Below are 57,129 nucleotides of genomic sequence, written 5' to 3' on the forward strand. Positions count from 1 at the left end.
CCGAAATCGACGGGCTGGATCGCATCCGCTATACCACCAGCCACCCCAACGACATGGCCGACGACCTGATCGAGGCGCATCGGCTTGAGCCGAAGCTGATGCCCTATCTGCACCTGCCGGTGCAGTCGGGTTCGGACCGTATCCTCAAGGCGATGAACCGCAAGCATACGGTGGACCAGTATCTGCGCCTGATCGACCGCATCCGCGACGCGCGCCCCGACATCATGCTGACCAGCGATTTCATCGTGGGCTTCCCGGGCGAGACCGACGCCGACCACCGGGGCACGCTGGATCTGGTGCGGCAGGTGAATTTCGGCACCGCCTTCAGCTTCAAATACTCGCCGCGCCCCGGCACTCCAGCCTATGACCGCCCCGAGGTCGACAGCGACCTGGCCGACGCCCGCTTGCAGGAACTGCAGGCCCTGCTGACGAGCCAGCAGAAGGCCGCGCAGGCCGGCATGGTCGGGCGCGAGCTGGGCGTCCTGTTCGAGAAACCCGGCCGGATGCCGGGGCAGATGGTGGGCAAGTCCGACTATCTGCATGCCGTCTTTGTCGAGGCGCCGCAGGCCCGCGTGGGCGATCTGGTCCGCGTCCGCATCACCCGCAGCGCCCCCAATTCACTGGCCGGTGAACTGGCCGCCTGAACCGGGGAACGGCATTGACTTTGCCGGGCGAATCCGCCATATGACCGTGACCGGCCGGGCCTTTGCCCGTTGCCGGCGTGTTATTTTTAATCTCACCCCTTCCAGGGTGCGCTGTCCGAAGGCGGGGAAACCCACCGAACACTTGCATCGCAAGGGCCGCAGGACGCGGGGAAACAAGGAAGAAGCGAATGTTCGCAGTTCTCAAGACGGGCGGCAAGCAGTACCGGGTCCAATCCGGTGACGTGCTGCGCGTCGAAAAACTGAACGCCGAGGCCGGCGACAAGGTGCAGTTCAACGAAGTGCTGATGATCGGCTCGACCATCGGCGCGCCGCTGGTTTCGGGCGCCGCCGTGCAGGCCGAGGTGATCGACACGATCAAGGCCGACAAGGTCATCACCTATGTCAAGCGCCGCCGGAAGCATTCCTCGCAGCGCACCCGTGGGCACCGCCAGCAACTGACGCTGATCCGCGTCACCGACCTGCTGGAAAGCGGCGCGGACAAGACCGACGTGAAAGCCGCCGTGGGCGCTCGCACCCGCGTCGAAACCGCCAACTGAGGAGACTGAACCCATGGCACACAAGAAAGCAGGCGGTTCGTCCCGCAACGGTCGCGATTCGGCCGGCCGCCGTCTGGGCGTGAAACTGTTCGGCGGTCAGCAGGCCGTCGCCGGCAACATCATCGTGCGTCAGCGCGGCACCACCTGGTGGCCGGGCGCGAACGTCGGCATGGGCCGCGACCACACCCTGTTTGCGCTGACCGATGGTCAGATCAGCTTCCGCAAGGGCCTCAAGGGCCGCACCTATATTTCCGTGCTGCCCGCGAATCTCGAGGCTGCCGAGTAAGCCGTTCTTAACACCCAAGGTGTTAAAAAGGGGATCGGCGCAAGCCGGTCCCCTTAGATATTTCAGGATTAATGCCCATATCATTTGCGAGTACGAGGGAGGAATCGATGAATGAACTGATCGCGCCACCACCGCAGCAGCAGGTCGTGATCGCGACCGAGCGCTTTGTCCTGCGCCCGCTTCGGGCGTCCGACGTCGGGCTGATCGCGCATTACACCCAGGATCGCCGCGTGGCGGAGGGGACGCGCTCGATCCCGCATCCGCTGCCGCCGGGCGCCACGGAAAGCTATGTGCGCCGTGCGATGTCGCCCGACCGGGACGAGGATGTCTGGGCTATCGACGGGTCCGCGAACAAGCTGGCCGAATTGCTGGGCGTGGTCTCGCTGACCCGGCTTGAGGATTCGCAGTCCGAACTGGGCTTCTGGATCGGGGCGGGGTTCTGGAACACCGGCTTTGCGACCGAGGCGGTCGCAGCCCTGGTGGATGCGAACCCGCACGGCTCGCGCACGCTGTTTGCCGAGGCGTTCCAGGACAATCCCGGCTCGGCCCGGGTCCTGACCAATTGCGGGTTCGAGTATCTGGGCGATGCGGAAAGCTGGTCGGTGGCGCGCAATGCGCTGGTCCCGACCTGGACCTATCTGCGCAAGATGGTCTGAACCGTTCGGGGAGGAGCGGTTGCTACCCATGCAAGGGCGCCATCGGCGCCCTTTTTCATGGCCGCCTTTTCAGCGGCGCAGGCTGACCGCGTTGCCGGCGCCGGTGATGATGACTCGCGGATATCGGCCAGCGCCTCGTTCGGACAGGGTCAGCGACGGCGCGTCACGCTCGTCCGAGGCCGGGTTGGCTGCGCGCCGCGATCTGCGCTGCCCTGGGGCGGGGGATGGCCGACCAGCCGCAGCCGCAGCACGCCGTCCTGGTCGGGCTGGATGCGGCCGGGCGGCATCCGCATTTCCGTCACCAGCGCGACGTCCCACCAGCCCTGCGTCGCGGGCACGGCCGTCACGACCAGTATCCGGCCTTCGTAAAGCGGCTCCCACCGGGCCGAGGTGATATGGGCAAGGCCCAGCCGTGCATCGTCCCGGGCGGTCGGATAGCCGCCCTCGGGCATCAGGGTGGTCGGCTGGCTTGATCCGCCGCCGAACCAGCCCATCGGGTTCAGCCGGCTTTCGCTGAGGCGGGCGCAACCCGCCGCCGCCAGCAGCACCATGCCCACGCTGGCCCAAGTCCCGATCCGCATCCGCTGTCCCCATCGTCGCTGTCCTTGGCGCGAGTGATAGGCCAAACTGCGCGGTGACGAAAGCCTCTTTGACCTTGCGGGCCGGCCGCGCTATGCCGGGACGCCCGCGCTGAAAGGACATCTTATGGCCACGCCCGCCTTTGAAGAAATCGCCGAAACCTTCGATTTTCTCGAGGACTGGGAAGAGCGCTATCGCCATGTGATCGAACTGGGCAAGGCGATGCCGGCTATGGACCCGGCCCTGCAAGTGCCGGCGACCAAGGTCGAGGGTTGCGCCAGCCAGGTCTGGATCATGCCTCGGATCGAAGGCGGAACCTTCGATTTCCAGGGCGACAGCGACGCGCTGATCGTGCGCGGTCTGATCGCGATCCTGCATGCGCTGTTTTCCGGCGTGCCGGTCGGGCAGGTCGCCGCCATCGACGCCCCCGCCGAGCTGCGCCGCCTGGGGCTGGAGGAACACCTGTCGGCGCAGCGTTCGAACGGGCTGCGTGCCATGGTTGAACGGATCCGCCTGCTGGCCGCCGCGGCCTAGCTGTTCAGTCCCGGCATTTGGTGGATCGGATTTACGATGAATCGATCTGGCTCTGATGTCCAGATTTTGCAGATGTATTCGTAGGGCGTGAGGCCGCCGAGGGTCTTGAGCCTGCGCGCGAAGTTGTAGGCGGACATGAAGTCCGCAAGATGCGTCCGCAGTTGATCATGGCTGTCGTAATGGAGGGTGAAGCGGATCAGAAAACGATCCGGGGGGGCTGTTGAAGAAGTCGTTTCATGCTGCTGCTGGGATCTGGGGCAGGGTCCGATTTTCAATGATTGACCTGATGAACTGCAGGGCTGCCGCCAGCTTCTTGAGGTTCATTGCCACGGCCGTCAGGAGGGCCTGGATCTTCATGTTTTCGAGCCCTCTGCGGATGGCCCTGGCAAGTCCGTGGAGCGTCTTGGCCGTGCCGTGCGCGCCTTCGACCCGCCAACGGTGGCGCGTATGGATCGCGTGTTCATCGTCACCCCATGTCGCGCGTTTGCGCCGGGCGCGCAGGATGGCCGCATGCTTGGTTACGATATGCACCCGGCGAGATGTGGCGCCCCGGGGCAGGCATTGCGCCTTGAGGGGACAGCGTGTGCAATCGCGCCGGTCCGCACGATACCACTTTCCGGATTTGGTGCTGTTGCGAGGGGTCAGCCGCTTCTTCGCCGGACATCGGGCCACGTTGTCTTGAGGATCATACTTGAACCGCTCGGTGGGCAATCCCTGCGCCCCTTTGCGGCGGGGCGCGCGAAGAGGCGGGATGACGGCTTCGATCTGGCGGTCCTCAAGGGCGGCGAAGACCCGTCCCACCCCATAAATCGTGTCCCCCCCGAAACCCCCCGGGGTAACCCCGGACACTTCGATGGCGCCGAGGCGCTCGTCGAACCGGCCCGTGTCATGCGCCTCGCCGGTCACGATCTCTACATCGACGACGACGCCTGCCAGGTCATCAACCGCCGGTGCTGCTTGCAGGCCGGGCGCAGAGGGCCACTGGAGGATGTCGCCATGGTGGCGTCCGGATCCGTGCGGCAGAGCGTCTTGAACCTGCCGCTCCTGCGCGCGTCCCGCGCCGTGTGGTCGGCCTCGGCTGTGTCGTGGGCTGCCTCGACCGCATCCAGATGGCGCGTCACCGGCGCATCCATACTGACATTCGCCCGGATCAGGCTTGCGTCGATGTGGACGGCCTCGGCTGAAACCATCCCGGCTTGCTGGCACTGGCGCACGACTCGCGTGAAGATCCGGCGGAAGACGTCCTCGCCCCAACGCTGACGGATGCGCGTCAGCGAGGAGTGATCCGGCAGCGCCTCGTGCAAGGCGTGACCGACGAACCAGCGGATCGCGAGATTGACTTGCGCTTCCCTCATCAGGCGCCGGTCATGGACGATCCCGAGAAGAAAGCCGGCCAGCATCAGGCGCACAGCAACCTCGGGGTCGATGCCGGGGCGGCCGTGGTCGGCGCAAGAGAGAGCACCCACTTCAGCACGCAGCCACTCGAGATCGAGAACCTGATCAACCCTCACCAGCACATGGTCGTCAGGGATCAGGCTCCGGAGTGACCCGGTGATGAAAAGCTCCAGCTGCCCGCGTTCCTTCCGACCCAGCATTGTAACCTCCTATCCACCAATAGGCACAGTGAAACAGAGGGATGGCACTTCTTCTACAGCCCCCCGGGAGCGTTTTCTGACCCTTCACCCTCCTTGATCGTGCGGTTCATTCGTTCGACCTGGCCGTTGGTCCATGGATGCTTTACCTTTGTCAGCCTGTGCTCGATCCCATGCTCACGGCACACGCGGCCAAAGATGTGCTCGAAGGCGGTCGTGTCGCAGCTCCGATTTGCGAACTGTATGCCATTGTCGGTCAGCACCTTATGGAGCCGGTAGGGAGCTGCGGCATCAGGTCGCGCAAAAACTGGGCTGCAGCCATCTTCCCCGCCTTTTGGACGAGGCGAACGAAGGCAAACTTGCTGGTTCTGTCAATTGCGACAAAGAGATAGAGCTTCCCTTCGGCGGTCTGCACCTCGGCAATGCAATATCGATGTGAAAGAAGCCTGATAGGATAGTGCTTGAACTTAGACCGTTTCGGTTTGTCGCCATCCACGTCGGGCAGTCGAGAGATGCCGGATGACGCTGAAGGCACCGATGCAGCGCGACGCTCGCCGACTTCGCCAAGCTGGTCGAGGTGTTTGACCGCAATGGCGTGGCCTTCGAACCTGCTGTATCGTTGGCGGCGGTTATCTGGAGCAGGCGGCGCTGGCGTTCGGGCTGAATGTCGCATGCGGCATTGAGGTCCGGCAGTTGGAGCCGGCGGATGACGGACTAATCCTGCACACAGACGACGGCGAAATCAGCGCGGCTTTTGTGATATCGCCCTCCGGCAAGTACAATGTGCCACATTGGTTGCTGTCAGAGTGACCAATGAAGGGAGCCATCCATGAAGGAGATTACCACGGTCGGGCTGGATCTGGCCAAGAACTTGTTCCAGGTTCATGCCGTTGATGAGAACGGCGCTGTTCTCGTGCGGCGGCAGGTCAGGCGGGCACAGGTCCTGCTGTTCTTCTCACGCTTGCACCCCTGTCTCATTGGCATTGAAGCCTGCGCGGGAGCTCATCACTGGGCGCGGGAACTGGCAAAGCTTGGCCATGACGTGCGGCTGATCCCGCCTTCCTATGTCAAACCCTTTGTTAAGCGGGGCAAGACTGATGCGGCCGATGCAGAGGCCATCTGCGAAGCCGTCATTCGCCCCAACATGCGCTTTGTGCCGCTGAAGACCGAGAAGCAGCAGGCGGTGCTGATGCAGCACCGGGCACGTGATTTTCTGGTCCGTCAGCTGACACAACTTGCCAACGCGATCCGGGCACATCTGGGCGAGTTCGGCATTGTCGTTCCGAAAGGCGTCCATAACATGGGTCGCCTCATTGCCGAGGCTGAGACAGCTGGTCTGCCGCCAGAGGCACGGATGCCACTCGACCTGCTTGCCGGCCAGTTCCGCGACACCAAGCAGCGCATCGATGTCATGACGGCTCAGATCAAAGCCGATGCGGAAGTGGACGAGACAGCCCGTCGGCTCCAGACAATGCCCGGCATCGGGCCCATTACCGCCAGCGTTCTGGCGGCAACGTTGCCCAATGTGTCGAGCTTCCGGTCAGCCCGTGATCTGCCTGCCTGGCTGGGGCTCACGCCCAAGCCCCATTCAAGTGGCGGCAAGGAACGGCCGGGCTCCATTTCCAAGATGGGCAACCGGTATATCCGACGGCTGCTCTCTCTTGGCGCCATGGGCGTGATCTCCGCGCGCAGGCTTTCTGAACCCAGCACAGATTGGCTGGGCCGCCTGGTCGCGACAAAGCCGCTCAAGGTTGCAGCCATCGCTTTGGCCAATCGCATGGCGCGGGCGATCTGGGCCATGCTGAAAACGGGCGAAGCCTGGAGACCGGCTTGAGCAGATAGGATTGCAGGCCGCTGCTGCTGGCCTGAACGAGGTGGCGAGGGCAGAGTGAGATGATGGCAAACTGACGGACATGAGGAAGGGACACCCCGTTCGGACCGGAGCGCCTTAAGCGCGTGCCATGTGTGGGTGTCATCGGTTGCCTCGTAGGGGTCGTTCTCATCCGCGGGATCACCGCAGATCAGACGCGGAATTATCGCCGCACGCCGACCGTGGGATCAAACACCTAGAAGTCTTGGCGCGAGAACGGTAGCGCTCCGGCAGTAATTCAAAAAAATCTACCCCCGCCAGGTTTGGCAAAAAACTGACCTTTTTTCTTCGCCTATTCCACGAAGCTACGCCTTCGCGAAGCCGTGGCAGAAACTCTGGGGGTGGCCCGCTCGAACCTGATCGACCGGCTGCAGGGCAGGACGAAGCCGCGTCGGCGCTATCAAAAGGCGCAAGACGCGGCGGTGGTGCCGTTGATCATGGCCCTCGTGTCGGCGCGACCGACTTATGGCTACCGGCGGATCACGGCCATCCTGAACCGGCAGTTGCGGTCGGAAGGCCTGGCGCCGGTCAACCACAAGCGGGTCTACCGGATCATGCAGGCCCATAACCTGCTGCTGGCGCGAAAATATTCCGAACGTCCCGAGCATGTTCACGACGGCAAGGTGATCGTCATGCGGTCGAACCTGCGTTGGTGCTCGGACGGGTTCGAGTTCACCTGCTGGAATGGGGACGTCGTCCGGGGTGCCTTCCTCATCGATGCCCATGACAGCGAAATCATCGCCTGGCGCGCCGTGGTGAACGCCGGGATCAGCGGCTCTGACATCCGGGACATCATGCTCGAAGCGGTGGAACGCCGCTTCGACGCATATCGTGCCCCATGGGTCATCGAGATGCTGTCCGACAACGGCTCGCCCTACAGCGCGAAGGACACCCAGATCTTTGCCCGCCAGCTTGGCTTGAAGCCCTGCTTCACACCGGTCCAGAGCCCGCAAAGCAATGGCATCTCGGAAGCCTTCGCCTGACGCCGCGCGGATGGCCTGTGGTGGGGCCATCCGCGGCTGTCGGTGCTTGGATTGATCGGGTCATGGATCGAGGATTGCAACGACAACCACCCGCACTCAGGGCTGAAGATGCGCTCGCCTCGCGAGTTCATTGCAGCTCAAAGAGCAACCGCCTGAGTGTCCGGCGAAACGGGGGCAAGACCACCTCGGCGATATCAATCTGAAAGAAGCCGATGGGGTAGCGCTTGAACTTCTGACGTTTCGGCTTGTCGCCATCCACATCGGGCAGGCGCGATATTCCATGTCGCTGAAGGCAGCGATGCAACGCCGAGCGCGTCAGGTGGGGAATGGACGGCTGCAGGGCATAAAGGCAGTCGTCCAGCGGCAGCAGCGTATGGCGCCGAAACGCAACGACGGCCGCCTCCTCGGCCTCCTCAGGATCGTCGAACGCGGCTCCGACGGACCGGTCTTCATATCCTCGACCGTCGCGCGCTTGCGCCACTTCGCACCGTCTTGGGATTGATGCCAGCTCCCGGCTCAGCTCGCGAGCGAAGCGTGCGATCGCTGTATTGCTGCTCGGATGGCGTGCGTGGTCGTGGCGCTGCCGTGACGAACTTGTCCCATAGGGCATCCTTCCATTCCCAAGAAAGGATCGCACCATCAAACCGTGGGATCAAACACCTAGAAGCTGCGCGGCGGTGGGCGATCCAGCCCCCGCCCAGGACGCGCGTGCCCTCGGTCGCGTAAAAGACGCAGGCCTGGCCGGGGCTGACGCCTTCCTCCGGGTCCAGAAGCTCGACCTCTGCCCGGCCGTCGCCGGTCGGCCGCAGGATCGCGGGCCGGGGCGGACGGGTCGAACGGATGCGCGCATTGATCGCGATTTCGCTGGTCAGGGGCTCGTCGCCCAGCCAGTTCACCTCGGTCACCGGCACGATCCTTGTCGCCAGCGCCTGTTTTGGCCCCACCACTACGCGCCGGGCATCGGGCTCCAGCCGGACGACATACAGCGGGTCGCCAAGGCCTCCGATCCCCAGGCCCCGCCGCTGCCCGATCGTGTAGTGGATCACCCCGCGATGCGTGCCCAGGACGTTGCCATCCAGGTCCACGATCTCGCCCGGGTCGGCAGCGCCGGGACGCAGCTTCTCGATCACGCTGGCATAATTGCCGTTGGGGACAAAGCAGATGTCCTGGCTGTCGGGCTTGTCGGCCACGGCCAGGCCAAAGCGTGCGGCCAAGGCCCGCGTTTCCGCCTTGCTGGCCAGGCCCCCAAGCGGAAAGCGCAGGAAATCAAGCTGTTCCCCCGTGGTCGAGAACAGGAAATAGCTCTGGTCGCGATTCGGGTCGGCGGCCATATGCAACTCGGCCCCGTTCGTCCCGTCGAAGCGCCGGATATAGTGCCCGGTCGCCATGCAATCGGCGTCAAGCTCGCGCGCGGTCTGCAGCAGGTCGCGGAACTTGACCCGTTCGTTGCAGCGAATGCAGGGCACCGGGGTGGCGCCGGCCAGATAGGCTTCGGCGAACTCCTCGATCACGGATTCTCGGAACTTGTTTTCGTAATCAAGGACATAATGCGGGAACCCAATCCGCTCGGCGACGCGGCGCGCGTCGTGGATATCCTGGCCCGCGCAGCAGGCTCCCTTTTTCGCCAGCGCCGCGCCGTGATCGTAAAGCTGCAAGGTGACGCCGATCACGTCATACCCTTCGGCTGCCAGCATGGCGGCGACGACGGAACTGTCGACCCCGCCCGACATGGCGACGACCACGCGGGTGGCTGACGGGCTTTTCGCAAAACCAAGCGAGTTCAATGTATTGTTGGGCGCTGCAAGGCGCGTGGCGGGGCTGTGGGCTGTCATTGGATCGTCCTTTGCCGACCCGGGAGGCTTGGGGGCGGGCCGCAGTTCGTTACAGTTATAGGAAAATTGGCGCAATTCTCAAGGCCAAGAGGAGTACCGCCCGGTTCGGTTTTCACCGCAGCTTAAGGATTTTCTGCCAGAACCATGGATATGGAAGACAGGAAATTGCCGATGTTCTTGAAAAAAACGCATGGCCCTCGGACGGCGATCCTGGCCGATGGGACAGTCCTGACCCTCGCCGACTTGCCGCCACGCGACACGCGCTGGGTCGCCAGCCGCAAGGCGGTGGTGGTCGCGGCGGTGGAACACGGGCTTTTGCCGCGGACCGAGGCGATCCAGCGCTATGACCTGACCGAGGAGGAATTCGACGGCTGGGTCGCGGCGGTCGGGCGGCACGGGCGGAACGCGTTGAAAATCACGCAGTTGCAAAAATTTAGACAATTTTAAGCTGTTTTGTATGAGGCAGGATCGTCGGTAACAGGATATTAACCATTTCATGCCAGCTATTGTGCATTACGGTTCACCCAGGGGCTTTACGAAATGCGAATCCTTCTTGTCGAGGACGATCCGACCACCGCGCGCAGCATCGAACTGATGCTGACCCATGCCAATTACAACGTCTATCGGACGGACATGGGCGAAGAAGGCATCGACCTGGCCAAGCTCTATGACTACGACCTGATCCTGCTGGACCTGGACCTGCCCGACATGCACGGGATGGAAGTCCTGCGCCAGATCCGCATGTCCCGCGTCGACACGCCGATCCTGATCCTGACCGGCTCGGACGACACGGAAAGCAAGCTGCGCGGCTTTGGCTTCGGGGCTGACGATTACATGACCAAACCATTTAATCGGGATGAACTGGTCGCCCGCATCCAGGCGATCATCCGCCGTTCCAAGGGCCACAGCCAGTCGGTGATCCGCACGGGCGAGATGGTGGTGAACCTGGACGCGCGCTCGGTCGAGGTGGGCGGCAAGTCGCTGAACCTGACCGGCAAGGAGTACCAGATCCTGGAACTGCTGAGCCTGCGCAAGGGCACGACGCTGACCAAGGAGATGTTCCTGAATCATATCGATTCTCATGTAAGCCTTTGTATTTCAAGAAACGAGACGCGCCGTTTCATCCGGCGTTTCCTGTTTCCCGGTTCGTTCTCCTTGCGTTCTGCGCCTCTCGCGCCTTCGCGCGCATGTCGGCCTTCCGGCTGTAATGTCGTGCCATTTGCTCGGACGAGTGCCCGGTGATGGCCATGACGTGCTCGATGCTCATGCCCGGCAGACTGGCGATTTCAGAGGCCGCGGAGTGGCGCAGGGCGTGAATATCCCATGCCATGGCGTCGATTTCCGCACGGACCTCTGTGACCAGCTTGTGAGCCAATGAATAGCTACACGGTCGCCCATTTGGCTGGGCGATGATCGTCTCGCCGGCACGATGCGTTTGATCTAGAACCGCGGCGAGACCATCGGTGAACGGCACGAATATACCTGCCCTCGTTTTCTGCTGGCGCACCCATATGCCCCCGTCTTCGATATCAATGGCTGACCAGGATCTGCCGCCCGGGACCAAGGAGGCCATCGCGGCCGGGTGCACCTGCCAACCGAGCGATGGAGAGGGCGTCCAGAACCCGCGCTGGCCCGAGTGGCTGACCGCGGGCTGCCCGCTGCATGACGCCAATCTGGCGGGCGAGCCTGAGCCTCGCGGGCTCGCAGCAAGCTGACCCGGCTCACGATCTGAGCCGCCATCACCCGCCTTGTCCGGGGGTGGTTGCACCATCCTACCCGGAAGGAAAGTGACAAGCAGGTCAGTGCAACCAAGGCGGTCTTAGCCCCAGCGCGCGGGCGCCACAATCCGAAACTGCTGGGGTAACGCGCGTGGCCGAGGGAGAACTCGTAAACAGAACACTCTATGTCCCTCGGCCATAAGCAATTTCTGCGCGCATTTTTCACCTGCGGCAACTTGGCGGTTTCGTCATGTCCGGCAGGTAGTATGGCAGTTGATTAAATCTTGTTAAACGTGTGTTCGCGCCATTGTGGTTGCGCGTTATCCATCACACGCTCGACTTGCGTCATCTTCAGGAGGAGACATGATGACCATCATCGACCCCACTCTGACAACCTTGCTGCAAACCATCCACGCGCGCGGCCTTGATGCGGGCGCAATTCTGATCGATTCGCTTTATCGGGCGGCGATTATTACCAAGGCCGATAAAGACCAAAGCAAGAAATAGCGCCACCTACCACCACACCGATTGAAAAAAGGCTCTGCCCCATGGGCGGGGCCTTTTTGCTGCCAAGGATCAATTCGCCCGCCTCGCGCGGGCTTTTTCATGGAGTGCGCATGCCGTCATCAGCCCCGTCACCCGTGCTCGGATCTTATTCCCTCGGCGCGACCGGCTCGGCCATTCGCTCTTTCGTCGTGGCTGGCGAACTCCTCTGCCCATCGGCGATCCTTCGCTCCCGCTCACCATCGACACAGAACGGATGTCGACCTGCAGCCGCTCGACTGCCCTCGGGTGATTATCCCGCCACGAGCACTCTCGAGTGGGGACAGCGGCCGCCGAATTCGAAGGTGCGCGGCTCGCGTGTGGAGGGCTGCTAGTGACGCAGCAAGTATTGCGGACGAAGCGCGAGATCGCGCCGCGATGGAGCCCGAGCGACCGCGTCTGCGTCGGCGCGGCCATCACCCGGCCGAGAGCGATCGACGCGCGGATCGGCGAGGCGACCGAGGCGGCCGAGATCGCGACCGAGGCGGCGGAGCAGCCCGACGCCGACGCGCGGCGACCGAGGCGGGCAGGCAGCAGGCGGTCCAGGCGGCGGGCGAGCTGCGGCGGCGCGAGCGGCAGCGGCCTGGACCGGCGGCGCGGAATGCGCGGCCCGGGCTCTCGGGGCGCGGCCATCCCGCGCGCGCCGGTCGCCGGCGTGGCTGCGGCCGGGCAAGGCTTTGTTCCGTGCCCCGAGGGCCTCAGCAACGGCTTGCGGTCGGATCGCGATGCGCCTTCGCGAAATAGGCGAGGCACGATGTCGCAGGGCGTCAGCGCGGGCGCCGATCGTCCGGCGAGGCGTTCGCCGTCTCTTGCCGCCCTCCTCGTCGAATTTCCGCCTGCGCCACGTCGTCGAATATGCCGAGGTAGTCGACGGATCGGCGCCCCATCCTACATCACCGGGGCGGCCGCCGCATCTAGGACCTACCCGTCGAAGCCGGGGGCGAATTCTCGGGCGCTTTCCAGGGCACGGTCAACGGGTCCGGCACGGTAACGATCCCGCACGCTGGGCTCGGGCCGGCTGCCGTGGCGCGCGTGATCGGCGTGATCCGCCGGGAACCCCGCCGTCTCCACATTCGCCCATCGTCATCGTCTATTTCCTGGGCGCGCTCGGGGCGTTCCTGGGGCCGCTGTTCGGGATCGTGATGGCCGACTACTGGCTGATCCGCAAGCAGCAGGTCGACGTGCCGGCGCTCACGACAGCGCTGCCGCCCCTACCTGCCCTGGTCGGACGGATCGCAGGTCCATGTGGACCGGCAGGACACCGGCCAGCGCGTGCAGGTCAGCCAGGGCGGCGGCGCCAACACCAACCCCCGCATGCAGGACGGCATGGTCATCTGGCAGCGGAAGCGGCGCGGTCAGCAGGTAGGAGATCGAGGGGAGCACGCCTGCCCCGTCCAGCGCGCGTGCCAGGTCCGACGGCCGCGCCGTCATCACGAAGACGAGGCCGATGCCAAGCGAAGCGCCAGCCGCGCGGAACATCCGCCGGTGTCCACGGTGTTGGGGATCAGGATGCCGTCGCTGGCCGGGCCGGCAATCTCGCGCAGGGTCTTCAGCAGCGCGCTACGGCTAACGACCACGGGCTTGCCCACCTGCAGCTGATCCAGGGTCTTCAGCACCCAGCGCGCCAGCGAGGCGTGGCCGGGCGAGATCGTCGGCGGAGCGAGCCCGCCAGTACACGGCCTACTGGTCCTTCCCAGAACCCTTAGCGCCCCGCCTGGGCCCGAACCAGATGACGGCGCAGTCCTTCCAGGATGGCGGCCACGTCAAGGTTTCGGCATTGTATTCGACGGTCGATGCGGATTTCCTTTATGGCTATGCTGCCGGGGCCGCGACGGACGGCACCAGCAGCGCCGCCGACCGCGACGATGGCCTGCGTATTTCGGGCGATCCTGCTCTGCCTGCTGGGCCGCAACAGCCGGGCGATCCTCACGGCGTGGTCGAGATGGCGCGCCGCATCTGGGCCGCGCACCAGCCGCTGTCCAGCGCATCGCTGGTGCCCTGGATCCACGGCACGGCTAGTCGCTCGGGCGGCCGGCTACCGACCGGGTGCTGGCCGCTGGACCTGTTCCGGCCTGATGGGGGTGGACGGGTCGGCCTATTACGAGACCTTCAAGCCGCGGCGACCGACAGCGCGGCGGACCAGGCCGCGCTCGCAGCCGACACCCCGCCGCCGTCTCTCATGAGCGACACGATCCACCCCGGCCCCGCCGGAACTGAGGTTGACGGATGGAACTGCGTTGCGCATCGTGCGCGGTATCGTGTAGGGATACCAATATGCCGCCTGAAATGCCAAGCAAGAAGCCTGCCGGTCGATGGGTTCAAACAGATAAAGCTACGCATGAGGCATGGGCCGACACGAGAAGCCTGCTTGACACGATCAGCACCTTTTGGTAGCTCGCGTGGGGGATCACAACGCACCGTCCAGGCGCAGAGCTGGACGCGATCGACCGAAGGATATTAGGCGCGCTGGCCGAGGATGCTTCGCGCAGCTACGCCGAACTCGGCAGGTCGTGATCTACCACCGCGGGGCGGCCGGTTGCGGCGGCCAACGCCTCATCCAGCCGGATGCGCGGGGAGGATCTGTGGCGACTGATCGAGGCGACACGGCGCACGCTCCAGAACGCAATGTACCACGTCAGCCGAAACTAGAAAACCGCTCCCGCGGCTCTTGCGGCGGGAACGGCAATACATCATGTGACCTGGCGATGACCGTGATGGTGAACTCCATCCCTTCCTCAAGCGGGGGATCAAGGGTGAAGGAAAAGCCGTAATTTCCGGTCCCGACCGCCTGTCGTTCCAGATCCTTGCGTGGCCCTGGACCAGTCCGGTCGGCGCTGGCCGCCGTGACCGACCATATCGGCCTGGTCGGCACGCTGACCGTCAGCTATGCCGAGCCCTATAACGTCGGCGGGCGAGCGGCTTGTCTGCATCGGCCGCGACCACATCAACGTGGGCCAGGCCGAGGGCCAGCCCGTGGCGCGCCCCGGCGAGGATCTGACGATCACCGGCGCGCGCCCGATGCGAGACGGCGCGCTCGACACAGCCGCAATCGCGCGCGCACGCGGCGCTGGCTGGTCGCGCCCTACAAAGCCGGGCAGCCCCACCACAGACCGCCCGGCCATCAAACAGACCATGCCGCTAGATACGCCGTGCGGCGGCGCGCGTCTGTGCGCTGGGACACAAAAGGGATCGTCGTCATGAACATCCTCTTGCCGGTCTTTTCGTTCTTCTCGGTCATGGACCGGGAAGGGCGCGGGATCGAATACCACATGACCAAGGTGCTGGCGCTGTTCGCGCTGGTGCTCTACCTGCCGGGCGACACGCTCGGCCTGCGCACCTATGCGCAGCTGGCGTATTACGGGCTCTCCGAGATGGTGCTGGCGGGGCTCGTCGGGGTTGTCGCTCTGGTCGCGGCCTGGGCTCTACATCAACGGCTATCATCACAGAACGCCCGCCATGCGCGCGTCGGCCTCCTGGTGTCCTGCCTGCTGTTCGGGGCGCTCTCCTATAACGCCTGGATCGAGTATTTCACCGGATCGCTGCAAGCCCCGCCCGCGACCCTGGCCTTCTATCCTGCGTTCGTCCTGGCCGAGTTCCGGGCCGCGTCCCGTCTCCGCTGGGAGCGTGTCTATGCCGCCCATTGAACACCTGACCCTCCAGTCTCTGCGCGAGTTCGGTCTGCTGGGCACCCTTCTTCTTCTGAGCCTGATCTTCGCCATCGTCTATCACTGGAAGCGCCCGCCGGCGCCCCAGCACGCCTCGCCCATCCAGGCGGTCGACGAAAAGGCCAAGCTGATCCCGATGATCCTCGAGGAGACGCGCAACATCGGCCGCGACGTGCGCGACATCGGAGACCAGCTCGAGCACATGGAGGCCCGCCTCGAGCGCATGGAGACGCTCGGCCACATCATCAAGGATCGGCAGCACCGGTAGGCAGGCTGGTCGATCGCCGTCCATGATCCCCTCGAGCGCCGTCAACCGCCGCATCGTAGTAGGGCGCGCCATCGGGTGATTCATCGCGCCGACCGCCGGTAAAACGCCAGATTTCGAAACCTAAATCAAGACCTCCGACCAGTCCCGCCCCGTCAGGGTGAATGTCTGTTCGTCACGCGTCGCTTTCATGGGCGCGTTCTGCCCTCCCAGCTCCCCCGCATCAACCCCGCATTCGCCCGCCTCGCGCGGGCCTTTTTCTTTGGAGGCACCATGCAGATCAATGACGCCGGCTTGCAGATCATCAAGGATTGCGAGGGTCTGCGGACGAAAGCCTATTACGACACGGGCAATGTCCTGACCATCGGCTACGGCCATACCAGCGCGGCCGGCGCGCCGAAGGTGGTCAAGGGCATGACCATCACCGCGGCCGAAGCCGAGGAGATCCTGCGGCGGGACGTGGCCGGGGCTGAGAAGGATGTGCTGGCCCTGGTCAAGGTGCCGCTGAACGAGAACCAGTTCTCGGCGCTGGTCAGCTTCGTGTTCAACCTCGGCCGCGCGCAGGTGGCGGACCGACGCTGCTGCGCAAGCTGAACGCCGGCGCCGATCCAGCCTCCGAGTTCGACACGCTGGATCTACGACAAAGGCAAACCGCTCGAAGGGCTGCGTAAGCGCCGAGCCAAGGAACGTGCCCTGTTCGAGAAGCCGGTCACGGGCGCTCCGCGGGAAAGCGCCAAGGCTCGCCTGCAGCGCGAACTCGCGGCGCTCGGCCTCTACAGCATGAAAATCGACGGCATCTGGGGCAACGGCTCGCAGGCCGCGCTGGACAGGTTCCGCGCTCATGCACGCGCGATCGACACCATCCTATCCGAAATGGAGCAATGAGCATGGACAGCATCAAGACCATCGTCCCGATCTTCATCCTCAAGACGCGCAGCTTCTGGCTGGGCATCTTCCCGATCCTGCTGACCTTGGGCGACATGCTGTTCTCGGGCTTGTCCGACGCCGACGGCGGTCCCCTGGTGGGCCTGATCGCGATGCTGACCGGCTATGCCGTTCCCGAGGTGCAGGCCTTCCTGCTCAAGCTCACGCCGATCTGGGGCCTGATCATCGCCCAGCAGCGAGGCGGGTTCGGCGGCGGCATCCCGCGGCCCTATACGCTGGACCCAGCCAAGGAGCGCCAGATCATCGAGGTGGTCGAGGACGGCAAGAGCGCGTTCGAGGCGGGCAAGGCGGTCGGCGCGGCGATCAAGCAGCGGCCCGGCCTCATAGGCGGGGAAGAGCCCTGATCTTATCAAGGCGAAGTCCCCGGCCCCGCGGGAAGAATGATGCCATGACCACCTGGCGGGCGCCCCTTTCATGCCAAACCTCCGTCCGTTCCTATGAGGCAGTGGGCTGGGGGAGGGTCTTCGACCATCGTCACCTTGCAACTCCAGATTGCGATACAGGTATATAATCCTGGAGCTGGCCACGCCCCCAGCCAAATCTTGGGTTCTCCCTCGAAATTGTTGGGACAGTTACCGTGAAGCGGCGGCGCCTGTCCTGAATGGTGGGGCAACGCGCGCCTTGTAAGTAGCGGACGGCGGCATAGCGGAACTATTCCCAGCAGGAAGGTTTGTAGTGCCATCAACAATGCAGGTGGAGCATGACGAAAATCGTTTACGAGATCGTAGAGCATGATGGCGGGTGGGCGTACAAACTCGACGACGTCTTTTCAGAGACTTACCCCACCAAGGACCTTGCAGTTGCTGCGGCAAACGACGCCGCTGCGCGGCAGGAGATGCCCGGCCCATCAGAAACAATCGAATACCAGGATTCTGATGGGAAGTGGCACCAAGAGGAAGCGTCTGGGCTAGACCGTCCGGAAGTCGAGGTGGACGAAGATTCGGAAGATTCGGACCCGTCCAGTTAGATGATTGGGTGCTTCAAGGCGCTCGCGACCTTGCTGCGGGACGTTTCAAGATTCACCGTTCACCCCCTCTTTGTCTTCGTCGCCGATATGCCGAACCAGCTGTGGGTCAGCGATTTCACCTATGTCTCCAGCTGGCAGGGCATGGTGTATGTCGCCTTTGTCATCGACGTCTTCGCCCGAAAGATCGTCGGTTGGCGCGTCGCTGACGGCGAAAGCCATATCGAGACGGTGTGGGGCAGGGGCTATGTCCTGCGCGACCCGGTCGCCGAAGGGCTGGCGGCGGAACGCATGGCGCTTCGCGCCTGACGCGGGCAGAGCGGCGGCGCCTCGGCCCGATTGGCGCCGCCGCAATCGCCAGCGGCAGGACCAGGTCTGATCGCCCGCGACAGGATCGCCCGCCCCCCCTGTCCACAGCACTCCGCCTTTGGATGCTGGACAAGGCGGCGCCCGGGCCGCTATCACCATGACCCTGACGAGGGGCCCTGCCAGGGCCGAGAGACTGGAGGCAGGGGTGGCGCAAGACGATATCCAGGGGCAGCCCGCGCCGGGGGAACTGCCGGCGGTCGAAACCCTAGACCCGGCCGCGGCCGCGGATGAGGTTGCCGCGCTGGTCGATGAATTGCAGCGCGCCAACACCGCTTATCACGCCGATGACGCACCCTTCATCAGCGATGCGGATTACGATGCCAGGAAGCGCCGGCTGGCCGAGATCGAGGCGCGCTTTCCCGAACTCGCCAGCCGCGACAGCCCGACGGGCCAGGTCGGCGCGGCGCCGGACAGCCGCTTCGGCAAGGTGCGTCACGCGCTGCCGATGCTGTCGCTGGAAAACGCCTTCGACGAGGCCGACGTGCGCGCCTTCGTCCAGCGTGTGCGATCCTTCCTGAATCTCGGCGCCGATCATCCCCTTGCCTTCACGGGCGAGCCCAAGATCGACGGGCTGTCGCTGTCCCTGCGTTACGAGGCGGGCGCGCTGGTGCTGGCCTCGACACGGGGCGACGGCGCGGTGGGCGAGAACGTGACCGCGAATGCCCGCACCATCGCCGACATTCCCCAGACGCTGCGGGGCAAGGACATTCCCGACGTGCTTGAGGTTCGCGGCGAAGTCTACATGACGCACGAGGATTTCCAGGCGCTGAACCAGGCCGGAACCGGCCGCGTCTTTGCCAACCCGCGCAACGCCGCGGCGGGGTCGCTGCGCCAGCTCGACCCTGCGGTGACGGCCTCGCGTCCGCTGCGCTTTTTCGCCTACGCCTGGGGCGAACTCAGCGCGCCTCTGGCCGAAACGCAATGGGACGCCGTGCAGCGCCTGGGCGGGATGGGGTTTCAGACCAATCCGCTGATGGCGCTGTGCCCGACGGTCGCGGACATGCTGGCGCTTTGGGCGCGGGTCGAACAGATGCGCGCGACCTTGGGCTATGACATCGACGGGGTGGTCTACAAGGTCAACGACCTGGCATGGCAGGCGCGGCTGGGGATGCGCTCGACCACGCCCCGCTGGGCGCTGGCCCACAAGTTCCCCGCCGAACGCGCCTGGACGCGGCTGGAAGCGATCGACATCCAGGTCGGCCGCACCGGCGCGCTGAGCCCGGTCGCGCGGCTGACCCCGGTGACGGTGGGCGGCGTCGTCGTCTCGAACGCCACGCTGCACAACGAGGATTACATCGCCGGCCGCGGCGCCGACGGGCGCGAGATCCGGGGCGGCAAGGATATCCGCGTCGGCGATTGGGTCGAGGTCTATCGCGCGGGCGACGTGATCCCCAAGGTGGCCGACGTGGACCTGTCGCGCCGTCCGCCCGACGCGCAACCCTATGCCTTTCCCGACAGCTGCCCCGACTGCGGCTCTCCCGCGATCCGGGAAGAGGGCGACTCGGTCCGGCGCTGCACGGGCGGTTTGATCTGCCCGGCGCAGGCGGTTGAAAAGCTGCGCCATTTCGTCTCGCGTCCCGCCTTCGACATCGAGGGGCTGGGGGCCAAGCAGATCGAACTGTTCCATCGCCTGGGGTGGATCGCCGAGCCGGCGGATATCTTCACCCTGGCCGAGCGCGATGCCGAGGGCGCAAAGCTGCTTTCCGACGCGCGACCCGAGGTGGACGACGATCTGCTGGTCTCGCTGGGCGTCGAAAAGCTGCAGCTTTCCAATTCAAGCCATGAGACGGCCTTGCGGCGCCTGTCGCAGACACCGCTTTCCGCGATCAAGGGATGGGGCGAGAAAAGCGCGGCCAGCCTGTTCCAGGCGATCCGCCGCAAGCGCGAGATCCCGATGGCGCGGCTGCTGTTCGGGCTGGGCATCCGCCATGTGGGCGAGGTGGCGGCCGCCGACCTGTCCCGGCATTTCCGGTCCTGGGATGCGCTGGTGCAGGGGCTGGACCGTGCCCGTCCGGCGGCCCTGGCCCATCGCGCAGCGGATGTCGCAGCCGCCGCCGAGCGGGTTGTCGCCGCCGCCGAGGGCCGGCGCGCCCGCTCAGCGAAGCGCGGGCCGCGGCGCTTGACGCGAACGCGGTCCCGCCGGATGCCGCCTCTGCCTGGGACGATCTGATCTCTGCCAACGGCATCGGACCGACACTCGCGATGTCGCTCTCCGACGCCTTCGCCAACCCGAAGGAGCGCGCGGCCATCGACCGCCTGCTGGCTTTCCTGACCGTCATTCCGCCCGAGGCGCGGGCCACTGACAGCGCCATCACCGGCAAGACCCTGGTGTTTACCGGCACCCTTGAAAAGATGACTCGGGCCGAGGCCAAGGCCCGGGCCGAGGCGCTTGGCGCCCATGTCGCGGGCTCGGTTTCGGCCAAGACGGACCTGCTGATCGCAGGGCCCGGGGCCGGGTCCAAGGCCAGGAAGGCGGCCGAACTGGGCATCACCGTCATCGACGAGGACGAATGGCTGGCGCTGGCAAGGGGGTGACGCACGCCGGCGCAGGTCGCCCGCCCGCCCTGTTTCCGCTGTTCGCGGAGATCGAGACCCTGCCGGGGGTCGGGCCCAAGGCGGCCGAGGCCTTTGCCCAGATGGGCGTGACGCGCCCGCGCGACCTGATCCTGACGCTGCCCCATTCCGGCATACGCCGCCGCCGCATCGCCCGGCTGGCCGAGGCCCGCCCGCCCGAGATCGTGACGCTGGTCGTCCGGGTCGAGCGTGTGGGCCCGCCTCCGGCCAAGGGCAGGCCCTGGCGGGTGTTCGTGTCGGACGGCGTGTCGGACCTGCAACTGGTGTTCTTCCATGCGCATCGCGACTGGATCGAAAAGCAGCTGCCGGCGGGCGCCCGGCGCCTGATCTCGGGCAGGCTGGAACTGTTCGACGGCATGGCGCAGATGGTCCATCCCGACCATATCGGCCCTGAAGCCTCGGACCCGCCCCCGGATTTCGAGCCGGTCTATCCGCTTTCGGGCCGGCTGACCCAGGGCGTGGCGCAAAAGGCCGTGCGCGCCGCCCTGACGCGCCTGCCCGAGGTGGGGGAGTGGATCGACCCGTCGGTCGTCGCGCGCGAGGGCTGGCCGGGCTGGCACCAGGCCTTGGCGCAGGCCCATGCGCCGCAGGGCATGGCGAACCTTGCCCCGACCGATCCGGCCCGGGTGCGGCTGGCTTATGACGAGCTTTTCGCCCATCAGCTGACACTCGCGCTGCTGCGCCGGGACCGTCGCCGCCTGCCGGGGATCGTGACGCAGGGCGACGGGCGGCTGCGGGCACGGGTTCTGGCGGGCCTGCCCTGGCCCCCGACCGGCGCGCAGGACCGGGCCGTCGCCGAGATCGCCGCCGACATGGCCGCGCCCCGCCGAATGAACCGGCTGCTGCAGGGCGACGTGGGCGCGGGCAAGACTCTGGTCGCGTTCCTTGCGCTGCTCAACGCGGTCGAGGCGGGCGGGCAGGGCGTCCTGATGGCCCCGACCGAGATCCTGGCGCGCCAGCATTTCCGCGCGCTTGAGCCGCTGGCGCGGCTTGCGGGGATCCGGCTCGAGGCGCTGACCGGGCGGGACAAGGGCGACGCGCGCGCCAACATCCTGACCGACCTGGCCGAGGGGCGCATCGACATCCTGGTCGGTACCCATGCGGTGTTTCAGAAAACCGTCGCCTTCCACGACCTGCGGCTGGCCATCATCGACGAACAGCACCGCTTTGGCGTGAACCAGCGGATGGAACTGGGCAGCAAGGGCAACGGCCTGCCGCCCGACATGCTGGTGATGACGGCGACGCCGATCCCGCGTTCCCTGGCGCTGGCGCAGTTCGGCGACATGGATCTGTCGGTGCTGGACGAAAAACCGCCGGGACGACAGCCGATCAGGACCACGGTGATCGCCGCCTCGCGCCTCGCGGAGGTGGTGGACCATCTGGCGCGGGCGCTGGATCAGGGTGCCCGGGCCTATTGGGTCTGTCCCCTGGTCGAGGAAAGCGAGGCCGTGGACCTGACCGCCGCCGAGGCGCGCTTCAAGATGCTGCGCGCGCGGTTCGGCGATGCCGTGCGGCTGGTCCACGGCCAGATGCCGCCCGAAGAGCGCGACGCCGCCATGGCGGATTTTGCCTCTGGCCGCGCGGGCATCCTGGTCGCGACGACGGTGATCGAGGTCGGCGTGGACGTGCCCGAGGCCACCATCATGGTGATCGAGCGGGCCGAAAGCTTTGGTCTTGCCCAGCTTCACCAACTGCGCGGCCGGGTCGGCCGCGGCTCGGGTGCGTCAAGCTGCCTGTTGATGTATCAGGAACCGCTACGCGAAACCGGCCGCCGCCGCCTGTCCATCCTGCGCGAAACCGAGGACGGATTTCGCATCGCGCAGGAGGATCTTGAGATGCGGGGCGCGGGCGACGTGATCGGCACGGCGCAATCGGGCCTGCCGCGCTTTCGCATCGCCGACCTGGAACGACAGGCCGGGCTGATGGCGCTGGCGCGCAGGGACGCGCAGGCCTTCCTGGACCGCGACCCGGCGATGACCGGGGAACGCGCCCCCGCGGTCCGATTGCTGCTGTGGCTGATGGAGCAGGACCGCGCCATCCGGCTGATCGCGGCAGGCTGACAGCGCAAGTCGCTGGAAGAGGTGGGATTCACCGCACCGCCAAAGACCATGTTCTATGGATGTTCTCACAAAGTTCTTTACTTTTCCGTGATTCGGTGAGAACAAAGCATAAACAACCGTGGAGAACCGACATGAATCGCGACACTCTCTCCGACTTGCTGGGCGTCATTGCCATCTCCGTCACGGCGGTGCTGGTGTTTTCCCTGCCATCCGTCATGCCTGTGGCGATGGTGGCCTGATCCTTCCCGACCTTCCCTGTTCCTGCCCCGCGCTCGCAGCCTTGCCTTGGGCTGCCCGGATCGTTCCCGTGAACCGGATGCGCGCAACTTGCCGGCCCTTTGGGGCCGGTTTTCTTTTGTGCAAGATCGGGGGTCAGGACGCCGAGGCGTCGATCGCGCCCAGCGTCGCATCCCACGCGAGCAGGATCGAGGCATGGCGGTTCGGGAATTCGCGCGCAGGCAGCAGCGTCTCCAGCGCCTCGAAGGGGGCGCCGGGTGCCGGGCCGCCCGATTTCAGCATGGCCACAAGCTGGTCGCGGGCAGCGGCGATCTCGTCCCGTGACCGTCCCACGACGGCGCCCCCCAGCACCCCGGCCGAGGCCTGGCCCAGGGCGCAAGCGCGAACCTCTTGCGCGAAATCGGCGATGCGGCCGTCCTGCATCGCGACATGCGCGGTGACCGACGATCCGCATTGCGGCGACCGCTTGTGCGCGCTGCCGGTCGGCGCGGCCAGCTTGCCAAGATGCGGAATGTCCGAGGCCAGCGCCAGGATCCGCTGGGAATAAAGCTGCATCAGGTCGCTGTCGGACATGGTCTTTCCCTTGGGCTGCGCCGGGATTAGATAGGCATCGCACCGCGGAAAGGAAAGCCGATGTTCGACCCCGCCAGCCTGAAATATGACGCTCAGGGCCTGATTCCCGCCGTCGCGCAGGATCATCGGTCGGGCGAGGTCCTGATGGTCGCGTGGATGAACGCGGATGCCGTGGCGCGCACGCTCAAGACGGGGCGTGTGACTTATTGGTCACGCTCGCGCCAGGCGTTCTGGGTCAAGGGCGAAAGCTCGGGTCATGCGCAGACGCTGGTGGAACTGCGGGTCGATTGCGACCGCGACTGCCTGCTGGCCCTGGTCGAGCAGACCGGCCCGGCCTGCCACACCAACCGGCGGTCCTGCTTTTACACGGCCATTCGCGACGGCGCCGAGGTGGTCATCATGGAGCCGTCAGAGGCCTAGCATCCTGCGGATGTCGGCGGGCGTCGCGCCCTCGGCCCGGTAAAGCCGCAGGGCGCGCGCGTCGTCGCGCTTGGCAAGGCGCTTGCCGGCCGCGTCCCGGATCAGGCGGTGGTGATGATAGCGGGCTCGAAATTCACGCGGGTCGCGCGCTCCCGGTAGGCGGAAATGAGCTTCAGGCGTCCGATGAAGCTCAACCCGCTATCCGTCAGCTCAACCTCATAGCGGTCCTCGCGCCGCGCCAGCACACGGAAAATGCCGCCGAACAGCCAGGTATCGGGTTCGTGGTAGCTGCTGCGAGGATGCCGGGCCGGCTTGATCTCATCCTCGAAAGCGATCTCCCCAAGGTTCAGATGCGCCAGCGCCGCCGCCGCGTTCAGGCGGATCGCGTCCCCGGGCCCGGCCTCGGCCATGCTGCGGTGGCGGCAGGTGCCGGGATAGACCGGGCCGTCGGGCCCGATCACCGGCGCGCCTTCCTGTGGGGCGAAAGCGCTGCGCGGATATCGGCGCGGCGGCACTGGCAGGGATAGGTCAGCCCCAGCGCCGTCAGCCGGTCCAGCGCCGCCCGATAGGCCGGCAGGCGGTCGGACTGGCGCATCACCGGCAGCGGCCAGCCGAGGCCCAGCCAGTGCAGGTCCTCGGCGATCATCGCCTCGATTCCGGGCGGCAGCGGCTTTGGTCGATGTCCCGATCCGCAGCAGGAAGCGGTCCGGGGCGGCGAGGTTGGCGGCCACCAGCGCGGCATAGGCATGACCCAGGTGCAGCGGCCCCGTGGGCGACGGGGCGAAGCGGGTTACTGCGTCGTCAGCCATGCCTGGAAATCCGCCTTGGCGCGATCGGTATAGGCCGGATAGCGGTCCTTGCGCCCCTTGCGGCCGCCGCGCATCTCGTCCAGCGGCGGGTAGAGGCCGAAGTTCACGTTCATCGGCTGAAAGGTCCTGGCATCGGCGCCGCCGGTGATGTGGTTGACCAGCGCCCCCATCGAGGTGGTGGGCGGCGGCGGGGCCAAGTCGCGTCCCAGCGCCTCGGCGGCGGCCATGCGGCCGGCGAGCAGGCCCATGGCGGCGGATTCGACATAGCCCTCGACCCCCGTGACCTGGCCGGCGAAGCGCAGGTTCGGGCGCGCGCGCAGCCGCAGCCGGTCGTCGATCAGCCGGGGGGCATTCAGGAAGGTGTTCCGGTGGATCCCGCCCAGCCGCGCGAATCTGGCGTTCTGCAAACCGGGAATACGGCGGAAAACATCAACTTGCGCGCCATATTTCATCTTGGTCTGGAAGCCCACGATATTATAGAGCGTGCCGAGCGCATTGTCGCGCCGCAGCTGGACCACGGCATAGGGCTTTTCGGCCGGGTTGTGGGCATTGGTCAGGCCGACCGGCTTCATGGGGCCATGGCGCAGAGTCTCGCGCCCGCGCTCGGCCATGACCTCGATCGGCAGGCAGCCGTCGAAATAGCCGGCCGTTTCGCCCTCGTGGAACTCGGTCTTCTCCGCCGCCAGCAGCGCGTCGATGAAGCCGTCGTAATCCTCGCGCGTCATCGGGCAGTTGATATAGGCGGTGCGCTCTTCCTCGGTCTCGCCCTTGTCATAGCGGCTTTGGCGCCAGCAGACCGACATGTCGATGGTGTCGGCGTGGACGATGGGGGCAATGGCGTCGAAAAAGGCCAGCGCGCCTTCGCCCGTCGCCTGCAGGATCGACTGGCCGAGCGCGGCCGAGGTCAGCGGGCCGGTGGCGACGATCCAGCGGCCATCGGCGGGCAGTTCGGTCACTTCCCCCGGCGCGAAGCTGACCAGAGGATGGTCGCGCAGCGCTTGGGTCACGGCGGCGGAAAAGGCGTCGCGGTCCACGGCCAGGGCGCCGCCCGCCGGCAGGCGGTGGCGGTCGGCCATCTCCATGATCAGCCCGCCCGCCGCGCGCATTTCCCAATGCAGCTGGCCCACGGCGTTCATGCGGTCGTCGTCCGAACGGAAGCTGTTCGAGCAGACCATTTCCGCGCAGTCGCCGGTGCGATGGGCGAAGGTTTCGACGGCCGGGCGCATCTCGTGCAGGACCACCGGCACGCCGGCGCGGGCGATCTGCCAGGCGGCTTCCGAACCGGCAAGGCCGGCACCGATGATGTGGATCGGTTCCATGGTATTCCTTTCGCGTCCGGCGCGCGTCATAGCATTCCGCCGCGCCATGAGAAAGGGCGGCACCCGCAGGGGATGCCGCCCGATCCGGTTCAGCCGGAGGCCGAAATCAGGCTTCGGCCGCTTCGCCTTCGGCGGCTTCGGCGTTGTCTTCCGAACGCAGGCCCGAGGGCGCGGCGATGTTGGCGATCACGAAGTCGCGGTCGATGGTCGGCTTGACGCCGGCGGGCAGGGCCACATCGCTGATGTGGATGGTGTCGCCGATCTGCTTGCCGGTCAGGTCCACGGTGATCTGCTCGGGGATGTCCGAGGCGGTCACGACCAGCTCGACTTCGGGACGCACGACGACCAGGGTGCCGCCGCGCTTGAGGCCGGGGGCGTCGTCGTGGTTTTCGAAGTTCACGTGGATGAACAGGTTCACGCGCGTGTTGCGGTGCAGGCGCATGAAGTCGATGTGCGTCGGCAGGTCCTTGACCACATCGCGCTGGACGCCGCGGCAGACGACGCGGACGTCATCCTGGCCTTCGACCTTCAGGTTCCACAGCGTGGACATGAAGCGACCGGCGCGCAGCTTGGTCAGCAGCGAGTTGAATTCGATCTGGATCGGCTGCGGGTCTTTCCCGTCGCCATAAACGATGCCGGGCACCTTGCCTTCGCGGCGAGCTTGGCGGGCGGCCCCCTTGCCTGTCCCCGCGCGTGCCTCGGCCACCAGATCAGGGATCTCTTTGGCCATGATGGTATTCCTTTGTTAGCGGTTTGCGGCCATCCTCCAAGGGTGCATGGCCGAAGCCGGGCCTATAGCGCCTGCGGCCCGAAAAGGAAAGCGGGAAAAAATCTGCGAGACCTCATAGGAAATTTCTTGCCAGCCCGGTCGAGGATGCGTCAAGCCTTCCGTCATTCGATCGGAGTTGCGCGGTGCGACGCATTCATTCTTTGGACTATGTTAAAACGTTTCTGGCTGTCATTGTTGTCCTTGCCCATACCAACTGGTTGCAGACGCACCTGAGCCCGCCGGTCTTTGTGCTGGGCAACGGCTTGTTGCGCACGGTGGTGCCGCTGTTTTGCATCATCGCGGGCTACTTCCTTCACACCGCGGTCGAACGCGGCCGGACCGTCCGCTGGCTGTGGCGGGTCATGGCGCTGTATCTGTTCTGGATGGTGGCCTATCTGCCGATCTGGAAGGGGCAGGTCCATAGCCTTTGGTCGCTGACGACGACCCTGCTAAAGAATGGGGTTCTTTACCATGCAGGACTATCTTGAGCAGCATATCGCCGGGCTGGTGAAGGGAATGAAGCTCTGAATATGGATTTAATTATCCGAGTGCTATGCGCCGTGGTTCGTCGCGGTGCCGGCCGCTCTGTGTGCCGTGGCCGGGCTGGCGCTTGAATATGCCGATCTGTTCGGCGTGACCAGATCGCCGCGAGCAGCGCTATCGCAACGGGCTGTTCCTGTGCTTTCCCTTTCTGGCCATCGGCTATCTGATCCACAGCCGGATCAAGGCGCCCGGTGCGCGGCCGCTGCCCTCGGCGCGCCTGCTGTTGCCGGTCACGCTGGCGGGGCTTGTCCTGATGGGAGTCGAGGCCTGGCTGGTGCAGTCGCGGCTGGGCCTGGACGTGATGATCGAGATCCCGTTTGCCGGCTATGTCGCGGTGCCGGCCCTGTTCCTTCTGTGCCTGCAGGTCGAGATGCCGCCGCAGCCGGTCGATCTGGGGCTGATCTCGGCCACGATCTATTTCCTGCACGTCTGGGCCTTTCGCCTGGCCGACGTGCTGGGCATCCACAGCCTGCCCGGCTTGATGCTGATGGGCGTCGGCGTGCCGGTGCTGGCGGCGCTGTCCTATGGCGCGGCGTCGGGCCGGCTGCGCGGCCGGGCGGCTCGCCGGCCCCACGGCGGCTAAAGCCAGGGATCCAGGAAGTCCCGCGGGATCATCAGGTTGTGCCGCCCCAGCCGGGTCACGTCCCGTTCGCCGCACAGCGCCATGGTCCCGGCCAGTTCGGCGCGGATGATGTGCAAGCGCGCGCTCGACCCCCGCCTCGCCCATGGCGCCCAGGCCATAGATGAAGGCGCGGCCGATATGGGTCGCGTGGGCGCCCATCGCCAGGGCCTTGAGCACGTCCTGCCCCGAGCGGATGCCGCTGTCCAGATGCACCTCGATCCGGTCGCCGACCGCCTCGACGATCTCGGGCAGCATGCGGATGGAATGGCGGCGCCGTCCAGCTGGCGCCCGCCGTGGTTCGACACGATGATCGCGTCGGCGCCGAAATCGGCGGCGATGCGGGCGTCCTCGGGGTCGTTGATGCCCTTGAGGATCAGCTTGCCGCCCCACAGGTCGCGCACCCGGGCGATCTTTTTCCAGTCGAGTTGCGGGTCGAACTGCTCCGCCGTCCAGTCGATCAGCGAGGAGGGGTCGCCCACGCCCTTGGCATGGCCCACGATATTGCCGAAAAAGCGTCGCCTGGTGCGCAGCATCCCCATGCCCCAGCGCCATTTCGTCGCCATGTCCATCAGGACCGGCAGGGTCAGCCGGGGCGGGGCGGACAGGCCGTTCTTCAGGTCCTTGTGGCGCTGGCCCAGGATCTGCAGGTCCAGCGTCAGCACCAGGGCCGAGCAGTTGGCCCGCCGGGCGCGCTCGATGATCGCTTCCAGGAAATCCTGGTCGCGCATGACGTAAAGCTGGAACCAGAACGGCGCCTGGGTCGCCTCGGCCACGTCCTCGATCGAACAGATCGACATGGTGGACAGGGTAAAGGGCACGCCGAAGTCGCGGGCGGCGCGGGCGGCCTTGATCTCACCGTCGGGGGCCTGCATGCCGGTCATGCCGACCGGGGCCAGCGCCACCGGCATGGTCACCGGCTGGCCGATCATCGTGCTGGCGGTCGAGCGCCCGGACATGTCCACGGCCACCTTCTGGCGCAGCTTGATGCGGGCGAAATCGGTCGAATTCTCGCGAAACGTGCTTTCGGTATAGCTGCCGCTTTCGGCATAGTCATAGAACATGCGCGGCACACGGCGGCGATAGAGCGTCTTGAGGTCGTCGATGCAGGTGATGACGGGCATGTCAGGGACTTTCGGTCGGGTCGGTGTCGGTGTCGGCGTCGCAGGTCCCCGCGCCGTCGGGGCAGTCGTCCAGCGAGCGGCGCGACAGCGCCTCGGCCCGGGCGCGCAGGCGTTGGCGCGCCGGGCCAGGTCGTCCGTCGCGCCGGGTGCGCCGCCGCCGCGCCGGGACAGGGCATCGGCGCGCGACGCCAGCGCATCGCCGGCAGGGGCGGGATCGTCGCGCCTCGGCCGCGTGGGCGGGCAGGGCGGGTTCGGCCAGCAGCTGGTCGGTCGGCATCAGCGCCGGGTAATCGCCCACCGCGTCGCCGCATCCGGCCAGCGCCAGCGCTCGCCAGGATACCGGGGATAGACCGCCGCGCCATTCGCCTCTCCGTGCCAGAACCGCCGCGACAATAGGCCCAGCGCGCGGCCGGGGGCAAGATGGGGCGGGCCGTGCCCACGATCCCCTTTGCAACCCGGGCCCGCCATCCGATATAAGGGCGCATGAGCCTGCCGCCCCAGTTCCTCGACGAAATCCGCGCCCGCGTGCCTCTGTCGCGCGTGATCGGGCGCAAGGTGGTCTGGGACCTGCGCCGCTCGAACCAGGCCAAGGGCGACTGGTGGGCGCCATGCCCCTTCCATGGCGAAAAGACCGCGTCCTTTCATGTCGATGACCAGAAGGGGTTCTATTACTGCTTCGGCTGTCACGCCAAGGGCGACGCACTGACCTTCCTGCGCGAGGCCGAGGGCCTGGGTTTCATCGAGGCGGTCGAGCTGCTGGCCTCGGAGGCGGGCCTGCAGATGCCCGAACGCGACCCGCGCCAGGTCCAGCGCGCCGACCGCCGCACCGAACTGGTCGAGGTGATGGAGCAGGCCGTGCGCTGGTTCAGGATGCAGCTGGGCATGGGCGCGGCCGAACAGGCGCGCGCCTATCTGGCGCGGCGCGGCCTTGACCCGGCGGCTTGCGAGCAGTTCGGCATCGGCTATGCCCCCGACCAGCGGCAGGGGCTGTTCAACGCCCTGCGCAGCAAGGGCATCGCCGAGGCGCTGATAGTCGAGGCCGGGCTTTGCGCCAAGCCCGACGACGGCGGCGCGCCCTTCGATCGGTTCCGCGGCCGGATCATGTTCCCGATCCGCGATGCGCGCGGGCGCTGCATCGCCTTCGGCGGCCGCTCGCTGGATCCGAACGCGCGGGCCAAGTACCTGAACTCGCCCGAAACGCCGCTGTTCGACAAGGGGCGCAACCTTTACAACCTCGGGCCCGCGCGGGCGGCGGTGGCCAAGGGCAAGCCGCTGATCGTGGCCGAAGGCTATATGGACGTGATCGCTCTGGTCCGGGCCGGGTTCGAGGGCGCCGTGGCCCCCCTGGGCACCGCCATCACCGAAGACCAGTTGCGGCTGATGTGGCGCGTCTCGCCCGGCCGGCGATCGCGCTGGACGGCGACACCGCGGGCCTGCGCGCGGCGCTGCGGCTGATCGACCTGGCGCTGCCGATGACCGCGCCGGGGCAGGCGCTGCGTTTCGCCTTTCTGCCCCAGGGCCAGGATCCCGACGACCTGATCCGCGCCAAAGGCGCAGGCGCCATGTCGGCCGTGCTGGAGGAATCGCGTCCCCTGGTCGACCTGCTCTGGCGGCGCGAGACCGAGGGCCGGGTCTTTGACAGCCCGGAACGCAAGGCGGCGCTGGACAAGGCGCTGGGGGATGCCATCGCCAGGATCCCCGACAAGGATACCCGCGACCATTATTTCGCCGCGCTGAAATCCCTGAAATGGGAGCTGTTCGGCCATCGCCGCCGCGAGACTGCCCAGCCCTCCCGCCCGGCCTGGCAGCCACGCGGCATGCGCGGGGCGGCGCCGCTGCCGGTGGCGCCGGCGGCCCCGACCCGGGCCTCGCGCCTGTCCTCGCCCGATGCCGGCGAGCGCGAGGCCGAGGAGCTGATCGAGGCGATGATCCTGGCGATCTGCGCCACCCATCCCGCCCTGATCGGCCCGGTCGAGCCCCGTCTGGAACGGCTGGAGCCGGCCGACCCCGACCGGGCGCAACTGATCCATGACCTGCTGGCCGGAACCCAGTCGCAGGCGGGCCAGCGCGCCCTTGAAAGCATCATGGCCGAGCCCCATGTCAGGGCGGCTCCGGCGATCCTGCGCCCGCAGGACGGGGATGCCGCGGCCGAGGTTCTGGTCAATGCGCTGGACCGCATCGAATCGCGTCGCATCGCGCGCGAGGAAATCGCCCGCGCCGAGGCCGAGATCGAGGGACTGGCGGACGAGGGTCTGACCTGGCGCGTCGCGCAATCGGCGCGCGCCCGCCAGCAGGCGGACCATCCCCGCTTTCGGACCTGTCGGATTTCGGCGAGGACCGCGAGGCATTGGCGGCGCAGCTTCGCGCTGCCGTCGAGAACGAGATCTGGCGCAAGCCGCGCCGCTGACATCCTCTGCGAATTACTCGCCGGGGATGTTTTGACGAACCGCCGGGCCGGGACCGGGGCGGCCTTTGAATCCGCCTCTGATTCGGATAGAACCGCCCGACAGCCGATCCCGATTCGCCGATTCGCGAATCACCGCTTCAAGGGAGCCAGCATGGCAGCCAACGACGACGACCAGAAGCCCGACAGCAAGGACGAGGATCATTCGCTGGACATGAGCCAGGCGGCGGTCAAGCGCATGATCGCCGAGGGGCGCGAGCGTGGCTTTATCACCTATGACCAGCTGAACGCCGTCCTGCCGCCCGAACAGGTCAGTTCGGACCAGATCGAGGATGTGATGTCCATGCTTTCCGAGATGGACATCCGGGTCGTCGAGAACGACGAAGAGGCCGAGGATTCTGAAAGCGCGGGCGAGGTCGCGACCACGGGCTCGGGGTCGCGCGAGGTGGCGCTGGCCACCACCGAAACCGAAAAGCTGGACCGCACGGACGATCCGGTGCGCATGTACCTGCGCGAGATGGGTTCGGTCGAGCTGCTGTCGCGCGAGGGCGAAATCGCCATCGCCAAGCGGATCGAGGCCGGGCGCAACACGATGATCGCGGGCCTGTGCGAAAGCCCGCTGACCTTCCGTGCTATCACGCTGTGGCGCCAGGAGCTTCTGGACGAAGACATCCTGCTGCGCGACGTGATCGACCTGGAAACCACCTTCGGCCGCGCCATGGACGACGAGGGCGAGGACGAGGACGTGCTGGTCCCCGAGGAGACCCCGCGCAGCGAGACCGCCGCCGCAGCCCCCGCGCGCGAGGAAGAGGAGCTTGACGCCGACGGCAACCCCATCGGCCGTACCGAAGACGACGAAGAGGACGACGAGGGTCACAACCTGTCGCTCTCTGCGATGGAAGCCTCGCTGAAGCCCAAGGTTCTGGAAACGCTTGAGGCGATTGCCCAGGGCTACGAGGAACTGGCGCACATGCAGGACAACCGCATGTCCGCCACGCTGAACGAGGATGGCACCTTCTCGGCCAAGGACGAGCTGGCCTATCAGGTCCTGCGCTCGCGCATCGTCGGGCTGGTCAACGAGTTGCACCTGCACAACAACCGGATCGAGGCGCTGGTCGACCAGATCTATGGCATCAACCGCTCGATCGCGACCATCGACTCGGGCTGGTGAAACTGGCCGATGCGGCGCGCATCAACCGGCGCGAGTTCATCGACGCCTATCGCGGGGCCGAGCTGGATCCGACCTGGATCGACCGCATGTCGGCCAACAAGGGGCGCGGCTGGCAGGCGCTGTTCGAAAAATCGCGCCGCCAGGTCGAGGAACTGCGCGCCGAGATGGCGATGATTTCCCAACGCGTCGGCGTCGACATCGAGGAATTCCGCCGCATCGTGAACCAGGTCCAGCGCGGCGAGAAGGAGGCGCGCCAGGCCAAGAAGGAAATGGTTGAGGCGAACCTGCGGCTGGTCATCTCGATTGCCAAGAAATACACGAACAGGGGCCTGCAATTCCTTGATCTTATTCAAGAAGGCAATATTGGCCTGATGAAGGCCGTGGACAAGTTCGAATACCGCCGCGGCTACAAGTTCTCGACCTATGCGACCTGGTGGATTCGCCAGGCGATCACCCGGTCCATCGCCGACCAAGCCCGCACGATCCGCATCCCGGTCCACATGATCGAGACGATCAACAAGCTGGTCCGCACCGGCCGCCAGATGCTGCACGAGATCGGCCGCGAACCCACCCCGGAAGAACTGGCCGAAAAGCTGCAGATGCCGCTGGAAAAGGTCCGCAAGGTGATGAAGATCGCCAAGGAGCCGATCAGCCTCGAAACCCCGATCGGGGACGAGGAGGACAGCCAGCTGGGCGATTTCATCGAGGACAAGAATGCCGTGCTGCCGCTGGACAGCGCCATTCAGGAAAACCTCAAGGAAACCACCACCCGCGTGCTGGCCAGCCTGACCCCGCGCGAGGAGCGGGTGCTGCGCATGCGCTTCGGCATCGGCATGAACACCGACCACACGCTGGAAGAGGTCGGCCAGCAGTTCAGCGTCACCCGCGAACGCATCCGCCAGATCGAGGCCAAGGCGCTGCGCAAGCTGAAGCACCCCTCGCGGTCGCGCAAGCTGCGGTCGTTCCTGGATCAGTAGGGGGCTGAATCCCCAAGGCCGGAAAGCAAAACCCCCGCCGGATGGCGGGGGTTTTCGTTGGCCTCAGCCGTGCTTTTCGATCCAGTCGGCCAGCGCGTTCACGAAGCCTTTCAGGAACTCGGCGGTCTTTTCGTCGGTTACGCTGCCATCCTCGGCATAGGCGTCATCCTTCCACTGGATATAGGCTTCGGGCTGGCTCATCACGATCGCGCCGACATGCAGCAGATCGTTTTTCAGATGGCCCTGTGCCATCGCGGCGCCGATTGCGCCCGGCGAGGTGCCGGTGACGGCCGCGGGCTTGCCGCTCCAGGAGTTGTCGCCCCAGGGACGGGTGCCCCAGTCCAGCGCGTTCTTGATGACGCCGGGATAGGTGCGGTTGTATTCCGGCGTGACCACCAGCACCCCGTCGGCCTGCTTCAGCGTTTCCTTGAACTCAAGGACCGGGGCGGGCGGGCTGTCCCACAACTCGTCATTGTAGTGGGGCAGCGCGCCGATGTTCAGCTCGGTAAAGGTCAGCCGGCCCTCGGCCAGCGTCTCGAGCGCCTTCGCAAGCTTGCGGTTCAGCGACTGCTGGCGCAGCGATCCGACGAGAAGGGCGACGGTCTTGGTCATGGGAACTCTCCTGATTGGTGATCGGGTCCGGCCAATAGCTATGGCCGGATCGGGAAAGTTGTAAGTGGAGTTCGTCTTGCATTTTCGGGGCAAAAGGGGAACAGTCGGCGCAAGCCGGAACGGACCGGCAGGCACAAAAGGCGGGCAGGACGGTGCTTCAGGACCAAATTCTTCAATCTTGGATGACAGATACGGGGAATTTGCAGATTCTTTCGATGCTGTTCCTGGGTCTGTTCCTGGCGGCGGTTGTTGCGCTGTGGCGAACGCGGCGTTCTGCCGCTGCGGCCGCGGCGGCCGGTGCGGAACGCGAGGCCGCGCTGCGCGCCCGGATCGAGGCCGATCAGGACGGCCTGCGCGACCAGTTGCTGATCGCCGGCAGGCTGGAAACCCGGGCCGAGGCCTTGTCGCAGCGCATCGGCGAACTGGCCGAGGAACGCGACGGCCGAGGATGCGTTGCACCGCAACGCCATGCCCGTGCCGAGGTCGCGCGGATGGCCGAGACCCGGCTTGCAGCACAGCAGGACAGCGAGACGGCCGAGCGCGATATCGCCACCCTGCGCGAATTGCGCGAGGAGATGACCCGCCAGTTCCGGCTTATGGCGAACGAAACCCTGCGCAGCCAGGGGGCCGAGATGCAAAAGGCCCATGGCGAGCAGCTTTCCGCCCTGCTGACGCCGTTCCGTGAACAGGTCAACCGCTTTCAGACCGAGCTTCAGACCCGCAACAAGGCCACGGACGAGGAACGCGCCCGGCTGAAGGAACAGATCGAATACCTGCACAAGCGGTCCGAGCAGATCTCGGCCGAGGCGGTGGCGCTGACCCGCGCGCTCAAGGGCGACAGCCAGAAGCGCGGCGCCTGGGGCGAGATGATCCTGGAGCGTATCCTTGAGGATTCAGGCCTGATCGCGGGTACGCATTATATCGCCCAGGCCAGCCACACCGATGCCGACGGCCGGCGCTGGCGGCCCGACGTTATCGTGAAGATGCCGCAGAAGAAGCTGCTGGTGGTGGACAGCAAGGTCTCGCTCAATGCCTATGAGGAGGCGGTGAACGCGGACGACCTGGCGCTGCGCGAGGCGGCCTTGCGGCGGCATGTCGCCTCGGTCCGGGGGCATGTGCAGCAACTGGCAGCCAAGGGCTATCAGGCGCTGGACGATGCGGGCGATCACGGCGGCACGGTGGATTACGTTCTGATGTTCATCCCCATCGAGGGCGCCTTTTCCGAGGCGCTGCGGGTCGATCCCGACCTGGCCCGCTTTGCCATGGAAAACCGCGTGGGCCTGGCCACGCCCACGACCCTGATGCTGACGCTGCGCACTGTGGACCATATCTGGACGGTCGAGCGGCGCGAATCGAACGCCATGCAGATCGCCGCGCGGGCGGGCCAGCTCTACGACAAGCTGCATGGATTCGTGTCCTCGATGGAGGATGTCGGCACCGCGCTGGAGCGGGCGCAGAAAAGCCATGCGACCGCGCTTGACCGGCTGACGCGGGGGTCGGGCAACGTGATCCGGCAGGCCGAGATGCTGCGCGAACTGGGTGCGCGCACGCAAAAGCGGCTTGCGCTGGACCACGACGGCGCACGTCTTGAACTGCCCGACGCGGCCGCCGAATGACCTTGCTGCGCCTGACCGTGCAGACCGGCGGGCCCGGCTGCCACGACATCACGGATCGCATCGCCGGATGGCTGGGCGAGATCGCTGCGGCAGAGGGCGTGGTCACGGTGTTCCTGCGCCACACCTCGGCCTCTCTGCTGATCCAGGAAAATGCCGATCCCGACGTGCAGCGCGATCTGCTGGCCTGGCTTGACCGTCTGGCACCGCCGGCCGATGCGCCCTCGATGGGCTGGATCACCCACCGCGCAGAGGGGCCCGACGACATGCCGGCCCACATCAAGGCGGCGGTCCTGCCCACCAGCCTGCAGATTCCGGTCGCAGGCGGGCGGATGGTCCTGGGAACCTGGCAAGGGATCTATCTGGTGGAACACCGCCGTGCGCCCCATTGGCGCGAGGTCGTGGCCAAGTTTCAGGCAGGTTGACGATTGCGGGTGCCCAAACCCAGAAAACGTCTTTCCCTTAACCGGATGTTATGAAAACTTGCGCAACAAACGGGCAGGCTTTGGGCAAGGGCAGGGCATGGCTTCATCGAACCGATCGCAGACGGTCCAGGGCCTCACCCTGATCGCGCCGCCCTTGGGCTATGCCGTCCTGGTCATGGCCGCGCCGCTGCTGACGATCCTGGCCTATTCCTTTCTCAAGGACGGCTATCTGACGGTCATCCGCGAATTCACGCTGGAAAACTATCGCGCGGTCTGGGCCGACCCGATCTTTCACAAGATCATGCTGCGGTCGCTGGGCGTCGCGGCGCTGGTCACCCTGGTCACGGTCGTGCTGGCCTTTCCGGTGCTATTTCCTCAGCTTCGTGGTGGCGCCCGGAAAGAGTCGCTTGGCTTTTCCTGATCACCATCCGTTGGACCAGACCTGATCCGGGTTTTCCTGTGGAAGGTGATCCTGGGCTATAACGGCGTCATCAATTCGGGGCTGAAATCGCTGGGCATCATCGAGCAGCCGCTGACCTTCATCCTGTACAACGTCAATTCGATGGTCATCACCCTGGCCCATGCCTATGCGCCCTTCGCCATCCTGCCGATCTATATCGCGCTGGAAAAGATCGACCGCTCGCTGCTGGAAGCCGGGCGCGACCTGGGCGAAAGCCGAGCCATGACCTTCTGGCGCGTGACGCTGCCGCTGGCCATGCCGGGCGTGGTGGCGGCGGCGCTGATCGTCTTCATCCCGACCATCGGGGATTACGTCACCCCGGCCCTGATCGGGGGTGGCAAGATCCCGATGATCGCCAACATGATCCAGGCGCAGATGCTGGACCTGGACAACAGGCCCATGGGCTCGGCCCTGGCGGTGACGGCGATGCTGATCGTCGCGGTGCTCAGCCTGCTCTTCGTGGCGCTGAACCGGCGCTTCCTGAAGGTGCGGGCATGAAGGGCGGCACGGGCCTGCGCGCCTATGCGCTGATCTATCTGCTGTTCCTTTACGCGCCGATCCTGCTTTTGCCGATCTTTGCGTTCAATTCGGGCACCATCATCGCCTTTCCGCTGAAGGGCTTCACGACCGAATGGTTTGCGCAGATGGTCGGCAATGCCTCGCTGCGCAAGGCGCTGACGAACTCGCTGGTCATCGCGGTCAGCGCCTCTGTCCTGGCGACCTGCCTGGGCGTCTTTGCGGCCCGCGCCTCGACCCGGTCCAGTTTCCCGGCAAGGCGATCATGTGGCTGATCATGCTGCCGCTGGTCCTGCCCGAGATCATCGTCTCGATCTCGCTTCTGGTGGTGCTGCTGTCTCTGGGCGTCAAGCTGTCGATCCTGACGGTGATCCTGGGCCACACGCTGATCTGCATGCCCTATGCGACGGTGATCCTGTCCACCGCCTTCAACTCGCTCGACCGCTCGCTCGAAGAGGCGGCCTATGACCTGGGCGAAACCCGGATCAGCGCGTTCCGGCTGGTGATCCTGCCGCTGGTCATGCCGGGGATCATATCCTCGCTGCTGATGAGCTTCACGATCAGCCTGGACGAATTCATCATCGCCTTCTTCCTGGCCGGGAACGAGCCGACCTTGCCGACCTACATCTTCAGCCAACTGCGCTTTCCCAAGCAGATCCCGATGATCATGGCGCTGGGTACGGTGCTGGTGGTCATGTCGAACCTGCTGCTGACCATTGCCGAATATTTCCGCCGTCGCGGCATCGCGAAGACCGGCGCCAAGGATACCGGAGGCTTCGTATGAGCACCCAGACCAGTTCCGCCGCCCATCGCGCCCGCACGGCCACCGCCCGACCGATGATCGAATGTCGGGGGGTGCAGAAATACTATGGCGATTATCACGCGCTGCGTGGCATCGACCTGACCATCCGCGCGGGCGAGTTCTTTTCCCTGCTGGGCCCGTCGGGCTGCGGCAAGACGACGCTTTTGCGCACCATCGCCGGGTTCGAGGAGATCAGCGACGGCGTCGTGCTGATCGACGGGCAGGACATGCAGAACGTGCCGGCGAACCGGCGGCCGACGAACATGGTGTTCCAGTCCTATGCCATCTTTCCGCATCTGACCGTGGCCGAAAACGTAGGCTTCGGCCTGCGCCGCGACCCCCGCTCGCGCGCCGAAAAGGCGGCGGCGGTCGAAGAGGCGTTGGCCATGGTCGGGCTTGCGGGCTATGGCGGGCGGGCCAGCCACGCCCTGTCCGGGGGCCAGCGCCAGCGCGTCGCCCTGGCCCGGGCGCTGATCCTGAAGCCCAAGGTGCTGCTGCTGGACGAGCCGCTGTCGGCCCTGGATCGCAAGATGCGCGAGCAGATGCAGGTCGAGCTGATCAAGCTGCAGCGCCAGGTCGGCATCACCTTCGTCCTTGTCACCCACGATCAGGAGGAGGCGCTGGTCATGTCCGACCGCATCGCCGTCATGTTCGAGGGGCAGATCGCCCAGCTTGACGGGCCCGAGGCGCTTTATGCCCGCCCCTCCAGCCGGCGCGTCGCGAATTTCATCGGGGTGATGAACTTCCTGCCGGCGCGGATCCTGGGCGAAACGGCCGCCGGAGTCGAGGTCGAGGTGTCAGGCCTTGGCCGGGCCGAGATACCGGCGGCCAACATCAGCCATTCGGACCCCGGGGACGAGGGCCCTTCGGTCGGCTTCCGCCCCGAGGCGGTGTCGCTGGTCGGCGCGGGCCAGCCGGTCGCGGGCCGCGCCACCCCCGGCGTCATCGACGAGGTCGTCTATTACGGCGACATGACTTATTACGACGTGCGGCTGGACGGCTCGGCCGGGTTCGATGGCACCGCGCGGCCCGTGCGGATCGCCATGCGCAATGTCTTTGGGCGCGAGGTGCAGGATGTCGGAACCCGCGCGAATGTGACCTGGTCCCCCGGCTCGCTGGTGCTTTTCCGCTGATTTCCAGGGACCTGCGCAGGTTCCTGCCGCCGTGCCGTTTGCAGGGCCGCGCGCGACGTGCCACCTTTGCCCCGCAATGCAACAGACGGAGATCGAGATGATCGCACGTTCCGCCATTCTGGCAACCCTTGCCGCCGCCGGCCTTGCCACGGCCGCCTTCGCGCAGGATGCAGCCGCCCCGGCGCCTGCCACCCCGGCGCCCGCCGCAACGGCCGAGGCGCCCGCAGCCCCCACCGCCGCCGATGCCGGCGCCGCCTATGAAAGCGCGCGCAACCAGCTTGGCGTGCTGACCTATTGCCAGGAAAAGGGCTTCATCAACGCCGAAGCGGTCGAGACGCAGAACAAGCTGTTGACCATGATCCCGCCCGGCGACACCGCCAAGGGCGACGCCGCCGAGGCCAAGGGCAAGGAAGGCACCGTATCCGCCATGGGGGTCGAACGGTCGCTGGCCGACGCCGCCAAAGAACAGAGCACGACCGAGGACGCGCTCTGCAAGCAGATGGACGCGCTGCTGAAGCAACTGGCGACGCAGGTGCCGAGCTGAGGCATCGGGCCGCTCCGGTCGCTCCGGGTGGCCTTGGGCCGGCGCCGTGGCGATGGCGGTGCCGGCCGCTTACAGCGGGGGCAGGGCGGCCTGCGCCTTTTTTGTCAGGCCGCCCCGCACCAGCCGATAGGAATGGCGAATGCGGTGCGCCAGCTCGTCCGGGGCGGCGTCCATCGGCATGGCGACCCAGCTTGCGTGCAGATAGGCCGCGCGCTCGGCGACGCCTGTTTCGATCAGGAAGGCGGCGGTTTCCGTGCTGTCCGTCTTGACCGAGACATGGCTGCCCGTCACCCCGATCAGGGCAAAGACCTTGCCGCCCACCTTCCAGCAATCATGCCCTCCGCCCCAAGGGTCCGACCATTCGGCCCCAGGCTGTGCAGCGCAGATTTCATTGACCAGTTCGCGGCTCATGACGCGAGTGTTGCAGCCTCTCTTGGCAGAGGCAAGGCGATGCGTTAAGCGAAGGCATGAACCGCCGCACCGCCACCAACTGCTGCATCATTACCGGCTGAAAAACAGGCGGGCGGATCATGGTGACCTGATGACGCCCGCAAAGGGGAAGTCATGGTCGAACTCAGGCTGACGAATACCAGGACCCGCGGAAAAGAGCCCTTCCGCCCGATCGACCCCGCCAATGTGCGGCTGTATTTGTGCGGGCCCACGGTCTATGACCACGCCCATCTGGGCAATGCGCGCCCCGTCGTGGTGATCGACGTGCTGGTGCGGGTGCTGGCAATGTCAATGGCGCGGCACGTGGCCTATGCCCGCAACCTGACGGATGTGGACGACAAGATCAACGCGCCGCCGGCGCGCCGAAGGCGGGTGCGCCTGGCAGCCTCGAGGATCTGATCCGCCGCGGACCGAGGAGACCATCGGCTGGTATCACGCCGACATGGACGCGCTGGGGGCGGCCCGCCCCGCCACGAGCCCGCGCGACCGACTACATCCCGCAGATGATCGCCATGATCCAGACGCTGATCGACGGCGGGCACGCCTATGCGCGGGACGGCCATGTGCTGTTCCGGGTGCGCTCCTATGCCGACTACGGCAAGCTGTCGGGGCGCTCGGTCGATGACATGATCGCCGGGGCCCGGGTCGAGGTCGCGCCCTTCAAGGAAGATCCGATGGATTTCGTCCTGTGGAAGCCCTCGGACGCCAACTGCCCGGTTGGGACAGCCCCTGGGGACGCGGCCGGCCGGGCTGGCATATCGAATGCTCGGCCATGTCGCAGGAACTGCTGGGCAAAGCTATCGACATCCACGCCGGCGGCATCGACCTGCAATTCCCGCACCATGAGAACGAGATCGCGCAAAGCTGCTGCGCCCATCCGCACGGCGAATTCGCCCGCGTCTGGCTGCACAACGAGATGCTGCAGGTCGAGGGCAAGAAGATGTCCAAGTCCCTGGGCAATTTCTTTACCGTCCGCGACCTGCTGGACCAGGGCATCCCGGGCGAGGTGATCCGCTTTGTCCTGCTGTCCACGCATTACCGCAAGCCGATGGACTGGACGGCCGAAAAGGCGCGCGAGGCCGAAGCGGTGCTGCGCAAGTGGCGCGGCCTGACCGTCGGAACCGACCCCGCGCCCAGCCCGTCCCCCGCTGTCATCGCCGCTCTGGCCGACGACCTGAACACGGCCGGCGCCATCGCGGCGTTGCACGACCTGGCCGGCAAGGGCGACGGGGCGGGCCTTCTGGCTTCGGCCCGTCTGCTGGGGCTGCTTGGCGAAGACCTGGGCGGGTGGGCACATGCCCCCGACCTGTCGGCCTGGGCGGGGCGCCTGGACGACCTGCGCGCGGCGGCCAAGGCATCCAAGGACTTCTCGGCGGTCGATGCGCTGAAGGCTGCCCTGCTGTCCGCCGGGGCCGAGGTGCGGATGGGGCCGGCCGGGGTCGAGCTAGTCCCCGGGCCCGATTTCGACGCCGCCAAACTTCCCCAGTAACGAAGCGAGCCAGCCCATGCGCCAGCGCCTTTCCCTGTACGACACCACGCTGCGCGACGGCCAGCAGACCCAGGGCGTGCAGTTCAGCGCCGCCGAAAAGGCCGAGATCGCGCTGATGCTGGACAGTCTGGGCGTCGACTATATCGAGGGCGGCTGGCCCGGCGCCAATCCGACCGACAGCGATTTCTTTGCCCAGGCCCCCGCGACGCGCGCCACCATGACTGCGTTCGGCATGACCAAGCGGGCGGGGCGCTCGGCCCAGAACGACGACGTGCTGGCGGCGGTGCTGGATGCGGGCACGCCGGCCGTCTGCCTGGTCGGCAAGACCCATCCGTTTCACGTCCGCGAGGCGCTGGGAATCACGCTGGAGGAGAACCTGGAAAATATCCGCGCCTCGGTCGCGCATCTGGTGGCCCAGGGCCGCGAGGCGCTGTTCGACGCCGAGCATTTCTTCGACGGCTACGCCGAGGACCCGGATTATGCGCTGGCCTGCCTGGATGCGGCGCTGGGGGCGGGCGCGCGCTGGCTGGTGCTGTGCGACACCAACGGCGGCACCCTGCCCGAACGGGTCGGCGCGGTCACGCGCGCGGTGATCGCCGCCGGCATCCCGGGCGAGCGGCTGGGCATCCATGCCCATGACGACACCGGCAATGCCGTGGCCTGCACGCTGGCCGCCGTCGATGCGGGCGCACGTCAGATCCAGGGCACGCTGAACGGGTTGGGTGAGCGGTGCGGCAACGCCAGCCTGACGACGCTGATCCCGACGCTGCTGCTGAAGGAACCCTATGCCACGGCCTATGACACCGGCGTGGCCGGGCTTTCCGACCTGACCCGCATCTCGCGCCGGCTGGACGAGATCCTGAACCGCGCCCCCCAGCGCGCCGCGCCCTATGTCGGGACGTCGGCCTTTGCGCACAAGGCGGGGCTGCACGCCAGCGCCATCCTGAAAAATCCCGCCACCTATGAACATGTCGACCCCGCGCTGGTCGGCAACGAACGCATCATCCCGATGTCGAATCAGGCCGGGCAGTCGAACCTGCGCGCGCGGCTGGCCGAGGCCGGGATCGAGGTCGGGCGCGACGATCCGGCGCTGGCCCGCATCCTGGACCTGGTCAAGGCGCGCGAGGATGCGGGCTATGCCTATGACGGCGCCCAGGCCAGTTTCGAACTGCTGGCCCTGGCCGAACTGGGTCGGTTGCAGCATTACTTCACCGTCGAGCGCTATCGTGTCACCGTCGAGCGGCGCAAGAACGCGCTGGGAAAGCGCATCTCGGTTTCCGAGGCGGTGGTGGTGGTCCACATCGGCGGCGAGCGGATGCTGTCGGTCAGCGAAAGCATGGACGACGAAGGGCAGGACCGCGGCCCGGTCAACGCGCTGTGGCGGGCGCTGGCCAAGGATCTTGGTCCTTACCAAAGGCATATCGACGACATGCATCTGGTCGATTTCCGCGTGCGCATCACCGGCGGCGGCACCGAGGCGGCGACGCGCGTCATCATCGACAGCGCCGACGGCCAGGGTCATCGCTGGTCCACGGTGGGCGTGTCGCCGAACATCGTCGACGCCAGTTTCGAGGCGCTGACCGAGGCGATCCGCTGGAAGCTGGTCCGCGACGGAGTGACCCCGGCATGAGCCTTGAGGACTGCGCCGAAACCCTGCGCGCGCGCGATCCGGAACGCTTTGCCATGTGCCTGCTGGCCGGCCGCGGCGCGGCCGCGATTGCTGACGCTTTACGCGCTGAACCTGGAGCTTGCGCGCGCGCCCCTGGCCTCGGCCGAGCCGCTGATCGCCGAGATGCGGCTGCAGTGGTGGATCGAGCGGCTGGAGGAGATCGGCGCAGGCGCGGTGCCCTCGCATGAGCTGCTGGGGCCGCTGGCCGGGGCCTGGGGCGCGCAGGCGGCGGGCTTTGCGGCATGGCCGAGGCGCGCCGGAGGGATGCGGCGCGCGAGCCGCATGAGGGGCCCGATGCCGTGGTGGCCTATGTGCGGCAGACGGCGGTGCCCTTGGCCCTGTTCGCGGCCGAGGCCCTGGGCGGCGAGCCTGCTGATGCTGGCGGTGAAATAGCTCCCCCGGAGCCCTCTGCGGGCGTTCGAACAAGAAAGAAGCACAGTGGGGCATTTGGATCGCCCAGCAGGCCGAGGTGGCTGGGACTTGCGGCCTGGCTGGCGGCCTAGCCCGCCTTGCAGGGCCTGGGCTGGGATTGCGGGACCCGTCGCCGCAGGTGCTGGCGGATCTGGCCGGGCGCGCGCGGGGGCGGCTGGGCGAGGCGCGGGCCGGGCGGCGCGCGGTGCAAGGCAGCTGGCGCCGGCGCTGTTTCCCAGCGCGGCCGTCGGCCCGGTGCTCGGGCGGCGCCGCAGGGCATCGACGCCTTGGCCGCGCTGCCTGGCCCGTCCGAGTTCCGCCGCAGGCTGGCCTGGGGGCGTTTGCGCTGACCCATCGCTGGTGGGTCTGCGCACCCGGACATGAAAAAGGGCGGCACCAGGGCCGCCCTTTTCCATCACTTGAGCCTGCGTTTAGCCGCGCGGATCGACGTCCCGGCAAGACGGCGGATGCGCCGAGCATTTCCTCGATCAATAGCTCCCTTGTGGCAACCGTCCATGCCAGCGAGCCGGTCTCTTCTGCCGATCCATCGCCACGGCTAGGTCGGCGATGGTGGCGTCCTCGGTCTCGCCCGAGCGGTGCGACATCACGCTGGTATAGCGGGCGCGGTCGGCCATGCGCACGGCGTCCAGCGTCTCGGTCAGGGTGCCGATCTGGTTGACCTTGACCAGCAGCGAGTTCGCGCAGCCCTTGGCGATGCCCTCGGCCAGGCGCTCGGGGTTGGTCACGAAGAGGTCGTCGCCGACCAGCTGCACGCGGTCGCCCAGCGTTTCGGTCAGCAGCTTCCAGCCGTCCCAGTCGTCTTCCGAGCAGCCGTCCTCGATCGACAGGATCGGGTAGTCGTTGCAGAGCGCTTCCAGGTAGGCGACGTTTTCGGAGGGCGTCAGGGACTTGCCCTCGCCCTTCATCTCGTATTTCCCGCCCTTGAAATACTCGGTCGAGGCGCAGTCGAGCGCCAGCATGATGTCGTCGCCGGGCGCGTAGCCGGCCTTTTCGATGGCCTTCAGGATGAAGTCGAGCGCGTCGCGGGTCGAGCTGAGGTTCGGCGCGAAGCCGCCCTCGTCGCCGACGCCGGTGGCAAGGCCCGCCGCCGAGAGTTCCTTCTTCAGCGTGTGGAACACCTCGGAGCCCATGCGCACGGCGTCGCGGATGTTCTCCGCCGAAACCGGCATGATCATGAATTCCTGGATGTCGATCGGGTTGTCGGCATGTTCGCCGCCGTTGATGATGTTCATCATCGGCACCGGCAGCACATGCGCGCCCGTGCCGCCGACATAGCGGTAAAGCGGCTGGGCGCTGGCCTCGGCGGCGGCCTTGGCCACGGCCAGCGATACGCCCAGGATGGCGTTGGCGCCCAGGCGACCCTTGTTCGGGGTGCCGTCCAGTTCGATCATGGCGCGGTCCAGGCCGATCTGGTCGGTCGCATCCTCGCCGATCAGGTTCTCGGCGATCTCGCCGTTGACGGCGTTGACGGCTTCCAGAACGCCCTTGCCCATGTAGCGCGCCTTGTCGCCGTCGCGCTTTTCGACCGCCTCATGCGCCCCCGTCGAGGCCCCCGAGGGAACCGTGCAGCGGGCGATGTCGCGCCCTTCGCGTCGCAACTGGTGCCAAACCTTACGCGCGCCATATCGGCCTCTGCTGCCGTCGAATATCTGCTTGATGGCGGTCATGTCCTTCCAGTCCTGCCTGGCCCGATCCGATGCATGGCCGGATGATCAGCGGCCATCCATGACAGCGTAGAACGTCGATTCGGCCGGGTTCTCGCCGACACGGCCGGAAATACCCGGCTCGGGGGCGGCGGACCAGGGCTCCAGGCGAAGGTCGGCCCAGATCGGCAGGTGGTCGCTGGCCTGGCGCGCGATGTCGCTGTCCCAGACGCCGCTGTCCAGGACCTCGATCCCGCGCGACACGGCGATGCGGTCATAGCGCAGGCGCGGAAAGGGCGCGGGCCAGCTGGGCCCGGGCGCCAGGACATGCATCGGCTCCAGCGCCTCGAGCCCCCGGTTGTCGTGCCATTCGTTGAAATCGCCCGTCAGGATCAGCCGGTCGTTGCCCAGGCGCCCGGCCTGGGCCACCAGCCGCGCCAGTTGCGCGCGCCGTGACGACCGGACCAGCCCAAGGTGCACGGCGATCACGGTCAGACCCGGAAGCCGCAAGGCCAATGCGCCGCGCGGCTCGATCCCCGGCAGGGGAAGGCGGCGGACCTGGGCCTTGTCCACAAGCGCGGGCCGCAGCAGGATGGTCTGGCCGTGCCAGCCCAGCGAATTGCTGCCGGTGCCGGAAAAGACGGCGGGGACCAGGCCCGTCATCTCCTCGATCCGGGCGCGGGGCAGGGCTTCGGGACGCGAGCCCAGGCGAAAGTCCACCTCTTGCAGGGCGATGACATCGGCGCCGATGTCCGAGATCACCTGGAGATTGCGTTCGGGGGCGTGGGGGCCGGTCATGCCCCGGCACTTGTGCAGGTTGTAGCTGGCCAGGCGCAGGCTGGGATTGCTGAGCGGCATGGGGCCTCAGGTGCCGCAGAAGGTGCGTTGAACGATTTCGTCGGCCGCTGGCGCAACGGCCAGGTCGTCCCAGTCCGGTCGGTCCTGAAAGGGCTGGCGCAGTGCCGCGTCGAGCCTGTGGAACAGGGTGAAATCCCCCTCGTCCCGCGCGGCCGCAATCGCCTGCTCGATCCGGTGGTTGCGGGGAATGCGGCGCGGATTGGCCCGGGCCATGACCTGCGCGGCCTGCCCGTCGCCGCCGATCCGGTCCTGCCAGTCGCGGGACCAGCGATCCCAGGCCTCGCGGTCGATGAATTCGTCCCGGGCCGTGCCGTCCGACAGGCCGGCGAAGACGCGGGTGAAATCGGCGCGCTCGGCGGCCATCAGGCTCAGCAGGCGCTCGATCAATTCGCGATCCTCGGGGCGGGGCTGGGCGATGCCCAGCTTTGCGCCAAAGACCCGCAGCCATTCGGCCGAAGAACGCAAAGGCATGGATGTGGCCGTCAACCCAGGCCTCGGCCACCGCCGCAGGGTAGGCCCGCACATAGCACGCATCGCTGTGCGGCAGGTCCAGCACGAAGAAGTGGGCCTTCTGCTCGACGCATACCGCCCGTGCGCGTCGATCGAGGAAAACACCTGGTCCGGCCTGTAGCCGTCCATGAAGGCGCAGGGGCCGTAATCGATCGTCTCGCCCGAGACGGACATGTTGTCGGTGTTCATCACCCCGTGGATGAAGCCCAGGCCCATCCAGCCCGCGATGGTCTTGGCCTGCGCCTCGACCACGCGCTGCAACAGGTCGGCGGCGCCCGATGCCTGCGGATAGTGCCGCGCGATGACGTGATCGGCCAGCAGCTGCAGCCGGTCACGGTCGCCCCGCGCGGCGTAGAACTCGAAGGTGCCGACGCGGATGTGGCTGGCGGCCACCCGCGCCAGCACGGCTCCGGGCAGGATGGTTTCGCGGATGACGGTTTCCCCGGTCGCGACGGCGGCCAGCGCCCGCGTGGTCGGGATGCCGAAGGCCGCCATGAACTCGCTGACCAGGTATTCGCGCAGGACCGGGCCCAGCCAGGCCCGCCCGTCGCCGCGCCGGGAAAAGGGCGTAGGGCCCGCGCCCTTCAGTTGCAGGTCGAAGCGCCGCCCGTCCGGCGCCAGGATTTCGCCCAGCAGGACCGCGCGCCCATCGCCCAACTGGGGCGAGAATCCGCCGAACTGATGGCCGGCATAGGCCTGGGCAATCGGCTCGGCCCCTTCGGGCAGGACGTTGCCGGCCAGCATCTGCACCCCCTCGGGTCCCGCCAGCCAGTCGGCATCCAGGCCCAGGGTTTCGGCCAGAGGCCGGTTCAGCGCAATCAGAGACGGGTCGCGCACCGGCGTGGGCGCGGTCCGGGTGAAGAAGCCCTGCGGCAGCCGGGCATAGCTGTTGTCGAAGTGGATCATCGCGGCCCCCTTTCGACATTATCTAGACCCGGTTGCGGAAAAGTTAAGGGCACCTCAATGCGTGACGCTGTTCGAGAACAGGTTCACCACCACAACGCCGGCAACGATCAGCCCCAGTCCGATGACCGCGGGCAGGTCCAGCTTCTGGCCGAAGACCACCAGCCCGATCAGCGAAACCAGCACGATTCCCAATGCGCTCCAGATCGCATAGGCGATGCCCAGGGGGATCGTCCTCAGCGTGAGGCTGAGGAAATAGAACGCCGCGCCATAGCAGATCGCGGTCATCAGCGTCGGGAACAACCGCGTGAACTGTTCGCTGCGTTGCAGGAAGGTCGTGCCCACCACTTCAAGCGCGATGGCGACGGTCAGCATCGTATAGGTCAGGACAGGCATGGCGGGCTCCGTTCGGCTTGGTCCGAGATCTAGCACCGCGCCGGGGCCAAAGTCACGCCGCCCTTGAACCGGAAACGCGATATGCGTATCCCACGGCTTTGCCAATGCAAGGATGCTGACCGTGAAATTCCTCGATCTTGCCAAGGTCTATGTCCGTTCGGGCGGAGGCGGCGCGGGCTGCGTGTCCTTTCGTCGCGAGAAGTTCATCGAATACGGCGGCCCCGATGGCGGCGACGGCGGGCGGGGCGGCGATGTCTGGGCCGAGGCGGTCGGCGGGCTGAACACGCTGATCGATTTCCGGTTCCAGCAGCATTTCTTCGCCAGGTCCGGCCAGCACGGCATGGGGGCCCAGCGCACCGGCGCCTCGGGCGAGGACGTGGTGCTGCGCGTGCCCGTCGGCACCGAGATCCTGGACGAGGATCAGGAAACCGTGATCGCCGACCTGACCGAACCGGGCCAGCGCGTGCTACTGGCCAAGGGCGGCAACGGCGGCTTTGGCAACCTGCACTTCAAAAGCTCGACCAACCGCGCGCCGCGCAACGCCAATCCCGGCCAGCCCGGCATCGAACGGACGCTGTGGCTGCGATTGAAGCTGATCGCGGATGCCGGCCTGCTGGGCCTGCCCAATGCCGGAAAGTCGACCTTCCTGTCGGCGGTGTCGAACGCCCGGCCCAAGATCGCCGACTATCCCTTCACCACGCTGCACCCGAACCTGGGCGTGGTGGGCATCGACCAGCACGAATTCGTCATGGCCGACATTCCCGGCCTGATCGAGGGCGCAAGCGAGGGCAGGGGGCTCGGCGACCAGTTCCTGGGCCATGTCGAACGCTCGCGCGTGCTTCTGCACCTGGTCGACGGTACGGCCGAGGACGTGGCGGGCGATGCGCGCACCATCCTGGCCGAGCTTGCCGCCTATTCGCCCGCGCTGGCCGAGAAGCCCCGGGTGACGGGCCTGAACAAGATCGACGCCATCGACCCCGAGGAGCGCGAGGAAAAGCGCGCCGCGCTGGAAGCCGAGATCGGCGGCCCGGTCCTGCTGATGTCGGGCGTGTCGCGCGAAGGGGTGGCCGAGGTGCTGCGCGCGCTCTGGGCGCAGATCGCACCGTCGCGCGGGGCCGTCGCGGAAAAGGACGACCAGCCGTGGCGACCCTGATCCCGGATCTGGCGCGGGCGCAGCGCCTGGTGGTCAAGATCGGCTCGGCCCTGCTGGTGGGGCCGGACGGGCTGCGCGCGGCCTGGCTGCGCGCGCTGTGCGACGACGTGGCGGCGGCGCGGGCGCGGGCGCGGATGTGGTGCTGGTGTCCTCGGGCGCCATCGCGCTGGGGCGGCAGGTGCTGGAACTGCCGCCGGGCCCGCTGCGGGTCGAGCAGTCCCAGGCGGCGGCGGCCGTGGGCCAGATCCGCCTGGCCCGCGCCTACGAGGAGGCGCTGGCCCCGCATGGCGTCAAGACCGCGCAGTTGCTGGTGACGCTGGACGACACGATGGACCGGCGCCGCTACCTCAACAGCCGGGCGACCATGCAGACGCTGCTGGGCCTGGGTACCGTGCCCATCGTGAACGAAAACGACACCGTGGCGACGGACGAGATCCGCTTTGGCGACAACGACCGGCTGGCGGCCCAGATCGCCGTGACCTGCGGTGCCGACCAGTTGCTGCTGTTGTCCGATGTGGACGGGCTGTACACCGCCAACCCCAAGACCGATCCCACGGCGCGCCACCTGCCGGTGGTTGAGCAGATCACCCCCGAGATCGAGGCCATGGGCGGCGATCCGATTTCTGGCGTCAGCAAGGGGGGCATGAAGACCAAGCTGATGGCCGCGCGCACCGCCGTGGCCGGCGGCTGCGCCATGGCGATCGCCGAGGGCTCGGTCCTGAACCCGCTTGCCGCCGTGGCAGAGGGCGCGCGGGTGACGTGGTTCCTGCCCGACACCGACCCCCATGCGGCACGCAAGCGCTGGATCGCGGCGATGAAGCCGAAGGGCGAGATCACCGTCGATGCCGGTGCGGCCGAGGCGCTGGGGCGCCGGAGGTGAAGCTCGGGCCGGCGGCCAACGCCATCTCGGGCGCTTCGGGCGGGGCGATCCGGTCGTGATCCAGGACGGTCAGGGCGCGCGGCTCGCCTCGGGGCTGGTGCGTTACTCCTCGACCGAGGCCCGCGCCATTGCCGGGCACCGCAGCGACGAGATCGGCGCCATTCTGGGCTATCCCGGCCGTGCCGCGCTGATCCATCGCGACGACATGGTGGTCTGACGCGCCGCAACGCCGTTCGGGTGGCGCCGCCGCATGGGCATTTCAGAAACGGTGAATGGCAGGCGCGGCGCTGCGCCATTCACCGTTGTTCAAATACCCAAGCGAACAGTGCCGTTCGAGGGACATCGGGATTACTCGATGGGCCGCGGGGTCACGACGGCATGGCGGCCCTGCGACAGCCGGCGGAGCTGCGATAGCTTGACCGCGCCTTCGCCCGGTGCGGGCAGGGCCAGGACCGTGTCGCGCAGCAGGGCGATCCCGTCCTCGCTGCGGGCGGGCAGGGCCGAGGGCGGGATGGGTGCGCCGATTGTCACCCGGAACGGCTGGCCGGTCTTGTTCAGGACCTCGTTGAACAGGGTCACGTCGCGCACGGTGGGATGGATCGCGTCGAGCAGATAGAACAGCACCGAATTGCGCGCCCGGATCCGCAGCGGGATCACCGGCACGTCGAACTTCTTGGCGATCATCGCGGCGCTCGCCATCCAGGGCCGTTCGTGCAGCGCCAGGCCGCGCCGCTTGGCCAGGCGTCCGGACGGGAAGATCAGCCCGATGCGGCCGCGGCCCAGCGCCTCGCGCGTGTAGTCCATCGTCGCGCGGGTCTTGGAGTGGCTGCGCTTTTCCACGCGCCACTCGACCGGTGCGATCAGGCTGGAAGACTGCGGCAGGATGCGCATGATGTCGTGGTTGGCGTAGATGAACAGGTCGTCCCGCACCGCCGACACCAGCGCGCTAAGCACGATGCCGTCCGCGATGCCGGTCGGATGGTTCGACACGATCAGCGCCGGCCCGGTCGCCGGGATATGTTCCAGCCCCTCGACGGTCAGGTCGCGCACGATCAGCTGGGCGACGCGGCGCATCACCTCGTCCATGGGCAGGTCGCGGTACTCTGCCCCAAGCTCGACGGTGCGCGGATAGCGCAGCAGCCACATCAGCGCCTGCCGCGCGAGCTCATGGTGCCAGCGGCCCGAAAAGAGCCAGGGCGCCCGCTCGTGTATCAGCGGATCAAGACGGTTCTTCATGTCCTCGCGGGCATCCATGAGTCCGTAATGCCGTGCCCGCAAGGCCGCCGCAAGGGCGGTTCTTGCGGCCCTAGCCGGCACCGGCAAGGATGCGCGTAACCATCTCGGATGTGTTGCGCGAAAGCCCCGGCAGGGCAGCCAGCCGTTCCAGCGCGGCGCGCGCCCGGGCGCGGCGGTCCGCGTCATAGCGCGAGATCGTCTCGAAGGCCGAACACATCCGGGCCGCGGTCTGCGGGTTGACCGGGTCGAGGCGCATCAGCCACTCGGCCACGAAGTCGTAGCCCGAGCCGTCGGCCGCGTGAAAGCCCGCATGGTTCGCGGTCAGCCCGCCGATCAGGGCGCGGAACCGGTTGGGGTTCTTCCAGTCGAAATCGGGGCGGGCCGCCAGGGCGTGGGCGCGGGCCGCCGCCTGACGGGGCGGGCTGCGCAGCGGCTGGACCATGAACCACTTGTCCATGACCAGCCGGTTGTCCGAGAAGTCGCGGGCGAAATCGGCCAGCGCCTCGGCGTCGCGGCCCAGCGTCACCAACTGTTCCAGCGCCCCCTGGCGTTCGGTCATGTTGGTGGCATCGGCAAACAGCGCCTTGGCCCGGGCGCCCCCATCCAGCCGCGACAGCGGCCCCAGGCAGGCCAGCCGCAGGCTGCGCCGGCCCGCGCCCTCGGCATCGGGGCGATAGGGGCCAAAGGATGCCATGGCATCGTAAAGCCGGGCCAGGGCGCGCTGATGCGCCTGGGCAAGCGCCGCCGCCAAGGCTTCGCGCGCGGCGTGGATCGCGTCGGGGTCGGGGGTCGCACCGCGCGCGGCCAGTGTTGTCGCGACCTCCTCCTCGCCGGGCAGGGACAGGCACAGCGCGGCGAAGGCGGGATCGGCCTGGGCCTGGTCCAGAACGCCGCCGAGCGCCTGGATGAACTCGGCCCCGCCTGCGGTCCCGGTGGTTCCGGCCAGCAGCGGTCCAGCGCCAGATTGTGGCCGCCTGTCAGCGCGCAAGGTGTTGGAGCACGCGCAAGCAGCAGCGTCGATGCCTGCGGGGTTGTGTTGCGTAAATCGTCACCGGCGCGGAACATCCTCGCAGCAGCGACACGACCGGGCGCGCGCCCAGGCCCTCGAAGGCAAAGCTCTGCTGCGCCTGGGTCATTTCCAGCACCGTGGTCGGCAGCACCTCGTCTCCGTTCGGGCCGATCAGACCCAGGGCGATGGGGATGACGCGCGGCGGCTTTTCCGCCTGACCGGGCGTCGGGGCGGTTTCCTGGCGGAAGTGCAGGGTCAGCGTGCCCGCGTCCCATTCCTCGACCAGGGACAGGCGCGGGGTGCCGGCGTCCGTATACCAGCGCTTGAACTGCGTCAGGTCGCGGCCTGTGGCGTCCTGGAACACGGCGATCCAGTCCTCGATGGTGCAGGCTTGGCCGTCGTGGCGCTTGAAATAGAGGTCCAACGCCGAGGCATAACCCTCGTCTCCCACCAGCCGCTTGAGCATGCCGATGACCTCGGCGCCCTTTTCGTAGACGGTGGCGGTGTAGAAGTTGTTGATTTCCTGATAGTGATCGGGGCGCGGCGGATGCGCCAGCGGCCCGGCATCCTCGCGGAACTGACGGGCGCGCAGGGTCTGGACGTCATGGATGCGCTTGACCGCGGGGCTGCGCATGTCGGCGGTGAACTGCTGGTCGCGGAACACCGTCAGTCCCTCTTTCAGGCACAGTTGGAACCAGTCGCGGCAGGTGATGCGGTTGCCGGTCCAGTTGTGGAAGTACTCGTGCGCGATCACGCCCTCGATGCGCTCGTAATCGCCATCGGTCGCGGTGTCCGCCGTCGCCAGCACCAGCTTGGAGTTGAAGATGTTCAGCCCCTTGTTCTCCATCGCGCCCATGTTGAAATCGTCGACGGCGACGATGTTGAACACGTCCAGGTCGTATTCGCGGCCATAGACCTGTTCGTCCCAGCGCATCGAGCGGATCAGGCTTTCCAGCGCATAGCCGGCGCGCCCCTCGTCCCCGGGACGGACCCAGACGTTCAGCGCGACATCGCGACCCGAAGCGGTCGTGAAGCGGTCGGACACCGCGCGCAGATCGCCCGCCACCAGCGCGAACAGATAGGCCGGTTTGGGCCAGGGATCGTGCCAGACGGCGCGGCCGGGGGCGCTTTCCCCGGGGTTGCCGTTCGACAAGAGCACCGGCTGATCGGAATTGATCGTGACGTGAAAGGATGCCATCACGTCGGGCCGGTCGGGATACCAGGTGATGTGGCGGAACCCCTCGGCCTCGCACTGGGTGCAGAACATGCCGCCGGACAGATACAGCCCCTCCAGCGCGGTGTTGGTCTCGGGGTCGATCTCGACCTCGGCCTGAAAGGTGAAGGCGTCGGGCAGGTCGGGCACGACCAGCCGTTCGTTCGCCGCGTCGATCAGCGCGGGATCAAGCGGTTTGCCATCCACCGACAGCGCCAGCGTGCGCAGCCCGGCGCCGTCCAGCACCAGGTCGCCCGGGCCCTGGCGGCGAAACGCGATGCGCGAGCGCACCCGCGTGCCGCGTGGCGCCAGGTCGAACTCCAGCCGGGTTTCGGTGATCTGGAACGGATAGGGACGCCAGTCGGCGAGGGATCGGGTGGCGGTCATGGGGCACCTCGGCCTGCGGGAATAAAAACGACAACGCACGGAACTTGTGCGGAAACTCAACAGTTAGACGCCAGATAGCCGGGTCGCAAGCCGGGTGGATCGCCGCGGCGGGATGCGGCCGCCCGCTTCGCCTTACCGCCCAGGATCCGGGGGACATACAGAGGAGAGCGAGATGTCAAATATCGACCCGAACGATCCCAACCGCGTGGATCCGGTGGACCCCGCCCGCCCGGGGCAGGTCAACCAGACCTATGTCGCGCCCGTCGAAAAGCGCGCGTCGCCCTTGCCGCTGATCATCGGTATTCTGCTTGCGCTGGCGATTGCCTATTTCGTTCTGCAATACTTCATGAACCGCAACGAGGTGACGACTGGCGACGAACCCGCCGCGACCACCACCACTGCGCCCGCCACGGACACGACGGCGGCGCCTGCGGGCACCACGACCGCGCCTGCCGCGGACGCCGCCGCCGATGCGGCCAATGATGCGGCCGAATCCGCCGACGCCGCCGCGAATGACGCGGCCAGCGCCGCCAGCAACGCGGCCGACGCCGCAAGCAGCGCGGCCAGCAGCGCCGGCACTGCCGCGAGCAACGCCGCCGAGGATGCCAACGCCGCTGCCGGAAATGCCGCCGATGCGGCCCGCGATGCCGCCGAGGACGCGGCGACTGCCACCGGCAACGCTGTCGATGCGGCGGGGACCGCCGCCGGCAATGCCGCGAACAACGCGGCCGAGGCGGCCAGCGACGCGGCCAGTCAGGCACGCGATGCCGCGACCGACGCCGCCAATGCGGCAGGCGAAGCCGCGCGCGACGCGGGCGATGCCGTGGGCGATGCGATCAGCGTCGAACCCGCAACGCCGGCGACGCCGGCCCCCGGCACGACCACCACGCCCCCTGCCAGCAACTGACGGCGCGGGACATGCATCGGCCGCCGCCCATCCCGGGCGGCGGTTCTTTTATTTTTCGAAAAATCAGATTATACGCCCGGTATAAAGTGGCCGGAGTTGTCAATCACCAGGGTTTGGCATACCACCGTGCACCGAACTGCCGACAGAGAACTAAGGAAGGGGATCGCGATGGGTCGCGTGGAAAAGGCCGGATTGCGGGTCGATGAAGTGCTTGCGGATTTCATCAATCAAAGGGCGCTTCCCGCCAGCGGGGTCGAGCCCCGGCGCTTCTGGGAGGGTCTCTCGACGCTGATCCACGACTTCGGCCCCCGCAACCGCGCGCTGCTGGAAAAGCGCGACGCGCTGCAGGCCGCGATCGACGGCTGGCACATCACCCGCCGCGGCGAGCCGGCGGATGCGGGCGCCTATCGCGATTTCCTGACCGAGATCGGCTATCTGGTGCCCGAGGGCGAGGACTTCACCGTCGAGACGCCCGAAACCGATCCCGAATTCGCCAGCATCGCGGGGCCGCAGCTGGTCGTGCCGATCACCAATGCCCGCTACGCGATCAATGCGGCGAACGCCCGCTGGGGCAGCCTTTACGACGCGCTTTACGGCACCGACGCCATGGGCGACCTGCCGCAGGCCAAGGGCTATGACCCTGAACGCGGTGCGCGCGTCATCGCCTGGGCGCGCGACTTCCTGGACGGGGCCGTGCCGCTGGCCGAAGGGTCCTGGGCCGCAATCGACGGGCTTTCGGTTGCGGACGGCGCGCTGATCCCGGCGCTGCGCGATCCGGCGAAATTCGTCGGTCACATCGGGGAGGCCGGCAAGCCCAGCGACATCTTCCTGCGCAACAACGGGCTGCTGATCCGCGTGGTCATCGACCCCTCGAAACCCGTCGCCCAGCAGGACAAGGCCGGGATCGCCGACCTGGTGATCGAATCCGCCCTGTCCGCGATCATGGATTGCGAGGATTCCGTCGCCTGCGTCGATGGCGCCGACAAGACGCTCGCCTATGGCAACTGGCTGGGCCTGATGGACGGCACCTTGGCCGAAGAGGTCGAGAAGAACGGCAAGACCTTCACCCGCCGCCTGAACCCGGACGTGACCTTCACCGCGCCCGATGGCGCCACGGCGACGGCCAAGGGACGGGCCCTGATGCTGGTGCGCAACGTGGGCCATCTGATGACCACGCCCGCCGTCCTGGACCGCGAGGGCAACGAGGCGTTCGAAGGGCTTCTGGACGCCATGGTCACGACACTCTGCGCCATGCCCGACCTGAAGAAGGACGGGCCGCGCAATTCGGTCACCGGCTCGATCTATGTGGTCAAGCCCAAGATGCACGGTCCCGAGGAAGTGGCCTTCGCCGTCGAGATCTTCGATTTTGTCGAGGATGTGCTGGGCCTGCCCCGCAACACGTCAAGCTGGGCATCATGGACGAGGAGCGCCGCACCAGCGCCAACCTCAAGGAATGCATCCGCGCCGCGAAACACCGCGTGGCCTTCATCAACACGGGCTTCCTGGACCGCACCGGCGACGAATACCACACCTCGATGGAGGCGGGCGCGATGCTTGCCAAGGGCGAGATGCGGGGCCAGCCCTGGATTTCCGCCTATGAGGACCGCAACGTCGACATCGGCCTGCGCTGCGGCCTGGCCGGCAAGGCCCAGATCGGCAAGGGCATGTGGGCGATTCCCGACAAGATGGCCGACATGCTGGCGCAAAAGATCGCCCATCCGATGGCCGGCGCGAACACCGCCTGGGTGCCCAGCCCCACGGCAGCCACGCTGCACGCCACGCATTACCACAAGGTCGACGTTCACGCCCGCCAGGCCGAGATCGAGGCGCTGAAGCGTCCGGCGCGACTGGAGGACCTGCTGACCATCCCGCTGGCTCAGGGCCGCAACTACAGCGACGAGGAAATCGCCCGCGAACTGGAAAACAACTGCCAGGGCATCCTGGGCTATGTCGTGCGCTGGGTGGACCAGGGGGTCGGCTGCTCGAAGGTGCCGGACATCCACGATGTGGGCCTGATGGAGGACCGTGCGACGCTGCGCATCTCGGCGCAGTCGCTGGCGAACTGGCTGCACCACGGCGTGGTGACGCAAAGCCAGGTCATGGACGCCATGCGCAAGATGGCCGAGGTCGTCGACCGCCAGAACGCCGGCGATCCCGCCTATCGCCCGATGGCGCCCGGCTATGACGGGGTTGCGTTCCAGGCCGCCTGCGACCTGGTGTTCCTGGGCCGGATGCAGCCCTCGGGCTATACCGAACCCGTTCTGCACGCCCGCCGCCTGCAGGCCAAG

General features: G+C 66.8%; 41 protein-coding genes and 21 pseudogenes (2 of these 62 cut by a window edge). 38 read left to right on the forward strand and 24 right to left on the reverse strand.

Annotated features, from left to right (window positions below):
• The 4 genes from miaB to DPM13_RS16825 all read left to right on the forward strand — a co-directional run.
• A protein-coding gene (gene miaB, locus DPM13_RS16810) for a tRNA (N6-isopentenyl adenosine(37)-C2)-methylthiotransferase MiaB (protein ID WP_112888455.1) crosses the window boundary here: on the forward strand, nt 1-644 show its 3' end. It extends 685 nt beyond the left edge of the window; the window shows 644 of its 1,329 coding nt (coding positions 686-1,329); its start codon lies beyond the left edge, outside the window; it ends in the stop codon at nt 642-644.
• A gap of 188 nt (nt 645-832) precedes the next feature.
• Nucleotides 833-1,201, forward strand: a complete 369-nt coding sequence (gene rplU / locus DPM13_RS16815; RefSeq protein ID WP_028721034.1) for a 50S ribosomal protein L21 — start codon at nt 833-835, stop codon at nt 1,199-1,201.
• A 13-nt stretch (nt 1,202-1,214) separates the two neighbouring features.
• A complete protein-coding gene (gene rpmA, locus DPM13_RS16820) occupies nt 1,215-1,487 on the forward strand; it encodes a 50S ribosomal protein L27 (RefSeq protein WP_028721035.1) in 273 nt (90 codons plus the stop codon).
• A gap of 107 nt (nt 1,488-1,594) precedes the next feature.
• Nucleotides 1,595-2,143, forward strand: a complete 549-nt coding sequence (locus DPM13_RS16825) for a GNAT family N-acetyltransferase (RefSeq protein WP_028721036.1) — start codon at nt 1,595-1,597, stop codon at nt 2,141-2,143.
• 149 nt (nt 2,144-2,292) lie between these two features.
• On the opposite strand, the gene DPM13_RS16830 is transcribed toward DPM13_RS16825, so the two are convergent.
• A complete protein-coding gene (locus DPM13_RS16830; protein WP_223252120.1) occupies nt 2,293-2,724 on the reverse strand; it encodes a hypothetical protein in 432 nt (143 codons plus the stop codon).
• Between the two features lie 124 nt (nt 2,725-2,848).
• Here DPM13_RS16830 and DPM13_RS16835 point away from each other — a divergent pair, with 124 nt between their 5' ends.
• A complete protein-coding gene (locus DPM13_RS16835) occupies nt 2,849-3,256 on the forward strand; it encodes a SufE family protein (RefSeq protein WP_112888456.1) in 408 nt (135 codons plus the stop codon).
• On the opposite strand, the pseudogene DPM13_RS16840 reads toward DPM13_RS16835, so the two are convergent.
• The 3 pseudogenes from DPM13_RS16840 to DPM13_RS16855 form a co-directional block, all read right to left on the reverse strand.
• Nucleotides 3,253-3,438: pseudogene (locus DPM13_RS16840) on the reverse strand (IS3 family transposase); the annotation flags it as partial. The gene DPM13_RS16835 and the pseudogene DPM13_RS16840 overlap by 4 nt on opposite strands.
• A gap of 52 nt (nt 3,439-3,490) precedes the next feature.
• Nucleotides 3,491-4,851 (reverse strand): annotated as a pseudogene (locus DPM13_RS27760) (transposase).
• Between the two features lie 89 nt (nt 4,852-4,940).
• Nucleotides 4,941-5,394: pseudogene (locus tag DPM13_RS16855) on the reverse strand (DDE-type integrase/transposase/recombinase); the annotation flags it as partial.
• Between the two features lie 283 nt (nt 5,395-5,677).
• On the opposite strand from DPM13_RS16855, the gene DPM13_RS16860 reads away from it, so the two are divergent.
• On the forward strand, nt 5,678-6,682 hold the full coding sequence (locus DPM13_RS16860) for an IS110 family RNA-guided transposase (RefSeq protein ID WP_080620016.1): 1,005 nt from the start codon (nt 5,678-5,680) through the stop codon (nt 6,680-6,682).
• A gap of 353 nt (nt 6,683-7,035) precedes the next feature.
• Nucleotides 7,036-7,857 (forward strand): annotated as a pseudogene (locus DPM13_RS16865) (IS3 family transposase); the annotation flags it as partial.
• A 25-nt stretch (nt 7,858-7,882) separates the two neighbouring features.
• Here the strand turns inward: DPM13_RS16865 and DPM13_RS16870 are convergent.
• A pseudogene (locus tag DPM13_RS16870) lies at nt 7,883-8,304 on the reverse strand (IS481 family transposase); the annotation flags it as partial.
• Between the two features lie 80 nt (nt 8,305-8,384).
• Nucleotides 8,385-9,533 (reverse strand): annotated as a pseudogene (gene mnmA, locus DPM13_RS16875) (tRNA 2-thiouridine(34) synthase MnmA); the annotation flags it as partial.
• A gap of 171 nt (nt 9,534-9,704) precedes the next feature.
• Here mnmA and sciP point away from each other — a divergent pair.
• Together sciP and DPM13_RS16885 are read left to right on the forward strand one after the other, a co-directional pair.
• Complete coding sequence (gene sciP, locus DPM13_RS16880; protein ID WP_112888804.1) at nt 9,705-9,980, forward strand: CtrA inhibitor SciP; 276 nt, start codon at nt 9,705-9,707, stop codon at nt 9,978-9,980.
• Nucleotides 9,981-10,073: 93 nt separating this feature from the next.
• Complete coding sequence (locus DPM13_RS16885; protein ID WP_317616338.1) at nt 10,074-10,775, forward strand: response regulator; 702 nt, start codon at nt 10,074-10,076, stop codon at nt 10,773-10,775.
• A 7-nt stretch (nt 10,776-10,782) separates the two neighbouring features.
• Here the strand turns inward: DPM13_RS16885 and DPM13_RS26260 are convergent.
• Nucleotides 10,783-11,304, reverse strand: a pseudogene (locus DPM13_RS26260) (tyrosine-type recombinase/integrase); the annotation flags it as partial.
• A 313-nt stretch (nt 11,305-11,617) separates the two neighbouring features.
• Here DPM13_RS26260 and DPM13_RS21460 point away from each other — a divergent pair.
• Nucleotides 11,618-11,758 (forward strand): hypothetical protein, encoded by a 141-nt coding sequence (locus DPM13_RS21460; RefSeq protein WP_189654757.1) that lies wholly within the window; start codon nt 11,618-11,620, stop codon nt 11,756-11,758.
• A gap of 1,227 nt (nt 11,759-12,985) precedes the next feature.
• Here DPM13_RS21460 and DPM13_RS21465 read toward each other — a convergent pair.
• Nucleotides 12,986-13,273 (reverse strand): hypothetical protein, encoded by a 288-nt coding sequence (locus DPM13_RS21465; protein ID WP_189654758.1) that lies wholly within the window; start codon nt 13,271-13,273, stop codon nt 12,986-12,988.
• Entirely contained in the window at nt 13,225-13,410 is a 186-nt protein-coding gene (locus tag DPM13_RS16900) for a hypothetical protein (RefSeq protein WP_189654759.1), read from the reverse strand. Before DPM13_RS16900 ends, DPM13_RS21465 begins: the two co-directional genes overlap by 49 nt.
• 113 nt (nt 13,411-13,523) lie before the next feature.
• Here DPM13_RS16900 and DPM13_RS24095 point away from each other — a divergent pair, with 113 nt between their 5' ends.
• The 10 genes and pseudogenes from DPM13_RS24095 to recG all read left to right on the forward strand — a co-directional run bounded on the left by DPM13_RS24095 (nt 13,524) and on the right by recG (nt 22,636).
• A complete protein-coding gene (locus tag DPM13_RS24095; protein ID WP_223252122.1) occupies nt 13,524-14,255 on the forward strand; it encodes a hypothetical protein in 732 nt (243 codons plus the stop codon).
• 5 nt (nt 14,256-14,260) lie between these two features.
• The gene (locus DPM13_RS24100) at nt 14,261-14,308 is read left to right on the forward strand and encodes a hypothetical protein (RefSeq protein ID WP_223252634.1); all 48 of its coding nucleotides are present in this window, start codon (nt 14,261-14,263) and stop codon (nt 14,306-14,308) included.
• A gap of 683 nt (nt 14,309-14,991) precedes the next feature.
• Nucleotides 14,992-15,438 carry a hypothetical protein gene (locus tag DPM13_RS21470; RefSeq protein ID WP_189654760.1) on the forward strand — a complete coding sequence of 149 codons (447 nt, stop codon included), beginning with the start codon at nt 14,992-14,994 and terminating at the stop codon, nt 15,436-15,438.
• A complete protein-coding gene (locus DPM13_RS16915; RefSeq protein WP_112888460.1) occupies nt 15,425-15,727 on the forward strand; it encodes a hypothetical protein in 303 nt (100 codons plus the stop codon). The genes DPM13_RS21470 and DPM13_RS16915 overlap by 14 nt, the downstream gene beginning before the upstream one ends.
• A 270-nt stretch (nt 15,728-15,997) precedes the next feature.
• Nucleotides 15,998-16,318, forward strand: a complete 321-nt coding sequence (locus tag DPM13_RS16920) for a lysozyme (protein WP_112888461.1) — start codon at nt 15,998-16,000, stop codon at nt 16,316-16,318.
• Between the two features lie 293 nt (nt 16,319-16,611).
• Nucleotides 16,612-17,013 carry a hypothetical protein gene (locus DPM13_RS16925; RefSeq protein ID WP_112888462.1) on the forward strand — a complete coding sequence of 134 codons (402 nt, stop codon included), beginning with the start codon at nt 16,612-16,614 and terminating at the stop codon, nt 17,011-17,013.
• Nucleotides 17,014-17,369: 356 nt separating this feature from the next.
• On the forward strand, nt 17,370-17,636 hold the full coding sequence (locus tag DPM13_RS16930) for a DUF2188 domain-containing protein (RefSeq protein WP_112888463.1): 267 nt from the start codon (nt 17,370-17,372) through the stop codon (nt 17,634-17,636).
• Nucleotides 17,637-17,711: 75 nt separating this feature from the next.
• Nucleotides 17,712-17,840: pseudogene (locus tag DPM13_RS21475) on the forward strand (DDE-type integrase/transposase/recombinase); the annotation flags it as partial.
• Between the two features lie 259 nt (nt 17,841-18,099).
• A pseudogene (gene ligA / locus DPM13_RS16940) lies at nt 18,100-20,537 on the forward strand (NAD-dependent DNA ligase LigA).
• Nucleotides 20,534-22,636, forward strand: a complete 2,103-nt coding sequence (gene recG / locus DPM13_RS16950) for an ATP-dependent DNA helicase RecG (protein ID WP_223252123.1) — start codon at nt 20,534-20,536, stop codon at nt 22,634-22,636. The pseudogene ligA and the gene recG overlap by 4 nt, the downstream one beginning before the upstream one ends.
• A 372-nt stretch (nt 22,637-23,008) precedes the next feature.
• Here the strand turns inward: recG and DPM13_RS16955 are convergent, their stop codons facing one another.
• The gene (locus tag DPM13_RS16955; RefSeq protein ID WP_028721044.1) at nt 23,009-23,446 is read right to left on the reverse strand and encodes an iron-sulfur cluster assembly scaffold protein; all 438 of its coding nucleotides are present in this window, start codon (nt 23,444-23,446) and stop codon (nt 23,009-23,011) included.
• 60 nt (nt 23,447-23,506) lie between these two features.
• Here DPM13_RS16955 and hisI point away from each other — a divergent pair, with 60 nt between their 5' ends.
• Nucleotides 23,507-23,866 carry a phosphoribosyl-AMP cyclohydrolase gene (gene hisI / locus DPM13_RS16960; protein ID WP_028721045.1) on the forward strand — a complete coding sequence of 120 codons (360 nt, stop codon included), beginning with the start codon at nt 23,507-23,509 and terminating at the stop codon, nt 23,864-23,866.
• Here hisI and DPM13_RS27440 read toward each other — a convergent pair.
• The 3 genes and pseudogenes from DPM13_RS27440 to DPM13_RS16980 all read right to left on the reverse strand — a co-directional run bounded on the left by DPM13_RS27440 (nt 23,855) and on the right by DPM13_RS16980 (nt 26,724).
• A pseudogene (locus DPM13_RS27440) lies at nt 23,855-24,675 on the reverse strand (glutamate--tRNA ligase family protein). The gene hisI and the pseudogene DPM13_RS27440 overlap by 12 nt on opposite strands.
• On the reverse strand, nt 24,657-25,994 hold the full coding sequence (trmFO, locus tag DPM13_RS16975) for a methylenetetrahydrofolate--tRNA-(uracil(54)-C(5))-methyltransferase (FADH(2)-oxidizing) TrmFO (RefSeq protein ID WP_112888806.1): 1,338 nt from the start codon (nt 25,992-25,994) through the stop codon (nt 24,657-24,659). The pseudogene DPM13_RS27440 and the gene trmFO overlap by 19 nt, the downstream one beginning before the upstream one ends.
• Before the next feature lie 106 nt (nt 25,995-26,100).
• Nucleotides 26,101-26,724: a 50S ribosomal protein L25/general stress protein Ctc gene (locus DPM13_RS16980; protein WP_028721048.1), complete on the reverse strand. Its 624-nt coding sequence runs from the start codon at nt 26,722-26,724 to the stop codon at nt 26,101-26,103.
• Nucleotides 26,725-26,906: 182 nt separating this feature from the next.
• Here DPM13_RS16980 and DPM13_RS16985 point away from each other — a divergent pair, with 182 nt between their 5' ends.
• Both DPM13_RS16985 and DPM13_RS16990 read left to right on the forward strand, forming a co-directional pair.
• The gene (locus DPM13_RS16985) at nt 26,907-27,251 is read left to right on the forward strand and encodes an acyltransferase family protein (RefSeq protein WP_145963451.1); all 345 of its coding nucleotides are present in this window, start codon (nt 26,907-26,909) and stop codon (nt 27,249-27,251) included.
• 278 nt (nt 27,252-27,529) lie between these two features.
• On the forward strand, nt 27,530-27,889 hold the full coding sequence (locus DPM13_RS16990; protein ID WP_112888468.1) for a hypothetical protein: 360 nt from the start codon (nt 27,530-27,532) through the stop codon (nt 27,887-27,889).
• Between the two features lie 171 nt (nt 27,890-28,060).
• On the opposite strand, the pseudogene DPM13_RS16995 reads toward DPM13_RS16990, so the two are convergent.
• A pseudogene (locus DPM13_RS16995) lies at nt 28,061-29,049 on the reverse strand (alpha-hydroxy acid oxidase); the annotation flags it as partial.
• A gap of 1 nt (nt 29,050) precedes the next feature.
• Complete coding sequence (locus DPM13_RS17000; RefSeq protein ID WP_223252124.1) at nt 29,051-29,347, reverse strand: hypothetical protein; 297 nt, start codon at nt 29,345-29,347, stop codon at nt 29,051-29,053.
• A 185-nt stretch (nt 29,348-29,532) separates the two neighbouring features.
• On the opposite strand from DPM13_RS17000, the pseudogene dnaG reads away from it, so the two are divergent.
• Nucleotides 29,533-31,456: pseudogene (dnaG, locus tag DPM13_RS17005) on the forward strand (DNA primase).
• A 151-nt stretch (nt 31,457-31,607) separates the two neighbouring features.
• Nucleotides 31,608-33,601 (forward strand): annotated as a pseudogene (gene rpoD / locus DPM13_RS17010) (RNA polymerase sigma factor RpoD).
• A gap of 63 nt (nt 33,602-33,664) precedes the next feature.
• On the opposite strand, the gene DPM13_RS17015 reads toward rpoD, so the two are convergent.
• Complete coding sequence (locus DPM13_RS17015) at nt 33,665-34,213, reverse strand: NADPH-dependent FMN reductase (RefSeq protein WP_112888469.1); 549 nt, start codon at nt 34,211-34,213, stop codon at nt 33,665-33,667.
• 200 nt (nt 34,214-34,413) lie between these two features.
• Here DPM13_RS17015 and rmuC point away from each other — a divergent pair, with 200 nt between their 5' ends.
• From rmuC to DPM13_RS17045, 6 genes and pseudogenes are all read left to right on the forward strand, one after another.
• Complete coding sequence (gene rmuC, locus DPM13_RS17020; RefSeq protein ID WP_223252125.1) at nt 34,414-35,829, forward strand: DNA recombination protein RmuC; 1,416 nt, start codon at nt 34,414-34,416, stop codon at nt 35,827-35,829.
• Nucleotides 35,826-36,251: a secondary thiamine-phosphate synthase enzyme YjbQ gene (locus tag DPM13_RS17025; protein ID WP_112888471.1), complete on the forward strand. Its 426-nt coding sequence runs from the start codon at nt 35,826-35,828 to the stop codon at nt 36,249-36,251. Before rmuC ends, DPM13_RS17025 begins: the two co-directional genes overlap by 4 nt.
• Nucleotides 36,252-36,348: 97 nt before the next feature.
• Nucleotides 36,349-37,209, forward strand: a pseudogene (locus DPM13_RS17030) (ABC transporter permease).
• Nucleotides 37,206-38,011, forward strand: a pseudogene (locus tag DPM13_RS17035) (ABC transporter permease). Before DPM13_RS17030 ends, DPM13_RS17035 begins: the two co-directional pseudogenes overlap by 4 nt.
• Nucleotides 38,008-39,162, forward strand: a complete 1,155-nt coding sequence (locus DPM13_RS17040; RefSeq protein ID WP_051578352.1) for an ABC transporter ATP-binding protein — start codon at nt 38,008-38,010, stop codon at nt 39,160-39,162. Before DPM13_RS17035 ends, DPM13_RS17040 begins: the two are co-directional and overlap by 4 nt.
• A gap of 97 nt (nt 39,163-39,259) precedes the next feature.
• Nucleotides 39,260-39,706, forward strand: a complete 447-nt coding sequence (locus DPM13_RS17045; RefSeq protein WP_036763929.1) for a pore-forming ESAT-6 family protein — start codon at nt 39,260-39,262, stop codon at nt 39,704-39,706.
• Between the two features lie 69 nt (nt 39,707-39,775).
• On the opposite strand, the gene DPM13_RS17050 is transcribed toward DPM13_RS17045, so the two are convergent.
• Nucleotides 39,776-40,117 (reverse strand): MmcQ/YjbR family DNA-binding protein, encoded by a 342-nt coding sequence (locus DPM13_RS17050; protein WP_028721059.1) that lies wholly within the window; start codon nt 40,115-40,117, stop codon nt 39,776-39,778.
• A gap of 153 nt (nt 40,118-40,270) precedes the next feature.
• On the opposite strand from DPM13_RS17050, the pseudogene cysS reads away from it, so the two are divergent.
• The 3 genes and pseudogenes from cysS (at nt 40,271) to DPM13_RS24110 (ending at nt 43,707) form a co-directional block, all read left to right on the forward strand.
• A pseudogene (gene cysS, locus DPM13_RS17055) lies at nt 40,271-41,645 on the forward strand (cysteine--tRNA ligase).
• A 16-nt stretch (nt 41,646-41,661) separates the two neighbouring features.
• Entirely contained in the window at nt 41,662-43,275 is a 1,614-nt protein-coding gene (gene cimA, locus DPM13_RS17060) for a citramalate synthase (RefSeq protein ID WP_112888472.1), read from the forward strand.
• A gap of 87 nt (nt 43,276-43,362) precedes the next feature.
• The gene (locus tag DPM13_RS24110; RefSeq protein ID WP_262983172.1) at nt 43,363-43,707 is read left to right on the forward strand and encodes a squalene/phytoene synthase family protein; all 345 of its coding nucleotides are present in this window, start codon (nt 43,363-43,365) and stop codon (nt 43,705-43,707) included.
• Between the two features lie 453 nt (nt 43,708-44,160).
• Here the strand turns inward: DPM13_RS24110 and eno are convergent.
• The 5 genes and pseudogenes from eno to DPM13_RS17085 all read right to left on the reverse strand — a co-directional run.
• A pseudogene (eno, locus tag DPM13_RS17070) lies at nt 44,161-45,317 on the reverse strand (phosphopyruvate hydratase); the annotation flags it as partial.
• Nucleotides 45,306-45,437, reverse strand: a pseudogene (locus DPM13_RS25395) (IS3 family transposase); the annotation flags it as partial. The pseudogenes DPM13_RS25395 and eno, both read right to left, overlap by 12 nt.
• Nucleotides 45,438-45,458: 21 nt before the next feature.
• Nucleotides 45,459-46,247, reverse strand: coding sequence for an endonuclease/exonuclease/phosphatase family protein (locus DPM13_RS17075; protein WP_112888473.1), 789 nt, complete (start codon nt 46,245-46,247; stop codon nt 45,459-45,461).
• 6 nt (nt 46,248-46,253) lie between these two features.
• Nucleotides 46,254-47,663 (reverse strand): protein adenylyltransferase SelO, encoded by a 1,410-nt coding sequence (locus DPM13_RS17080; protein ID WP_112888474.1) that lies wholly within the window; start codon nt 47,661-47,663, stop codon nt 46,254-46,256.
• A 54-nt stretch (nt 47,664-47,717) separates the two neighbouring features.
• Nucleotides 47,718-48,056: an SMR family transporter gene (locus DPM13_RS17085; protein ID WP_036763839.1), complete on the reverse strand. Its 339-nt coding sequence runs from the start codon at nt 48,054-48,056 to the stop codon at nt 47,718-47,720.
• Nucleotides 48,057-48,177: 121 nt separating this feature from the next.
• Between DPM13_RS17085 and obgE the strand changes: the two genes are divergently transcribed.
• Together obgE and proB are read left to right on the forward strand one after the other, a co-directional pair.
• Nucleotides 48,178-49,209, forward strand: a complete 1,032-nt coding sequence (gene obgE / locus DPM13_RS17090) for a GTPase ObgE (RefSeq protein WP_112888807.1) — start codon at nt 48,178-48,180, stop codon at nt 49,207-49,209.
• Nucleotides 49,209-50,306: pseudogene (gene proB, locus DPM13_RS17095) on the forward strand (glutamate 5-kinase). Before obgE ends, proB begins: the two are co-directional and overlap by 1 nt.
• A gap of 131 nt (nt 50,307-50,437) precedes the next feature.
• Here the strand turns inward: proB and DPM13_RS17100 are convergent.
• Nucleotides 50,438-51,325, reverse strand: a complete 888-nt coding sequence (locus DPM13_RS17100) for a 1-acyl-sn-glycerol-3-phosphate acyltransferase (protein ID WP_397244962.1) — start codon at nt 51,323-51,325, stop codon at nt 50,438-50,440.
• 70 nt (nt 51,326-51,395) lie between these two features.
• Nucleotides 51,396-53,934 (reverse strand): annotated as a pseudogene (gene pepN, locus DPM13_RS17105) (aminopeptidase N).
• Between the two features lie 172 nt (nt 53,935-54,106).
• On the opposite strand from pepN, the gene DPM13_RS17110 reads away from it, so the two are divergent.
• Both DPM13_RS17110 and DPM13_RS17115 read left to right on the forward strand, forming a co-directional pair.
• A complete protein-coding gene (locus tag DPM13_RS17110) occupies nt 54,107-54,841 on the forward strand; it encodes a hypothetical protein (RefSeq protein WP_112888476.1) in 735 nt (244 codons plus the stop codon).
• Nucleotides 54,842-55,009: 168 nt separating this feature from the next.
• A pseudogene (locus DPM13_RS17115) lies at nt 55,010-57,129 on the forward strand (malate synthase G) (it continues 18 nt past the right edge of the window).

The organism is Paracoccus mutanolyticus (assembly GCF_003285265.1).
GTDB lineage: Bacteria > Pseudomonadota > Alphaproteobacteria > Rhodobacterales > Rhodobacteraceae > Paracoccus > Paracoccus yeei.

Bases quoted from the DNA above. Each gene is read 5' to 3' on its own strand.
- DPM13_RS17015 (WP_112888469.1), bottom strand. From the start codon at position 34,213: ATGACCAAGACCGTCGCCCTTCTCGTCGGATCGCTGCGCCAGCAGTCG.
- cimA (WP_112888472.1), top strand. From the start codon at position 41,662: ATGCGCCAGCGCCTTTCCCTGTACGACACCACGCTGCGCGACGGCCAG.
- DPM13_RS16830 (WP_223252120.1), bottom strand. From the start codon at position 2,724: ATGCGGATCGGGACTTGGGCCAGCGTGGGCATGGTGCTGCTGGCGGCG.
- DPM13_RS17050 (WP_028721059.1), bottom strand. From the start codon at position 40,117: ATGAGCCGCGAACTGGTCAATGAAATCTGCGCTGCACAGCCTGGGGCC.
- DPM13_RS17025 (WP_112888471.1), top strand. From the start codon at position 35,826: ATGACCTTGCTGCGCCTGACCGTGCAGACCGGCGGGCCCGGCTGCCAC.
- DPM13_RS17045 (WP_036763929.1), top strand. From the start codon at position 39,260: ATGATCGCACGTTCCGCCATTCTGGCAACCCTTGCCGCCGCCGGCCTT.
- DPM13_RS16920 (WP_112888461.1), top strand. From the start codon at position 15,998: ATGCAGATCAATGACGCCGGCTTGCAGATCATCAAGGATTGCGAGGGT.
- DPM13_RS16925 (WP_112888462.1), top strand. From the start codon at position 16,612: ATGGACAGCATCAAGACCATCGTCCCGATCTTCATCCTCAAGACGCGC.
- DPM13_RS17080 (WP_112888474.1), bottom strand. From the start codon at position 47,663: ATGATCCACTTCGACAACAGCTATGCCCGGCTGCCGCAGGGCTTCTTC.
- DPM13_RS16915 (WP_112888460.1), top strand. From the start codon at position 15,425: ATGCCGCCCATTGAACACCTGACCCTCCAGTCTCTGCGCGAGTTCGGT.
- DPM13_RS21470 (WP_189654760.1), top strand. From the start codon at position 14,992: ATGAACATCCTCTTGCCGGTCTTTTCGTTCTTCTCGGTCATGGACCGG.
- rpmA (WP_028721035.1), top strand. From the start codon at position 1,215: ATGGCACACAAGAAAGCAGGCGGTTCGTCCCGCAACGGTCGCGATTCG.
- DPM13_RS17040 (WP_051578352.1), top strand. From the start codon at position 38,008: ATGAGCACCCAGACCAGTTCCGCCGCCCATCGCGCCCGCACGGCCACC.
- DPM13_RS21465 (WP_189654758.1), bottom strand. From the start codon at position 13,273: ATGTTCCGCGCGGCTGGCGCTTCGCTTGGCATCGGCCTCGTCTTCGTG.
- sciP (WP_112888804.1), top strand. From the start codon at position 9,705: ATGTTCTTGAAAAAAACGCATGGCCCTCGGACGGCGATCCTGGCCGAT.
- DPM13_RS17110 (WP_112888476.1), top strand. From the start codon at position 54,107: ATGTCAAATATCGACCCGAACGATCCCAACCGCGTGGATCCGGTGGAC.
- DPM13_RS16980 (WP_028721048.1), bottom strand. From the start codon at position 26,724: ATGGCCAAAGAGATCCCTGATCTGGTGGCCGAGGCACGCGCGGGGACA.
- hisI (WP_028721045.1), top strand. From the start codon at position 23,507: ATGTTCGACCCCGCCAGCCTGAAATATGACGCTCAGGGCCTGATTCCC.
- DPM13_RS17100 (WP_397244962.1), bottom strand. From the start codon at position 51,325: ATGAAGAACCGTCTTGATCCGCTGATACACGAGCGGGCGCCCTGGCTC.
- rplU (WP_028721034.1), top strand. From the start codon at position 833: ATGTTCGCAGTTCTCAAGACGGGCGGCAAGCAGTACCGGGTCCAATCC.
- DPM13_RS17085 (WP_036763839.1), bottom strand. From the start codon at position 48,056: ATGCCTGTCCTGACCTATACGATGCTGACCGTCGCCATCGCGCTTGAA.
- DPM13_RS16825 (WP_028721036.1), top strand. From the start codon at position 1,595: ATGAATGAACTGATCGCGCCACCACCGCAGCAGCAGGTCGTGATCGCG.
- DPM13_RS16930 (WP_112888463.1), top strand. From the start codon at position 17,370: ATGACGAAAATCGTTTACGAGATCGTAGAGCATGATGGCGGGTGGGCG.
- DPM13_RS16835 (WP_112888456.1), top strand. From the start codon at position 2,849: ATGGCCACGCCCGCCTTTGAAGAAATCGCCGAAACCTTCGATTTTCTC.
- DPM13_RS16885 (WP_317616338.1), top strand. From the start codon at position 10,074: ATGCGAATCCTTCTTGTCGAGGACGATCCGACCACCGCGCGCAGCATC.
- DPM13_RS17075 (WP_112888473.1), bottom strand. From the start codon at position 46,247: ATGCCGCTCAGCAATCCCAGCCTGCGCCTGGCCAGCTACAACCTGCAC.
- DPM13_RS21460 (WP_189654757.1), top strand. From the start codon at position 11,618: ATGACCATCATCGACCCCACTCTGACAACCTTGCTGCAAACCATCCAC.
- DPM13_RS16955 (WP_028721044.1), bottom strand. From the start codon at position 23,446: ATGTCCGACAGCGACCTGATGCAGCTTTATTCCCAGCGGATCCTGGCG.
- DPM13_RS16860 (WP_080620016.1), top strand. From the start codon at position 5,678: ATGAAGGAGATTACCACGGTCGGGCTGGATCTGGCCAAGAACTTGTTC.
- trmFO (WP_112888806.1), bottom strand. From the start codon at position 25,994: ATGGAACCGATCCACATCATCGGTGCCGGCCTTGCCGGTTCGGAAGCC.
- DPM13_RS24095 (WP_223252122.1), top strand. From the start codon at position 13,524: ATGACGGCGCAGTCCTTCCAGGATGGCGGCCACGTCAAGGTTTCGGCA.